We start from the raw sequence: 56,057 nt of genomic DNA, 5'->3' as shown, positions 1-56,057 counted from the left end.
CTATCTCTCCAACAAGATCACCTTCGTGCTCGACGCCATGCTCGGCGTCGTCAATCTCGAGCAGAACAACATCATCAAGCTGTTTTCGGTCATGGCCGTTGTCCTGATGCCGCCGACGCTGATCGCCTCGATCTACGGCATGAACTTCAAAGCGATGCCGGAACTCGAATGGGTGCACGGCTATCCGATGGCGCTGGTGATGATGCTCATCGCCGCCATCGTTCCGTACTGGATCTTCAAATGGAAGAAGTGGCTGTAATACTACCGAGACCTTACACCGTTCGCAGAGACACGGTGCTTGGTGTCGCAGAATAGAGCGGGATTGCGGCGTCGCGGTGATGTGTGCGCTCCGCCCCAATTCCTCCGGTAAAATTTGAGCGGTGGGCTGAACGTTTGCGCGAAACTTGTCTGCGATAAGTAGTGCGTAGCCGCGAGGAACAGCCATGGTTGAAAAACACATAACGTCGCCCCGCAACGTCATCGATCTGGCGAACTATCGTCAGGTCCTGGCGAGCGGCAAGGCGTCGTCGATGTCGGCACGCCTGTGCCGGCACTGTGGTGCTCCGCTGCTCGATGGCGAGAACGACGACGACTGCTCGACCGCATTCAATGCCGGAGCTCCAAGTGCTTCAGCTTCAAGGCTGCGCGATCGGTCACGTCGGATTCGAGTCGATTGAGCAACGGAAGGAAGGCGGGCGATCCAGGTCTTGCGGCGGCGTTGTCTGGATCGCCTTGCTTCCGTCCTTCGGCATATCAATCAGCGCTTCACGATCTGCGCCGTCGAGACAATGGTCTCGGCGATCGTGCCGTCGCGGCTGAACGGCACCAGATGTTTCCCGACATCCTTTAGCATCGCCTCGACATTGTCGCCCAATGCCTCCGGTGATGACGACGAATAGGTGAGGGTGCGCCGCGTCAGGTCCTCTACGCTGACCGAGTGACTGGTCTCGACCGTGACAAGCTCGGTGGGCCGGAACGCGCTGTCGCGGAAGAACGCGGGCAGGTCGCGATGTGTCCGCGTGCCCCGGCCGGCCTCCTCCCACAGCCTGGCCGGCGACCAGCGGCGGCGGATCTCGTTGTAGCCATCGAGCCATGGATTGCTGCCGTCGGTGGCCGAGAACGAGGCGCAGATCGCAATCGCGCCCTCGCGCGCAACCAATTTGTCGAGCCGTGCCAGCGTCGACTCGCGATCCATCCAGTGCAGCGCGCGGCCGATCGTCACGACATCGAATGTGCCGATGTCGGGCGCAAGGGTCTCGGCCTTGCCTTCGATCAGCGTGAGCGCGTGGCCTGCTCTCGCAGCCGCGCGGCGCGCCGCATCGAGCATTGCAGGCTCAGGGTCGACGCCGACGATACGGCCGACAGAGGGAGCGAAGCCGAGCGCCAGCAGCCCGGGTCCGGTGCCGAGGTCGATCAGGCTGCTCTGTTTCGAGAGGCCGAGCTTTCGCGTGACGCTGCGAAAGAATTCGCTCGGGTAGGGCGGCCGCAAATGCTCGTAGAGTGACGCGGTGCTCGCGAACCGGCCCATGCTTCCGCCGTTCTGGCCTACACGTGCTGGCCGCCGTTGATGTGGATCTCGGCGCCGTTGACGTACGAGCTGGTGTCCGTGCACAGCACGTAGATGATCTTGGCCACTTCGTCCGGTGTGCCGAGCCGGTGCATCGGGATCTGCTGATCGACGATCTTCTCGGTACCCGGCGACAGGATCGAGGTGTCGATCTCGCCCGGCGCAATCGCATTGACGCGCACGCCGACGCGGCCGAAGTCGGAGGCCATCTCGCGCGTCAGCGATGCGAGCGCGGCCTTGGATGTCGCATAGGCGGCACCCGCGAAGGGATGCACGCGCGAGCCCGCGATCGAGGTGACGTTCACGACTGAGCCCTTGGCCGCCTTCAACTCCTCGATCAGTCCGCGCGCGATCATGATCGGCGCGAAGAAGTTGACGTGGAAGACGTGCGTCCAGGTGTCGAGGTCGGTGTCGACCGAGCCGAGCCGGCCGCCGCCCGGGCCCTTCGGCGAGATCGCGGCGTTGTTGACGAGCGCATGCAGCATGCCGCCTTCGAGACGGTTGCGGATTTCGGAGATCGCGCGCGCGGTGTCCGTGGGATCGCCGAGATCGACCTGGATGTGGTCCTCAGGACCCGCGTCCCACGGGCAATCCTCGGGAAAAGCATGCCGCGAGCAGGTGATGACGCGCCAGCCCGCCGAGGAGAAGCGGATCACGGTGGCGTGGCCAATGCCGCGGCTCGCCCCGGTGAGGAGCAGCGTACGACGCGGCAGGTTGGACGAATGCGGCATGGACATCTTTCAGGTCGGCTCAGAGCTCGGGACAAGGCTCAAGGATACATCCGCGTCTTGGACCATGGCTGGCCGGCGGCGTCACGACGAAATTCGATGCGGTCGTGCAGACGGAACGGGCGGTCGTGCCAGAACTCGATGCGTGTCGGGTTGATGCGCCAGCCACTCCAGCCCGGCGGCCGCGGCACCTCGCCGATGACATATCTGGCCGCGACCTTGGCGATGGCCTGCTCGAAGGCGAAGCGGCTCTCCAGCGCTTCGGATTGCTTGCTCGCCCAGGCGCCGATCTGCGCCTGCTTCGGTCGCGTTGCGAAATAGGCGTCGGCCTCGGCGTCGGTCACCGGCGTCACGTTGCCGCGGATGCGGACCTGACGGCGCAGCGACTTCCAGTGAAAAAGTAACGCTGCCTTAGGATTTGCGGCGAGTTCGCGGCCCTTCTGGCTCGCGATGTGGCTGTAGAAGACAAAACCCTCGGTATCGAAGCCTTTCATCAGCACCATGCGCACATCGGGCAGCCCGTCGGGATCGACGGTTGCGAGTGCCATGGCGTTCGGATCGTTCGGTTCGCTCTTGATCGCCTCGTTCAGCCAGGCCTCGAACAGCGCAAATGGCTCGTCGGCGGCGGTGAAATCACCGGATGTTAAGGGTGTCTGGTGTTTCATCGAGGTCGTGTCGGTCATGTCTGGAGTCCGAGTTGCGTCCCGCGGCCCAAAACGCGTTGTTGTCCGCTACCGCCCTATATAGGGCATGGGGACGCGTTGGCCTATCGGCGATCCGGCCGTCCAGCCTTGTCATGACGATCATTCTGGTCGGGCTCGGCACCGGCGGCTGCAGCTTCTCCCGTGGTGACAAGAGCGCCTATGCCAAGGCTGACGACAGCGACCTCACCGGCTCGATCGTGCGGCCGGCGAAAGACACCGCGCCGACGGAGACCGATCTCGCCTTCGCCCGCAACGCCGCCACCGACGTGCTGAGCAAGGGCGACAAGGATTCCAGCCAGCACTGGGAGAACCCGGAGACAGGGGCGCGGGGCTCGGTGACCCCGATCGCGCAGTCCTATGCCGCCGAGGACGGCCGCAAGTGCCGCGATTTCCTGGCGAGCTACGTCAACGGGAACACGGAAAGCTGGCTCCAGGGCGCCGGCTGCCAAAGCAGTCGTGGCCGTTGGGAGATTCATACGCTAAAGCCGTGGCGGAGCTAGGATTCGGCCGGTAGCCCTAGTTGCAAAAATGCCACTCCTACCCCACATGGATCGCAGGTGGGGCGGGGAGCCCTTTAGACAATTCGATTCCTTGAAGGAGACGTGACGGATGCGCGACCCCTATGAGGTCTTGGGGGTGCCGCGGAGCGCCAACGCTGCCGCGATCAAGAGCGCCTATCGCAAGCTTGCCAAGAAGCACCATCCCGACAGCAACAAGGACGATCCGAAGGCGGCCGAGCGCTTCTCCGAGATCAACTCGGCGAACGAGATCATCGGCGACGAGGACAAGCGCAAGCAGTTCGACCGCGGCGAGATCGACGCCGAGGGCAAGCCGCGCTTCCAGGGCTTTCCGGGCGGCGGCCCGCGCGGTCGCGCGGGTCCCGGCGGCTTCGAGAGCTATACGTTCCGCTCCGGCGGCGGACCCGGCCAGGGCGGCGGCGCCTTCGAGGACATCCTCAACAGCATGTTCGGCGGCGGGATGCGCGGTGCGCGGCCCGGAGCCGGCGGCTCAGGGCAGTTCGAATTCGACACCGGCGGGGTCGGGCTTGATCTCGACGTCAACGTCGCGATGTCCGTCTCGCTGGAGGAATCGGTCAAGGGTGGCGAGAAGCGCGTCCGGCTGCCCACGGGCAAGGAGCTCAACGTCAAGATTCCGGCCGGCGTCACCGAGGGCCAGCAGATCCGGCTGCGGGGGCAGGGCGAGAGCGCCCAGGGCCATCCGCCCGGCGATCTCCTGATCACCATCAGCATCGCGCCGCACCCGTTCTTCAAGGTCGAGGGTTCAGATCTCAGGATCGACCTGCCGGTCACGCTGTACGAGGCGGTGCTCGGCGCCAAGGTCCGCGTGCCCACCCTCGGCAATGCCGTGGAGCTCTCGGTCCCCAAGAACACTTCCAGCGGCCGGACCTTCCGTCTCAAAGGCAAGGGCCTGCCGAAATCCGGCGGAACCGGGGATCTCTTCGTCACCATCAGGATTATGCTACCGGACGGGAACGACGCCGAGCTTGAAGCATTGATGGAGAAGTGGCGGGACCAACACCCCTACAATCCACGTAGCGGGCTTGGTTAGGGCGAGATCGAACTGAAGGGGTTCTCCTGGAAGCCGGAAGCATCGTCCACGAGATGATGCTCATCATACTCCTGAAGCGTAGTAGCGCTTCATGTCACGACGTGTCGGCTGTCCGGCGGGGCAGCCGATAAAAAGGTGCGGCCTCGAGAGGGGGACCAGCGCGGTACCAAAAACCCCAATCGAGGCCGCCCGCGTCGATCGGCGGATCGAACGCAGCTCATAATCGCGTGAACACCCGGTGCGATAATGAGACACGCCCGTGTCTTGATTCGAAATTTTCAATGACGGAATCGAGGCACCGCGGTTTGACGGTTGTTTAGGTGCCGTTTTTCTCTGCCTGGTCGTAGACGGCCTGCGCCACCTTGGTCAGCCGGTCGCGATCACCGCCGCCGCTGACGACGTAGCCGACGCCGCGCTCGGCCCAGAACAACGCACCATCCTTGTCCGTCCTGGCGTAGCGCATTTGCGTTGCACCATTCTCGGTCTTGGCGGAGTAGATCGTGTACCGCTCACCCGAGGCGCCCTCATACATCAGGAACGACGCCGGCCCGTTCGGTCCCGGCAGCAGCCGGCCGCCGACCAGCTTCAGTCCGCTCGCTTCCAAATTCGGCGCGAACACGGTCCAGCCGCAGCGCCTGGTCAGCCAGGCCTGCAAATGATCGCGCTCGTTGCCGCCGACTTCGACGGGGTGGCGGACCTCGACGACATAGAGACGGTGGGCGTCGAGCGCGTCCGCGGTGAAGCTCTGGAAGGTCGAAGGCGCATTGGCGGCGCCATGCGCGACCCAGCCGGCGGTGCCGCCGGCGACGAAGGCCACCAGCACGGCCGCGGCGGCGCCATAGAACCATTGCCGGGGACGGCGCTCCAGCCGCTCCAGCTCGAGCCGTACCGGCACCGGCTCCTGGGCGACGGAATCGTAGCGGGCGTGCAGCATCTCGGCCATGGTCTGCCAGGACTGCACCCGCTCGGCATCCTCGGGGTGGGCGGTAAGCCAGGCCTCGACGTCGGCGCGTCGCTCGGCCGGCAGCTCGCCGTCGACATAGGCGTGGAGCTCGTCCTCGGTGATGGGAATGCTGCGGTCGTTCATATCGGTCGTCTCTGGCTCTGCGGCCCAAAATATCCTTCGTTGCTCAACTTCACCCGCTTCACCGTCAGGCTGCGGGCGGTCATTATTCGATGCATCAACCCGGCCATCATTTCACCCGCCTGAGCGCCGGGCGCTCACCCTCCAGTGAGGCTTTCACGTGGGCTCTCGCCCTTGCCAGGCGCGACATCACGGTGCCGATCGGCACGCCCTGGATGTCGGCGACCTCGCGGTAGCTCATGCCCTCCAGCATCACCAGCAGCAGCACCGAGCGCTGCTCCTCGACCAGTGTTGCCAGCGCCTTCTCGATGTCGCGTCCCTCGGCTTCGGTCCCGCTGGCGTCGGGGTTGTTCTCCGTCAGCTGCATGAATTGCGGCCGCCTCGCCAATGAGCGCCGCCGGTTCTTGTTGAGGTTGGTCAGGATCGTATAGAGCCAGCTCCTGACGTCGCCGCCGAGAAACAGGCGCTCCGAACGGAGCGCACGCACCAAGGTATCCTGCACCAGATCGTCGGCCGCATCCGCATCGCGCGTGAGCGCGCGGGCGTAGCGGCGCAACGCCGGGATCATGGCTTCCACGCTCTGGCGAAACGCACTCATGCCGTCTTTGATGTCCTGCCGTTCGGCGCAAGCGCCACAATCATCATAACACCCGAATGGAACGGCTATTCCGGCGCTCGAAACAGCGTTAACGCCGCGTATTAGGGCTGTACCGAAAGGGAGGGCTGGTGTACCTCCAGACCTCAACGAGAGCTCGACGGGACGTTCAAAAATGGCGCAGGATTCAGGTCTGATGCAAGGCAAGCGCGGGGTGATCCTCGGCGTTGCCAACAACCGCTCGATCGCCTGGGGCATTGCCAAGGCATGCCACGCCGCCGGCGCCGAGCTCGCCTTCACCTATCAGGGCGATGCGCTGAAGAAGCGCGTCGAGCCGCTCGCCGCCGAGATCGGCGGTCTCGTGCTCGGCCATTGCGACGTCACGGACGCTGCGACCATCGACGCGGCCTTCGCGGTGCTGAAGGAAAAGTGGGGCAAGATCGACTTCCTGGTGCACGCGATCGCGTATGGCGAGCAGCTCGACGGCCGCTACGTCGACACCACGCAGGAGAACTTCACCAAGTCGATGCTGATCTCCTGCTACTCGTTCACGGCGGTGGCGCAGCGCGCCGAGAAGCTGATGACCGATGGCGGCTCGCTGATCACGCTCTCTTATTACGGCGCCGAGAAGTGGATGCCGCATTACAACGTGATGGGCGTCGCCAAGGCGGCGCTGGAAGCCAGCGTGCGCTATCTCGCCGCCGACCTCGGCGAGAAGAACATCCGCGTCAACGCGATCTCGGCGGGGCCGATCAAGACGCTGGCGGCGTCCGGCATCGGCGACTTCCGCTATATCCTGAAGTGGAACGAGACCAACGCGCCGATGCGGCGCAACGTCTCGACCGAAGACGTCGGCGGCAGCGCGCTGTATTTCCTCTCCGACCTCTCGCGCGGCGTCACCGGCGAGGTGCATCACGTCGATTCCGGCTACCACGTGCTCGGCATGAAGCGGCCGGACGCGCCGGACATTTCGCTCGGCGGTAAGGACTGATCCAAGGACTGATCTTCAGCTGGAATGCCCGTGCCTACGATCTATTACCTTCGCCACGGCGAGACCGAGTGGAATGCGCTCGGCAGGCTTCAGGGCACCAAGGACATTCCGCTGAACGCGCGCGGCCGCAGTCAGGCCGTGCAGGCAGGCCTCGTGCTGGCCGATCTGTTCAGGCGTGACGGGCGCGACAAGGCCGCCCTGCCTTACGTGTCGAGCCCGCTGGGCCGCGCGCGCCAGACCATGGAGCTCGCGCGCGGCAAGCTCGAACTGCCCCCTGCCGATTACGCGCTCGACGATCGTCTGCGCGAGATCGGCTACGGCACTTGGGAAGGGCTGACGCTCGCCGAAAGCGAGGCGAAGGATCCCGACATCTATGCGAGGCGCCTCGCCGACAAATGGACGGTGGGCCCCGCGGGCGGGGAGACCTATGCCGACGTCCAGGTCCGCGTGCGCGCCTGGTACCACCAGCTCCGGACCGACACCGTCGCGGTCGCCCATGGCGGCACCTGCCGGGCCCTGATGGTGTCCCTGGGGCTGGAGACCCCCGCCAGCGCCGCCGAGCTCTATATCGAGCAGGGCGCCGTTTACGTGTTCCGCGAGGGCCGGCTGGAGAAGTATAGTTAGGCCGGTCTGCCGCCGTCCGCCCGCCTTGCGGGTTTGACCCCCAGCCCCCCGCGCGTTACCACACGCCGGAACCGAACCAGCGAGCAGCGATGTCCTTCAACACCTTCGGCCACATGTTCCGCGTCACCACCTTCGGCGAGAGCCATGGGGTGGCGATCGGCTGCGTGGTCGACGGCTGCCCGCCGATGATCCCGCTGACCGAGGCCGACATCCAGCGTGACCTCGACCGTCGCCGTCCCGGCCAGTCGCGCTTCACCACCCAGCGCCAGGAGCCGGACCAGGTGAAAATCCTGTCCGGCGTGATGGCGCATCCGGAGACCGGCGTGCAGGTGACGACGGGCACGCCGATTGGCCTGCTGATCGAGAACACCGACCAGCGCTCGAAGGACTATTCCGAGATCAAGGACAAGTTTCGTCCCGGTCATGCCGACTTCACCTATGAGGCGAAGTACGGCCTGCGCGACTATCGCGGCGGCGGCCGTTCCTCGGCGCGCGAGACTGCGATGCGGGTCGCCGCCGGCGCCATCGCGCGAAAGGTGCTGCCCGACGTGAAGGTGCGCGGCGCGCTGGTGCAGATCGGCCCGCACAAGATCGACCGCGGCAAGTGGGACTGGGACGAGATTGCAAAAAATCCGTTCTTCTGCCCGGACAAGGACAAGGCCGCGTTCTTCGAGACCTATCTCGACGGTATCCGCAAGAGCGGCTCCTCGATCGGCGCGGTGCTCGAGATCGTCGCCGAAGGCGTGCCGGCCGGCCTCGGCGCGCCGATCTACGCCAAGCTCGATTCCGATCTGGCGGGCGCGATGATGACCATCAACGCGGTGAAGGGCGTCGAGATCGGCGCCGGCTTCGGCGCGGCCGAGCTCACCGGCGAAGAGAACGCCGACGAGATGCGCACCGGCAATGACGGCACGCGCTTCCTCTCCAACCATGCCGGCGGCATTCTGGGCGGCATCTCCACGGGACAGCCGATCGTGGTGCGTTTCGCGGTGAAGCCGACCTCGTCGATCCTGCAGCCGCGTCTCACCGTCGATCGCAAGGGCGCGGATACCGAGATCTTCACCAAGGGCCGCCACGATCCCTGCGTCGGCATCCGCGCCGTCCCCGTCGGCGAAGCCATGATGGCCTGCGTGCTGGCGGATCATTTCATTCGGGATCGCGGGCAGGTCGGCCGCTAGGGCCTTCGTGTCGCGGTACCAGCCCACCGCGCAGCTTGACGTCGCTGCAACTTCGTCCGCAAATGCGCGCATGGAAACCTCCGAGCTCCAGCGCCTCACCAATTGGCTGATCGACGGCGCGAGGTCGTCCGGGACCCCGGCCGAGATGATCGCCAACGTCTGCGAGCATCTGGTCGAGGCCGGCCTGCCGCTGTGGCGCTTCGGCATCTTCATCCGCACGCTGCATCCGGAAATCTTCGGCCGCAACTTCATCTGGCGGCAGGGCCAGGAGGTCGAGATCGGCTCCGTCGATTTCGAGATTCTCGATACGCCCGAATTCGCCAGGAGCCCGCTCCGCATCGTGTTCGAGCAGGGGCTGGAGGTCCGGGGACGGATGGACGATCCCGACAGCAAGCGGTTTCCGTTCCTCGACGACATGCGCGCCGAAGGCGTCACCGACTATGTCGCGATGCCGATGCCGTATCTCGACGGCTCGATCCACGCGACGAGCTGGGTCACCCGCCGTCCCGGCGGCTTCAGCGAGGAAGACATCGCGGCGATCAGGACCATCGTGACGCCGCTCGCCCGCGTCAGCGAGATCATCAGCCTGCGCCGCACCGCCGAGATGCTGCTCGACACCTATGTCGGCAACCGCGCCGGCGCGCGCATCCTCGGCGGCCAGATCCGCCGCGGCCACAACGACACCATGCAGGCGGCGATCTGGCTGTCGGATTTGCGCGGCTTCACCGCGCTGTCGGATCGCCTGCCGGCCGAGACCGTGGTCGACATCCTCAACCAGTATTTCGACTGCCAGGTCACAGCGATCCGCGGCCATGGCGGCGAGGTGCTGAAGTTCATGGGCGACGGCCTGCTCGCGGTGTTCCCGATCGACGAATATGTCGGCGATGCCGCCCATGTCTGTTCGCGCGTGCTGGAGGCCGCGCGCGAATCCCGCGCCAGCGTCGAGGCGCTGGCCTTTCCGGTCGGCGACATCGTCGAGCGCTTCCGCTTCGGCGTCGCGCTCCACGTCGGCAACATCCTCTACGGCAATATCGGCGGCGGCAACCGCCTCGACTTCACCTGCATCGGTCCTGCCGTCAATCTCGCCGCACGGCTGGAGAAGATCGCCGGCCGCCTGGGCCGCACCGTCGTGGTCTCGGAAGTCTTTGCCAATGCCTGCCGCCACGACTGGCGCGAGCTCGGCGAGTTTCCGATCGCGGGATTTTCCATGGCGCAGCGCGTCTACGGGCTCGGCGAGGAGACGCCGGTGGTGATGGCGTAATGCGCACTGAGCTGAAGTCGTTCATCGTCGCACGATGAAGCCTCATTCCTCCGGCTCGGTCGTGAACAGCAGCGGATAGCCCTTGGCGCGGCCGGCGTCGGTGGCGCGGGTGGCCTTGGTCTCGGCGACGTCCTTGGTGAAGACGGCAACCACGCAGGCGCCCAGCTTGTGCGCGGTGATCATGACCTTGTAGGCCTGATCCTCGGTCATGCGGAATTCGGCCTTCAGCACCATGGTGACGAATTCGCGCGGCGTGTAGTCGTCGTTGATCAGGATGACCTTGTGCAGCTTCGGCCGCTCGACCTTGGTCTTGGTCCTGGTTTTCGGCTTGGTGACGGTGTCGTTCATTCCGCCTCCTGGACACGGCGGGGTTTCCGGCCGGAAGCGATCAGCTCGCGGCCTTCTCACCATATTGCAGGACCTGCACCTTCTCCAAGGTGATCAACCCGCTCGACATCATGCCGTCCAGGATGGGCAGGAATGCATTGATGTTGTCCTCGCTGTCGACGATCTCGATCAGCAACGGCAGGTCTTCCGACAGGCGCAGGATCTTCGAGGTGTGCAATCGGCTCGATTTGCCGAAGCCCATGGGCCCGCGCAGCACGGTGGCGCCGGCGAGGTGCCGCTCGCGCGCCGTCATCACGATCGCTTCATAGAGCGGCTTGCCCTCGGAATGATCGCTCTCGCCGATGAAGATGCGGAGCGAAACAGCCTGATTGGGAATTTGCATGGTCAGCTCCTTTTCAATCGGTTGTAGCGGCTCGCCAGCATATGCCCGGCCCACACCGACACCAGCCAGCAGACGACCGAGGACGCGACATAGGCGAGCGCAGTGTATTTCATGCCCCCATGGAACAGGCGGAAGGTTTCCAGGCTGAAGGCGGAGAAGGTGGTGTAGCCGCCGCAGAACCCGGTCATGACGAATTGCCGGTGCTCGGGCCGCGCCAGGACGCGGCCGTCAGGGCCGGTCAGCGTCGCGTAGAAGCCGATGATCAGCGAGCCCGTGGCATTGATGAACAGCGTCGCGGTGGGGAAGGCGGGCCCGGTGTCGAGCAGAAGGGAAACGAAATAGCGCGCCAGTCCGCCCAGGATGCTGCCGAAGGAAACCCAGGCATAGAGCACCGCACTGCGCCAGCGGTCGGTGGAAGGGGAGCTCATCAGCCTCTAGCCTCCCAGACGATCCGCAAGCAGGAAGCCGCAAGTCACGGCCGTGAGGCACAGCCCGACCGAGGCGGCGACATTGCCGAGCGCGTGCAGCGGCTCGCCGTTGCGGGCGAGGGTCAGCGTTTGCAGGCTGAACGAGGACACCGTGGTGTAGCAGCCGAGGAAGCCGGTCACCGCGAACAGCCACGGGTTGGGCGCGGCGAAGATCGAGCCCGGATGGGTCGCCAGCGCGCCAAAAATGCCGATCAGGAAGGCGCCGGTGACATTGATGGTCATGGTGCCCCACGGAAACGTCTCGCCCAGCCGCCGCGCGATCGCGCCGGAGACGAAGTAGCGTGCGCAGCCGCCCAGCACGCTGCCGATCATGATCGCAAGCACTCCGCTCAGCACGACGAACCATCTCCCGTCATCGCTTGACCTCCGTTGCGAGCCCGTTGCCGATGGCGAGCAGCCCCGCGAGTGACACCAGTACGAAGCCGAGCCCGGCCAGGAACGTGCCGGCCGGGCCATAGGCATCCCACAGTGCGCCCGCGATCACGCTCGCCGCCAGCAGGGCAAGGCCCGTGAACAGGTTGAAATAGCCGAACGCGGTGCCGCGCAGGCTGGGCGGTGCGGCGTCGGCGACGAGCGCCGAGAGCAGGCCCTGCGTCAGTCCCATATGCAGGCCCCACAGCACGACACCGAGCGCGAGGCCGCCAAGGTTTGGCAGCAGCGCGAGTGCGAGATCGGCGCCGGCGAGGAAGACGAGGCCGAGCGCGAGCAGGCCGGTGCGGTTGATGCGGTCCGACAGCACGCCGGCCGGATAGGCCGAGAGCGCGTAAGCGATGTTCATCAGCACCAGCACCGCCGGCACCCACATCGCATTGAGTCCGATATTTTGCGCGCGCAGGATCAGGAAGGCCTCGCTGAAGCGGGCGAGCGTGAACACGACGCCGACCGCGACGATGCGCCAGTACACCGATCCGAGCTGCCGCATCGCAGCGAGATTGAGCGGATTCGTCGCAGGCTCCCGGCTCGGGTCCGGCTCCGGCTCGCTTACGCCAAAGGCGATCAGGCCGAAGGAGAGAAAGGCCGGCAGCACGGCGAACCAGAACACGAGGGCAAAGTTGTCCGCCGTCCACCACATCAGGCCGATCGCGACGAGCGGCCCGACGAAGGCGCCGATGGTGTCGAGCGACTGCCGCAAGCCAAAGCTCGCGCCACGCAGGCCGCGAGGTGCGATATCGGCGATCAGTGCATCCCGCGGTGCACCGCGGATGCCCTTGCCGACGCGGTCGATGAAGCGCGCCGCCACCAGCCATCCGACGCTGGGCGCGAGCGGGAATAGCGGTTTTGTCAGCGCGGCGAGGCCATAGCCCAGAGCAGCGAGCAGCTTGCGGCGGCCGAGCCAGTCCGACAGCGCGCCGGAGAAGATCTTCGTGATCGAGGCGGTGGCCTCCGCAATGCCCTCGATGAAGCCGACCGTGAGCGTGGACGCCCCGAGCACGGTGACGAGATAGACCGGCAGCAGCGCGTGGATCATCTCGGAGGAGATGTCCATCAGCATCGAGACGAAGCCGAGCACCCAGATTCCCCTGGGCAGCCCGCTGCGCGCAGCAATCGGTGTCGTCGTCACGCCTTCTCCTTCTTCCGCCTTCAGGCAACAAAAAACCCGCCATCGGCGGGTTTGTCCATGCTCCCGCCAAAGGCGGAGGCTCAATGATTGCCCCACCTCAAGCAGGAGTCATCAGCCCACTACGGTCGAGCCGCCGGGCGGTTGTCGGGGGACTCCATCCACATCTGTACGGTCAGCCTAGCATGGAAATCGCGCTCGACAAGTGGGCGGGGACGTGTCTCCACCGGCGCCGCCGTCATTCCGGCTTCGGCTCTTCGAGCCGCCCCGGAATGACGGAGCCTGTGGTCGCACGTGTTCCGATGACGCAAGCGCGGCAACACGGCGGCAGCTTTGCGTAACGCACACAAATTCCTAACTCGAATGTGAAGCGCAGGCGATCTTCGCACTTTGCGGCAAGGCGATTGCATGTCACCATCGCGTCATACGACGGGAGACTGCGATGCGCTTGCTGTTCTCGATCGGGGCTGTGCTGGTGGCCGGCGTGCTCGCCGGGGGGGACGTCGCGGGCATCGCGGCACCAGGGCCGAAGTTTGAACCTCCCAGGACTCAGTCGCAGCGGCTGGCGGCCGACCGGGACGCGCAGACGGTCGATGTCGAGCTGATCCTCGCGGTGGACGTGTCCTACTCCATGGACATGGACGAGCTGGCGATCCAGCGCGAGGGCTACGCGCAGGCGATCCAGTCGAAGGAGTTTCTCCAGGCGTTGAAGCTGGGCCCGAACGGGCGGATCGCGGTGACCTATTTCGAGTGGGCTGCCTCCACCGACCAGAAGATCATCATTCCCTGGCGCCTGGTCGACGGACCGGAGACCGCGGACGCGGTCGCCGCCGAGATCATGAAGACGCCGATCCGGCGCGCCTCGCGCACCTCGATCTCCGGCGCGATCACCTTCGCGATGCCGCTGTTCGACGAGGATCCCTATCGGGGCCTGCGCCGCGTCATCGACATCTCGGGCGATGGTCCCAACAACAACGGCGGCCCGGTCACGGTGGCGCGCGACGCCGCGCTCGAGAAGGGCATCGTCATCAACGGCCTGCCGATCATGGTCAAGGAGCCCTCCTATTCGACCATGGATATCGACAATCTCGACTATTACTACGAGGACTGCGTCGTCGGCGGTCCCGGCTCCTTCGTCATCGCGATCAAGGACCGCGACAAATTCAAGGAGGCGATCCGCACCAAGCTGCTGATGGAGGTCGCCGGCCGCACGCCGGAGCGTCCCGTGGTGCGCGTTGCCGACAAGGACAAGGAGCCGCGCGTCAACTGCCTGATCGGCGAGAAGATCTGGTCGGACCGCTGGGGACGCTAAAGCATGATCCGGACCCGAAGGGCCGCGTAGCGCAAAGTGCGAAGCGGTTTTCCGGAAAGGTTATGCGTCAACAACAACCTAAAGCGCGATGACGATTCATCCCAATCTCATCGCGCTTGAGCAGCACGCGCCTCGGACGGCGGGCGGTCCTCTACCATTTCGGCGCCCGCTTCTCCACGAACGCTCTCAGGCCCTCCTGCGCCTCGTCCGACGTCGCGACGTTGCAGAAATCGTCCACGGCACTTGCAATGCTGCGCCGATAATCGAGATCGATCTGGCGCATGAAGGCGGCGCGGCCCATCCGCAGCACCGCGGCCGATTTCGCCGCGAACTGCACCGCGAGCCTCCCGGTTTCCGCCTCGAGCTCGGCATCGGCGACGACGCGGTTCACCACGCCGAGCTCGCGCGCCTCCGCCGCGCTGAAGACGCGGCCGGTGAACAGCAGCTCGAAGGCGCGGTGGCGTCCGACGATGCGCGGCAGATGCGCATAGTGGATGGCGGGAATGACCCCGACGTCGATCTCGGGGTAGCCGAACGTCGCGCTCTCGGAGGCCAGCACCACGTCGCAGGACACCGCCATGGTCATGCCGCCGCCGCGCGCCGCGCCGCCGACCGCGGCGATCGACGGCTTTCCGAGCGCGTACTGGGCGTCATAGAGGTCGATGTAGAGCGCCTGGAGGAATTCGCGGATCTGGGCGCCGGACTTGCCGAGCAAAATGTCGAGGTCGAGGCCCGCCGAAAAGCGTTTTGCAATGGCGCTCGCCAGCACGACAACGCGCGCATCGGTATCGTCGGCAGCGCGGCGCAAGGCCGCGACCACCGCACGGATGACCTCGAGGCTCAACGCGTTGACAGGCGGCCGACGCAGCGTGATGCGGGCGACGTTGCCGATGCGCTCGTAAGTGACGGGATGGTCTGATGTCACCGGGATCTCCAAGTCTTCAAGTGCGTAGTACGGACGAGCCTACCAATCCGTCATCCTGAGGTGCGAGGCATGGGACGCAACGCGTCCCATGGGGAGCCTCGAAGGATGCACGGCCCCGATGTAGCCGGGCCGTCGCCCTTCGAGGGCCGCTGAAGAAGCGGCCACCTCAGGGTGACGGTGATAGAATTTCGCCAGCGCGGCTATTTCGCAGCCAGCGGCGGCAGCGGGGGCACGCTGTCGTTCGGCGCTTCAGCCTGCATCGTGATCAGCGTCATCGAGACCAGGTCGTAATAGCCGATCAGGCCGATGATATCCATGATGCCGCGCTCGCCGAACTTCTGCTGCGCGGCGCGGTAGACCTCGTCGGATACCTTCTTGTCGCGATAAAGCGCCATCACGAGCTCGTAGAGCGCGGCCTCGTCGTCCTTCATCGTCTGCGGCCGCACGCCGTTCGCGATATCCTTGGCAACCTGCGGATCGAGCCCGGCCTTCATCGCGAGCGGATAATGCGCGAACCATTCGTACTGCGCCGTCCACTGCCTTGCCGTGATCAGGATGGCAAACTCGCTGAGCCGCGCCGGCAGCGACGAATTCCAGCGCAGATAGTCCGACATTGCCGAGAGCTTTGGCGCGAGCTCTGGGTTGCGGATATAGGCGCGATAGGGCGGGTTGGTGAATTTGGCATTGCGTGGCGGCACCACGATCGCATCCGCCCATTCCTTCTGCGGCGGCGTCAGCTCGTCCGCCTTCAGCGGCGTGAAGCGGGTCGGCTCGGCAGCGCGGCCTGCGCCAGGGATTGCCGTAGTGACCAGTGCAGCCAGTGCCAGGCCAAGATATCGCATCGTCATCCTCCCATTCCGGCGGACTCGCGCCGCCTTGTTCGATCGCCAGCTTACGTTGCGGCGTGAGCCGTGCAAGACCTCGGCAACGCATGCTAGGTTGCGTGCCGGAGATTGCTTGTGACGGAGGGATTCATGACCGACGAACAGGCGATGATGGTCGGGTCCGCTACCGTCTTCGTCGTATCCGATATCACCGCCAGCCTCGCCTATTACCGCGACGTGCTGGGCTTCGAGGTCACCTTCGAATACGGGCAGCCGCCGTCCTATGCCTGCCTCTGCCGTGGCGAGGTTGGCCTGCATCTGCTCGCAGCGGCCGCAACGAAACGGCTGCCCGGACAGGGAGGCCTCTGCGTTTTTGTCAGGGATGTCGATGAGCTCTATGCCGAAGTGTCGGCGCGCGGCGCCAGGTTGCTCAATCGTCCGGAGGACCGCGATTACGGCATGCGCGATTTCGATGTCGTCGATGCCGACGGCAATCAGCTGACGTTCGGCATGGGGACGGACGCCGCGGCCTGACATCGTCGGCCGCGTGCGCCCGGCGGTGGATCAGATCCGCGCCTCCAGGATCAGGTTGAAGGGTGTTTCGGCGGCGCGGCGGAAGCGCGACAGGCCGCCTTCGCGCGCGACCTTGCGCAGCCGCGCTTCGCCCGCCTGTGCACCGAGCGCGAGGCCCACCTCCTGATCGAGCGAGGCCGGCGTGCAGATCATGGTCGAGGCCGCATAGTAGACGCGTCCGACCGGGTTGAGATTGTCTTCGAGGCGATCGCCTGCGAACGGCTCGACCAGCATGCAGGTGCCGTCCTTCGCCATGGTCTCGCGCACGTGGCTGATGGCGCCGACGGGATCGCCCATATCGTGCAGGCAATCGAAGAAGCAGACGAGATCGTAGCCCTCGGCCGGATAGGACTTGGCCGAGTGAACGGCGAAGGAAACCCGGTCGCCGAGTTTGGCCTCGTTGGCTCCCTTCCGCGCGGCCTCGATCGAGCCCTCGTGATAGTCGAAGCCGTAGAAGCGCGAGTTCGGGAAGGCTTCCGCCATCAGCCGCGTCGAGACGCCGTGGCCGCAGCCGACATCGGCAACCTTGGCACCGCGCTTCAGCTTGTCCACGACGCCGTCGAGCGCGGGCAGCCACTCCTGCACCAGATGATGCATATAGCCGGTGCGGAAGAAGCGTGCGGTGCCGCAGAACAGGCACTCGCTGCGCCGGTTCCAGCCGACACCCTTGCCGGTCTTGAACGCGTCCGTGATCTTCGGCTCGTCGAGAAACGCCGCTGCAATGACATTGCCGACGGCGCCGAGGAACACCGGGCTGTCCTGGTCGGCAAGCGCCATCGCCTGCTCCGGCAGCATCGAGAACTTTCCTGAAGCGGTATCATATTCGACGTAGCCGGACGCCGCCTGGCTCGAGAGCCATTCGCGGACATAACGCTCCGTCGTTCCGGTGGCGCTGGCGAGCTCGGCGGAGTTCATCGGTCCCTTGGCGGCGAGGGCGCGGTAGAGGCCGAGCTTGTCGCCCAGCAGGACCAGCGAGGCGTTCATTGCCGCCCCCACCTCGGTGATCATCTTGCCCATAAAGGCATTCAACCTGTCGGCATTGACCTCCATGACAACCTCCATGATATGGCGTTTTCAAAGGTCTTCGGACCAAGGCAGGCGCGCGGGTTCGCGCCTCCCCTAAAGTGGGTCCATCCGTCACGGAGCAGGTTCAACGCGTCAGGAAAAGGTGATCCTGGAACTGAGGGGCCGGCCACCGGCATCGCGTCGCTGGCAATCTGCCGGTCCTCCGGGTATGATTTGGGCATGTTCTGACGGTCACCCGAATGCCAGGCTTTGCTTCCTCTCGTGCGCTCGCAACCCTGTTCGCCGTGCTTTGCACCTGCGGAGCCCCGGCTCATGCGCAAGTCGCACCCCTGAGATATTGGATCCCGGGCGGGGCCTTTGGCTATGGCGGCAGCGATGGCCAGAGCTCCGACGCTTACGGCAATTTTCCGAGCTTCAATGCCGCCGACGCAAGCGGGCGTACCAACTTTGCCAACGGCTTCTTCGTCGGCAGCCAGCGTGGCAACCTGAATTGGAGCGGCCTCAGCCAGACTGGCCTGGCCGGCAATTTCAGCGCGCTCTCCTATGACAGCACGCAGTTCGGCTACAACACCAAGACCGCCGGCGGCATGCCCGTCACGTTCTTTGCCGGTTTCGACACGCTGAAATATGGCAATGGCATCGGCAGCTCGATAGCGCCGCTGACATCCAGCGCCGCACCGGGATACAGCGCATTTGCGGGTGTCGAGTTCAAGCCGACCTCCAACCTCAGCCTGTCGTTCGGGGCCGGGTTCATCCAGCAGGACTCGGGCCGCATGGACAGCGATATCAGGTCGAACATGCTGCCCGGTGAGTCACCGGCGCTGAGCGGGCTTCGCCGCTAGCAAAATCAGCGCGTGAACTTCGCCACCAGCTCGACATGCGGCGTATGCCGGAACTGGTCGACCGGCACCACGCTATCGATCTTGTAGCCGCCGTCGATCAAGAGGCGCGCATCGCGGGCGAAGGTCGCGACGTTGCAGGACACGGCAACAACCACCGGCACCTTGCTCGCGGCAAGCTTCAGCGCCTGCGCCTGCGCGCCCTGACGCGGGGGGTCGAACACCACGGCATCGAAGTCGCGCAGCTCCGGCGGCACCAGGGGGCGGCGGAATAGGTCGCGCGGTTCGGCCTTGATCGGCTTCAGGCCTGGTGTGCGCGCTGCCTTTGCGAGCGCTGCGATCGCGCCGGCATCGCTGTCATAGGCGATGACGCGTGCCTTTTCGGCCAGTCTCAACGCAAACGGCCCGACGCCGCAGAAGAGGTCGAGAACCTCCTTGGACTTGCCGATGCGCTCTACGACCAGCGCCGCGAGCGTCTCTTCACCCGCGACGGTGGCTTGCAGGAACGAACCCGGCGGCAGCACCACCTCGGCGCGGCCCATTCGCACGGTCGGTGCGAGGCGCTGCAGCACCAGCTCGCCATGGCGCGTCAGCCGCGCCAGGCGATGCTGCTCGGCGATGCGCGACAGTGCCGTGACGAGCGGCGTCGGCAGCGGGCCGGAGCCGCGCACGTCGACGTCGAGCCCGTTGATGGTGGCGGTGACCTGGATGTCGAGCGGCTTGGTCACCGGCATTTTGGACGTCAGCGGTTCTGCGATCGCCCAGGCGGCATCGAGTGCACCTTCGAGCGCGGGATCGAGGATCGGGCAGCGATGGATCGGGATGACGTCGTGCGAGCTTGTCGCCGAGAAGCCGACCTTGAGGACGTCATGCGTGCCGAAGCGGCCATGCAGCGTGACGCGCCGGCGCCCGGCGCCATGGGCGTCGACCAGCGGCGCCACCTCGCACGCGATGCCGGCCTGCGCCAGCGTCTCGACCACGATGCCGCGCTTCCAGGCGTGGTAAGGCTCCGCCGCCCAGTGCTGGATGGCGCAGCCGCCGCAGACGCCGAAATGCGGACAGAACGGTTCGATGCGATCGGGGCTCGCGACGTCCACCGCCAGCAGCTTGCGGCGGTCGGGATGATGGCCCGCGACGTGATCGACCTCCACGGTCTCGCCCCGAAGCGTATAGGGAATGTAGACTGCATCGCCCGTCGTGAGCGAGACGCCGTCGCCGCGGTGGCCGACGTGATCGATCGTCAATCGCTCAACCACGGCGCGCGCCCAGGAAGAATTCGATGTTGCCGTCGCCGCCGGTGATCGGGGAAGGGAACACCTCGATATCGGTGCAGCCTAGCGAGGCCGCAAACGCCGCGATGTCGTCGCAGATCTGCTGATGCACCGCGGCATCGCGGATGATGCCCTTCTTGTTGTGTTTCCTGTCGGCCTCGAATTGCGGCTTGATCAGCGCCAGCAGGCTCATCGGTGCCGCCGCCAGCGACAGCGCCACGGGCAGCACGCTCTTGAGCGAGATGAAGCTGACGTCGATGACGACGACATCGGGCCGCGCCGGCAGGCGCTTGCCGTCATAGGCACGGATATCGGTCTCCTCCATCGACACGATCTTGGGATGATCGCGCAGCGAGGGATGCAGCTGGCTGGTGCCGACATCGATCGCGAACACCAGGCTCGCGCCGTTCGCCAGCAGCACCTCGGTGAAACCGCCGGTGGAGGCGCCGACGTCGAGGCAGACATGATCTTCGATCTCGATCGGGTAGCGCTCCAGCGCGCCCGCAAGCTTGACGCCGCCGCGCGAGACGTAGGGGTGAGCGGGCTCGGCCTGGATCACCGCATCCTCAAGGATCGTCTCCGACGGTTTTGAAACCTGCTTGTCGTCGGCCGTGACGAGGCCGGCCTCGATGGCCGCACGCGCCCGCGCCCGGCTCTCGAACAGGCCGCGCTCGACCAGCAATACATCCGCGCGCTTGCGGGCAGGGGACATCGGTTCTCTCAAGTGGGGCTGGCGCTTATTTAGCGATCAATCGCGCGGCCGCCATCCGGACGCAAGTCTCGAACGCGGCCAGATCGTGCCAGACGTCGATCGGCATCGTGGCCGGCGTCACCAGCGGGCAGCCGTGCAGCTCCAGCGCATGGATCATCATGAGGTTGTCGACGAGGCCGAAATCCTCGACCGTCAGCCCCTGGGCATCGACCAGCCGCCCGTCCTCGGAGGTGAGCTCCATGAAGCGACCGACACGGTCGGCATAGGCGGCGCCATCGTTGGAATAGGCGAGACAAAACTTGCGGCGGCCGGCCATGTAGCCGAGCTCATAGACGGTGCCGGGATCGGCGCCGGCGCCGCGGAACGGGGTGAGATTGGCGATGATGGCATCGGCCGCATCCATCATCGCCTCGTTGCCGCAGAAGATCTGCCGCGAGGCGTCGGGCGCGGTGAGGTCGATCGCGTTGTCGAGCGGATAGAGGCCGGTGAGCCCGTGCGCCGCGCAGATCGCAGCCTTGCGCCGGCCGATCTCGACCGCATCCGGCAGGAACACGTCGGGACCTGCCAGATAGATTTTCATGTGAGTGTATCGCTTCGCCGAAGGCCGAAGCTCGCCCTTAGGCGAGCTTGACCGTCTCGGCCTTCACGTCCTTGCCGAGCGCTTCGAACACCTTGGCGACGATGCCCTTGGCGTCGAGACCGGCGCGGCCGTACATCGCGGCGGGCGTGTCGTGATCCTGGAACACGTCGGGCAGCACCATCGAGCGGAACTTGACCAGGCCGGTGTCGAGCACGCCCTGATCGGTCAGGAACTGCGCCACATGCGAGCCGAAGCCGCCAACCGAGCCTTCCTCGATCGTGATCAGGATCTCGTGGTCGCGGGCGAGCTTCAGCACCAGCTCGGTGTCGAGCGGCTTCATGAAGCGCGCATCCGCGATCGTGGTCGACAGGCCGTGCGCGGCGAGTTCGTCGGCCGCCTTCTCGCATTCGGCGAGGCGGGTGCCGAACGAGAGCAGGGCGATCTTGTTGCCCTGGCGGATTGTACGGCCCTTGCCGATCTCGAGCGGAATGCCGACTTCGGGCATCTCGATGCCGCGGCCTTCGCCGCGCGGATAGCGCAGCGAGCTCGGGCGGTCGTCGATCGCGACCTGGGTCGCCACCATGTGCACCAGCTCGGCCTCGTCTGCCGCCGCCATGATCACCATGTTGGGCAGGCAGCCGAGATAGGCGTTGTCGAACGAGCCGGCATGCGTCGCGCCGTCGGCGCCGACGAGGCCGGCGCGGTCGATGGCGAAGCGGACGGGCAGGTTCTGGATCGCGACGTCATGCACGATCTGGTCGTAGCCGCGCTGCAGGAAGGTCGAGTAGATCGCGCAGAACGGCTTGTAGCCTTCGCTGGCGAGGCCGGCGGCGAAGGTCACCGCGTGCTGCTCGGCGATGCCGACGTCGAAGGTACGGTCCGGGAACGCCTTGTTGAAGATGTCGACGCCGGTGCCGGACGGCATCGCCGCGGTGATGGCAACGATCTTGTCGTCCTTCTGCGCTTCCTTGACGAGGCTCGCGCCGAACACGTTCTGGTAGGCCGGCGCATTCGGCTTGGCCTTGGCCTGCGTGCCGGTGGCGACGTCGAACTTGACGACGGCATGGTACTTGTCGGCGGAAGCTTCCGCCGGGCCGTAGCCCTTGCCCTTCTGGGTCACGACGTGGACCAGGATCGGGCCTTCCTCCATGTCGCGCACGTTCTTCAGCACGGGCAGGAGATGGTCGAGATTGTGGCCGTCGATCGGACCGACGTAATAGAAGCCGAGCTCCTCGAACAGCGTGCCGCCGTCCATCATGAAGCCGCGCGAATATTCCTCGACGCGGTTGGCGCGGTTGGCGATGATCTTGGGCAGGCGCTTGTTGATCTGCTTGGCCGCATCGCGCAGCGTGCGATAGGTCTTGCCCGAGTAGAGGCGCGACAGATAGGCGCTCATGGCGCCGACCGGCGGCGCGATCGACATGTCGTTGTCGTTGAGGATGACGATCAGGCGTGAGTTCATCGCACCGGCATTGTTCATGGCCTCATAGGCCATGCCCGCCGACATCGCACCGTCACCGATCACGGCGATAACGTTGTTCTTGCCGCCGGAGAGGTCGCGCGCCACGGCCATGCCGAGGCCGGCGGAGATCGAGGTCGAGGAATGGGCCGCGCCGAACGGATCGTAGTCGCTCTCGCTGCGCTTGGTGAAACCGGACAGGCCGCCGCCGGTGCGCAGGGTGCGAATCCGGTCGCGCCGGCCGGTGAGGATCTTGTGCGGATAGGCCTGGTGGCCGACGTCCCAGATCAGGCGGTCGCGCGGCGTATCGAAGACGTAATGGATCGCGGTGGTGAGCTCGACCACGCCGAGGCCCGCGCCGAAGTGACCGCCGGTCACCGAGACGGCGTCGATGGTCTCCTGCCGCAGCTCGTCGGCGACCTGGCGAACTTGCTCGATCTTGAGCTTGCGCAGGTCTTCCGGTGTCCGGATGGTGTCGAGAAGCGGCGTCTTACTGTATGCGTTCACGGCGATTTCCAATTTGTCAGCGCCGGAAGATCGTTCCGGTGCGCGATGGGTTTGCACAATATCGGCGCAGCGCGAGTCCTTAAACCGTCGGAGCCACCTGCATGGGGCAAGGCCCCGTCTTCAAGCTTAGGTGAGCTTAGGTACGCTCCGGTTCAGTCTCTGTGATCCCTGTCACTTAGATCGGCTTCGTCCGTCCCAGCCAATTTCATTAGCAGTTTGAAGCGCTTGTCGTTGGTAATCGGTGCCCACGCAAGGCTTACAAAAAGCCACACTCCGCGCAGCTTTACACCAAAGCTTGGGCCAAAGCCAACCCGCTGGGCCGATTACGGGCATGCACGTGCAACCCCCGGGCCAGAGTGGTTAACCGTGGCGCCGGCGGCGGGTTCCAAACTTGCCCGGTTCCGCGGCAGTATTTTTGAGCGGAAGCGAGGGCTTTTGGGCGGATTTTGAGGGGCTGGGTGCCCCTCGGCAGGGAGTTCCCTGATCCTTGTCCCGGGTCGGCCCGCCGCGTGAGGGAATCAGCGGCGTGCGATCATGAAATAATGCAGGCGTCAGATGCCCAAAACTGGGCCTGACCGCGGCCTTACTGGACGTCGAGCGGTGCGGTTCCTGTGGGCTGGCCACTGGCATCGGTGGTGATCTTGTCGACGCGGGCCTCGGCCTGGCGCAACAGTTCCTCGCAGCGGCGCTTCAGCGCCTCGCCGCGCTCGTAGATCGTCACGGATTCCTCGAGCGGCACCTTGCCGTCCTCGAGCCGCTTCACGATCGTTTCGAGTTCCTCGATCGCGCGCTCGAAGGTGAGCCTGGAGACGTCGATTTGGGTATTTTCAGCCATATCCGTTTCCGATTGCCCGATTCGCTTTCCCTGGAGTGAAGGCGGGTTTTGCGGGCTTAATGTGGCGGGTGCTTTCAAGCGCCCATCAGGGCGCCGACATGCGCCGTAACAGATTCTTTCAGTCCTTGCAGGTCATAGCCGCCCTCGAGCACCGAGACAACGCGGCCCCCGGCGGACTTGTCGGCGAGGTCCATCAGCTTGCGCGTGACCCAGGTGTAGTCCTCCGCGCGCAGGTTCAGCGAGGCCAGCGGATCGCGGTAATGCGCATCGAAGCCCGCCGAGATGATGAGCAGCTCGGGGCTGAATTTTTCGAGCTGCGGCAAAATCAAATTCTCGAACGCGGAGCGGAATTCGGGGCCGCCGTCTTCCGACGCCAGCGGCGCGTTGACGATGGTGTCGTGGTCGCCGCGCTCGCTCTTCGCGCCGGTGCCCGGAAACAGCGGCATCTGGTGCGTCGAGCAGTACATCACGGTCGGGTCCGACCAGAAGATGTCCTGCGTGCCGTTGCCGTGATGCACGTCGAAATCGACGATGGCCGCGCGCTTGATGCCGTATTTGCGCTGCGCATGGCGCGCGGCGATCGCGACATTGTCGAAGAAGCAGAAGCCCATCGGCTTGCCGATCTCGGCGTGATGGCCGGGCGGGCGCACTGCGACGAAAGCATTGCGGTGCTCGCCATTCATAACTGCTTCGGTCGCCGCCACCGCGCCGCCGACGCCGCGCATCACCGCTTCCCACGTGCCAGGGGACATCGAGGTGTCGCCGTCGATATAGACCTGACCGCTGGTCGGCGCGATGTGGCGCAGCTCGGTGACGTAATGCTCGTTGTGGCAGAGCGTGACGAGGTCGAGATCGCCCTCCGGCGCCTGGTCGCGAACGAGAAACTGGAATCGCTCGTGCGACAGCGCTTCCTCCACCGCGCGCAGCCGGTCGGGCCGTTCTGGGTGTCCCGGCGGCGTGACGTGGTCGAGGCAGGCCTTGTGGGAAAGAAGAAGCGTGCTCATCAGGTCGGCCTCATGGGATGCGGGCTCTTGACGTCGCTTGACGCATCCGGCGCCAAAACGCAATGCCAAACCCAATCTATGCGCCTGGACGGGAATGGCAAAGGGTTGTCCCGTTCCGGCCCGTTTGATCCGGATCAATTCACGCGCAGGATCCGAGTCGGAGGCAGCGGGCCGATCGGCCCGTGCGCGCGGAAAAAGGCGAACAGCGCGTCCGCGTCGTAGCCGCCATATTGCGGCGCCGAGCCCTGCTTGGCGACCGTGAAGCCGTCGCCGCCGACGGCGAGGTAATCGTTGAGGGTGACGCGGTAGCCGCTGGCCTGCTCGATCGGCCTGCCGTTGAGCGTCATCTTCTCCGCCATCACGCGCTCGCCGAACGGCTTCGAGCCGTCCCAGGTGTAACTGAACCCGTTCGACACCTGCAGGATCCGCGGCCGCTTCGGGTCGAGCCATTGCTGTTCCAGCATGTCCTTGAGCTGGCTTCCGGTCAGCGTCATCGTGACGAGGCGGTTGCGAAAGGGCTGGCTGGCGAAGACATCGCCGAACGATATGGCGCCGTTCTCCTTCGGGACGATATCGGTGCGGATGCCGCCGGGGTTGGTGAGCGCGATGACAGCGCCGCCATCCTGGGCCGCCTTGGTCGCTGCGAGCTGCGCATCCGCGATGACGTCGCCGAGCGCGCTTTCGCCGGCCTCGTTCGGAACGCGCGACAGCGTCTGCGTCACCGATCCGGCTGGCCGGTTGGCGATCGGCGCCGAAAGCTTGTCATAGGCATCGATCAATGCGGTCTGTTCGGGGTCCTTCGCGAGCGAGGCGTTGGCGACGATGACGTTCTCGGCCCTGGCGCTGACGATGTCGCGCGTTGTCGGATCGAGCTTGAGGTCGATCGCCGTGACCAGCGTGCCGTATTTGTCGCCGCTGGTGACGAGCCGTCCGTCGATATCGCAGACATAGGCGCGGTGGGTGTGGCCGCTGACGACGAGGTCGACGGCGCGATCGAATTTCTTCACGATATCGACGATGGGGCCCGTAATCGCAGGGCATTCGTTGTAGTCGCCGGAGGGCTCGCCGCCCTGGTGGATCAGCACCACGATCGCCTCGACGCCGCGCGCCTTCAGCTGCGGCACCAGCGCATTCACCGTCTCGGCCTCGTCGCGGAATTCGAGTCCGGCAATGCCTGACGGCGAGACGATGCCCGCCGTCTCCTTCAGCGTCAGTCCGATGAAGGCGACGGGAATTCCGTCGAACTCCCTGATCTCGTAGGGCGGCAGCACGCTCTTGCCGGTCGCGGTCTCGATCGTGGAGGCCGCAAGATAGTGGAATTTGGCGCCGGTGAAGGGATGCGGTCCCTGGCAGCCGTCGAGCGGATGGCAGCCGCCGTTCTGCATCCTGAGGAGCTCGGTCTTGCCCTCGTCGAATTCGTGATTGCCGACCGAGGTGATCGCAAGCCCCATCATCGAGAGCGACTCGATCGAAGGCTCGTCGTGGAACATCGCCGACAGGAACGGGCTCGCTCCGATCAAATCACCGGCGGCGACAAAGATCGTGTTCTTGTGCCCTTCGCGCAATTGCTTGACCAGCGTCGCCATGTACTCGGCGCCGCCGGCCGCGACCATCACCTTCCTGGTCTTGTCCTCGGGGTCATTGATACGGATGCCGCCCGGCGGCGGCCGCAGATTGCCGTGAAAATCGTTGATCGCGAGAATGCGCAGCTCGACGGGTGCGGCGGTCTGGGCGGAGGCGGGAAGGGGGGCAAGCGCGAGGACAAGCGCAGCAAGGATGGATCCGTATCGCATGGAACCAAGATTAGTCGTTTCGCGCGAAGATTTCACGAAACCTTTTGTTGAGTTGCGGCGGACGCCGCATGCTCCCACCCGCCCCTTGAGGGGGCGGGTGACAACCGAGCGCTCGCCTCTACCGCTTCTTCCGGTTCGCAAACGCGTTGAACGCAGCCACCGCGTCGTCCGATTTCAGCCGCTCGCCGAACAGATGCGCCTCCTGGTCGATGCGGCGGGTCAATTCCTCCGGCGGGGTGCGCAGCAGTTTGCGCGAGGTCGCGACCGCCTCGGCCGGAAGCCGGCAGATCTCGCGTGCCACCTTGCGTGCCTCGACTTCGGTATGTCCCGGCGAGACCACGCTGTTGACGAAGCCGGCGGCTTCGGCTTGCGCCGCGGTGAAGGTCCGCCCCATCACCAGCATCGCGAAGGCACGCTGGTACCCCATCGTGTTCGGCATCAGGAGGCTGGCCGCGCCGACCGGTACCAGCCCGAGATGGATGTAGGGCGCCGAGAACGTCGCAGCTGTCGAGGCGAGCACGTAGTCGCAATGAAACAGCATCACCGTGCCCATGCCGATCGAGGCGCCATCCACTGCTGCGATGATCGGCTTGACGTTGAGGGCGAGCGAATAGAGAAACTTGGCGCCGTTCGACAGCGTCTCCGGGCGCGCGGTGTCGGCGTGGAGAAAATCGTCGATGTCGTCGCCGGCGGTGAACACGCCGGAGCCGCCGGTGATGATCATGCAGCGAATGTCGGGATTGTTCTGCGCGGTATCGATCGCGTGGCTCATCTCCCGGTACATGTCCTGGGTGATCGCGTTCTTCTTGCCCGGACGCCGCAAGGTGATCACGCGCGTCCCCCGCTCTTCGGTGACCACGATATTGCCATTCGGCATGAGAGCCCCCCTGCGCCGTCGCGACGTTTGCCGCCCGCGAGTCTCGCAAACCTCAGCCTACATCATCTTGCTGGCGTGCCAATGCGCTCGCTCAACCTTTTCCAGCTTGAACCCCGCAAGCCCGCGCCCACTGCCGGTTGCATTGCCCATCACATGCTTTTGCGCGTCGCAACAAATGGCTACAATGTTTCATTTGAAAAACCGGTGGTTGTGGGGCACGATCTTGCCCAGTTCCATCTGGTCGGCCCGATTGATGGTTGCCGCAACAGGCGTTGACGAATCTTCGCTGTATTATCGCGGCTGGCGCGTCGTGCTGGCCTGCTTCCTGATGGCCTTCTTCATGTTCGGCTTCGGCCTCTACGGCCAGGGCGTCTATCTCGCCGAACTCCAGCGCGCCCATGGCTGGCCCGGCACGCTGGTCTCTGCGGCCAGCACGTTCTCGTTTCTTCTGACCTCCGTCCTCGTCATCTTCACCGACGATCTGCTCGACCGCATCGGGCTGCGCTCGCTGATCCTGTGCGGGCTTTCCGCACTGGGCGCTTCGACCGTGCTGCTGGCGCTGATGCAGACGCCCTGGCAGCTCTACCTCGCCTATGCGCTGATGTCGGTCGGCTGGACCGGCATGGGTACCGTGGTGATCGCGACCGTGCTGAATTCCTGGTTCGAGCGGCGCCGCGGCCTCGCGCTCAGCCTCGCCTTCAACGGCGCGACCTGCGGCGGCATCATCCTCGTTCCGCTGCTGCTGTCGCTGACCGGCAGCATCGGCTTCCGTTCGGCGATGCTCGCGGCAACGATCGTGATGGTGGTGCTGGTGCTGCCGGTGGTCATCGGCTTCATCGGCTGGCCCGGGGGGACGTCATTGGCATCGGGCGGACGACCGTCCGGTGCCGGCACAGCCGCAGTGCATTCGCGCAAGGCGCTGCTCGCCAACGCGGCGTTCTGGACCATGGTGCTGCCGATCGCGATCGCGCTGCTGGCGCAGATGGGGTTCATCATCCACCAGGTGACGTTCCTCGAACCGCTGATCGGTCGCGCCAACGCGGGCCTTGCTGTGACGATCATGGCCGCGATGGCGGTGGTCGGGCGCCTCTCGCTCGGCCTGTTCGTCGACCGGCTCGATCCGCGGCTTGCCTGCGCGGCGTCGATGACCAGCCAGGCGGCCGCGCTCTTCGTGCTGCTCCAGAGCACGAATCCGACTGTGCTGCTGGCGTGCTGCGCCGTCTACGGCTTCTCGATCGGCAACATGATCACGTTCCCGCCCCTGATCATCCAGCGCGAGCTCGGCTCTGCCGCCTTTGCCGCCGCGATGGGATTGGGCACCTCGATCAGCGGCGTCGTCAGCGCCTTCGGCCCGGGCATCGTCGGCCTCGTGCGCAGTTTCACGGGCAGCTACACGACGGCGTTCGCGATGTGCGTGCTGCTGGATCTCGTGGCGGCGGGAATCGTGCTGTGGCGGCCGGGAGGAAGGGCGAAGATCGTTCGTAGGGTGGATTAGCCCTGCAGATGCGCAAAGCGCATCTGCTCGGCGTAATCCACCTCTTCTGTTCACGCGGCGGCACAAGCGGTGGGTTACGCGAGCGGGCTGCGCTGCGCGCAGCCGCAGGCTAACCCACCCTACGCATCGATGCTCGCGGTCAGCAGCTTACCCCAACAACACCGCATCCGCCGCCGCGACCGAGTCCGCGCTCTCGGTCACGGTGCGCTCGAGAGCGCCGGCCTGGACTGTGATGTTCTCGGCGAAGAAACGCGCGAGCGAGACGTAGCGCGCGGCGTCCGTATTGCCGTCGGCCTTCGCGGCGAGCGCCTCGGAGGCCAGCATGCAGCCGCCGAGCGTCGCGCCGAACTGCTGCAAGTAAGGCGTCGCGCCGGCCAGCGCATCGTTCGGCGCCGACGTCACGCGCTCCAGCAGCCATTTGCTGGTGCGCGCCAAGGCCTCCAGCGCCTCGCGAAGCTTGACGCCGGTGGTGCCAAAAGCAGGATCGTTGGAGGCTTCGACCTGTTTGACGGTTGCCGAGAGCTCGTCGAGCAGTGCCCATACGGCAGCGCCGCCGTTCGCCGCGAGCTTTCGCGTGACGAGGTCGATGGCCTGGATGCCGTTGGTGCCCTCATAGATCGCGGTGATGCGCGCGTCGCGATAGTGCTGGGCGGCGCCGGTCTCCTCGATGAAGCCCATGCCGCCATGCACCTGCACGCCGAGATAGGCGACCTCGTTGCCGATATCGGTGGAATAGCCCTTCGCCATCGGCGTCAGCAGCGCCGCGCGTGCGGCGGCCTCAGTGCGCACCTTCGGATCCCTGGCGCGGACGGAGACGTCGAGCGCGACGGCGGTGGCGTAGCAGATGGTGCGCGCGGCGGCGGTCTGCGCCCGCATCCGCATCAGCATGCGCTTGACGTCGGGATGCACGAAGATCGCGTCCGAGCCTTCGCCCTTCTTGCCGATGGCGCGGCCCTGCTTGCGCTCCTGCGCATAGGCGAGAGCCTGCTGATAGGCGCGGTCGGCGACGCCGACGCCCTCGAGGCCGACGCCGAGCCGCGCCTGGTTCATCATCGTGAACATGCAGCGCATGCCCTGGTTCTCTTCGCCGATCAGGAAACCGATCGCGCCGCCATGATCGCCCATGGTCATGGTGCAGGTCGGCGAGGCATGCATGCCGAGCTTGTGCTCGACGCCGCTGGCAAAGATGTCGTTGCGCGCGCCCAGCGAGCCGTCGGCATTGACCATGAATTTCGGCACGAGGAAGAGCGAGATCCCCTTGGTGCCGGCGGGCGCGTCGGGCAGGCGCGCCAGCACGAAATGCACGATGTTGTCGGTCATGTCGTGCTCGCCATAGGTGATGAAGATCTTCGTCCCCTTGATGCGATAGGTGCCGTCGGCCTGCTTTTCGGCGCGGGTGCGCAGCGCGCCGACATCGGAGCCGGCCTGCGGCTCGGTCAGCTGCATGGTGCCGGTCCATGCGCCGGTGACGAGCTTTTCGAGATAGATCGTCTTCAGCTCGTCGCTGCCATGCGCGTCCAGCGCCTCGATCGCCGAGGCCGTCAGCAGCGGACAGAGGCCGAAGGCGACATTGGCCGCGCTCCAGATCTCGGTGCAGGCGGCGTTGATCGCCATCGGCAGGCCCTGGCCGCCGAAATCCTCAGGCCCCGACACCGCGTTCCAGCCGCCCTCGGTCCAGCGCTTGTAGGCATCGGGCCAGCCCGGTGCAGTCGTGACCTTGCCGTCGTCCAGCTTGATGCCGTGCTCGTCGCCGACCTTGTTGAGCGGCGCCAGCACGTCGGTTGCGAACTTGCCGGCTTCCTCCAGCACGGCCGCCGCAATGTCGGCGTCGAAATCGCCGTAATGGCCGGCGTCCACCGCCGCCTTCAGCCCGGCGCCATGGTTGAGCGACAGCAGCATGTCAGAGATCGGCGCGCGGTAGGTCATGGTTCACTCCCCGGGGACTGGTCTTGGCGCGGTATTCCCATGAAATGCCGGCGGTCTCAACTGCCCGGACGCCGGACAGCTCTGGCCCGGAACAGGGCCTCCACCCCGACCTATAATAGAGTGTGGTGCCGCCGATCCCCGGGGCTGTGGTATTTTGCCCCTCCAGGCGGTTGAAATGCCGTGCCGCACCCTATAGACCGACTGCGACCCGAGGGAATCTGCGGTAGCCGGTTCTTCCGCCGTCCCAAGGTCGCCTGTTGGGGCGTAGCCAAGCGGTAAGGCAGCGGATTTTGATTCCGCCATTCGGAGGTTCGATCCCTCCCGCCCCAGCCAGAGCCTAAGCCGCTGAGTTCGCTATATAAACAGCTCTAACGAGAAGACCTTGCCGAGCCCGGGTCGAAGCGAATGTCATAACGATGCAGCTTCGCATAGACGGTGCTCTTGGCAAGACCGAGCGCGGAGGCGGTGGCTGTCACGTTGCCGTTGCACGACCGCAGCGTACGCGAGATCAAGTCACGTTCCGAAGACTCGGCAAGCGACAGACCCGGATCGCGCTCGCCTGGCGTTTCTGATCCCCGGATGGTCTCGGGCAGGTCAGAAGGTTCGATCAGCTCGCCGTTGCCGGTCAGCATGACACTCTCGACCAGGTTGCGCAGCTCGCGGACGTTGCCGGGCCAGTCATGACGCTGCAGCCTCGCAATCGTCTCCGGCGCAAAACGGCGATCGGAAAGACCATAGCGCGCGCTTGCCTGGGCGACGAAATGATCGATCAGCAGCGGAATGTCCTCGCAGCGCTCGCGGAGCGGCGGGATGTCGACGGGGACGACGGCGAGCCGATAAAACAGGTCCTTGCGGAAGCGCTGGGCCTCCACCTCCGCCTGCAGATTACGGTTGGTCGCGACGACGAGGCGGAAGTCGACCTTGCGCACCGCGGTCTCGCCGATCCTGGAGATCTCACCGTTCTCGAGCGCGCGCAGCAACATGGGCTGGAGGTCGAGCGGCAATTCGCCGATCTCGTCCAGGAACAGCGTGCCGCGCCCGGCGGCTTCGATCTTTCCGGCCATGCCTCCGCGCCTCGCGCCGGTGAACGCGCCGTCGACATAGCCGAACAGTTCGCTGGCGAGCAGCTCGCGCGAGGCGCAGCCGCAATTGACGGCGATGAACGGGCCGTTACGGCGCGGTGAAGCCGCATGGATTCCGTGCGCGAACACCTCCTTGCCGACGCCGGTCTCGCCAAGCAGCAGGACCGGAGCGGCGGACTTGCCGACGCGGCGGCACTTCTCGACCACACTGTGCATCTTCGGGCTGCTGTAGACGGTGTCGGCAAAGGCTTCGCCGCGCGCAGATGACACGAGCTTGCCAGATGTCGCCGGCTTCGGCGCCACCATCACGGTGCCGAGGTGCTCGCCCTGGTGCACCACCGCCTTCAGCCATTCCTCCTTGATCCACGCCGGACGCGAGGTGCCACAGAGCTGATCATCGCGGCTGCCGAGCAGGGGAAATCCGGACTGGCCTCCCGGCGCGCCGAGATCGCGCATGATCTGCGACATCTCTCCGCTGGCCTTGAACGGACGTCCGGCGCTGTCGAACAGCACGGCGTGATGCCGATCCGAAGGCGGCAGCATCCAGAAGCACTGGTCGAGCAGCCGGTAGCGGGCGTCCAGCTCCATCTGCAGCAACTGAGCCTCGATGCGCGCCGCCGCCGAAATCGCCAGCGCGAGTGCCGGCCGCCCATAGGACGAAGACAATCCCGAGATATCGATCACGCCGATCACGGCGCCGTCGATGGGATCGCGGATGACAGAGGCCGAGCAAGTCCAGCGATGGATGCCGGAGCAGAAATGCTCCGTGGCATGCACCTGGATCGGCTGCCCTGTTTCGAGCGCGGTGCCGATCGCGTTGGTGCCGCAGGTCGTCTCGCTCCAGTTGCTGCCGGGCAGCAGATGCGTTTTTTCGACGGCATCGCGCAGCGCGAGCTTGGTGTCACCCTCGAGACGCAACACGACGCCGTCGACATCGGTCAGCACCATCACGGTGCCGGTTTCCAGCATGTAGTCGCGCGCCAGCGCCATCGTCGAAGCGCCGGCCTGGACAAGACGGCTGCGCTTGTCGAGCAGGCGCTGCAACCTGTCATCCCTGATCGGCATCGGAGCCTGGCCACGCCGATAGTCGACCGCCGATTGCTGGCAGCGCTGCCAGGAATCGGTGATCGCCGATCGCACGACCTGCTGACGCGCGCTGCTGCTTCCGGAGAGGAAGCGTTCCCAGCTCGTCAGAACGTCGCGTTCGATACCTGGAGTGGCGAAAGCATCCTCTGGCGTCTGCCCCAACACGTTCCCTCCTTTGACGCGCTGAGTGGTCCAAATCTGCCGGACCCCGAGCTTTATCTCCCGATTGTGAAGCCATCCATGGAAACACGCAACCGGGTACCCCGACCTCGGTGCTATCAGGCTCGCTTCCGACCGCACTGCAAAAGGGTGAGATCGGAGGCGAGTTAAAGGCCTCAAGCCGCAAAGAAATTTACGCCGCCTTGCGTTGGCTCAGGCTGTCGTAGAACGCGGTTTCGAAACGCATGTAGCCGGTGAACGAGGCCACGTCGGCAAAGGGCAGGATCTGGGTTGCCCAATAGCCGCCAAAACCGTTCTGACGGTCGATCCAGTAGAACAGGTTTGCCAGCCCCGCCCAGCCGAGCGCGCCGGCCGGCCGTCCGGTCGGCGCCTTCTCGTCATTGACCATGAAGGTGAACGCCCAGGATTTCGACAGGCCGGGGAAGAACTCCGCATCGTTCGAGAGCGACTTGATGACGCCCGGCAGCGCCGTCACCTTGAGATCGCCGAGTTGGTTCTTCTCGGCCATCGCGACCGTCTCCGGCTTCAAGACCCGGCCGTGCGGGCCGTTTCCGTCGTTCAGCCACATCCGAATGAAGCGCATGTAGTCGCCGACCGTGCTGTAAAGGCCGTGGCCTCCCATATGAACCTCGGGATTGGCAGGCAGTTCGAAGTCCATCGGGGTCAGCGAGCCGTCGGCGTTGCGCGCGTGCACGCCGGCAAGCTTGCTGCGCACCGCGTCGTTGATCTCGAACGTCGTGTTGGCCATGCCGAGCGGCTTGAAGATGCGATCAGTGAAGACCTCGCCAAGCCGCTTGCCGGTGATGCCCTCGACAACCTGGCCGACCCAATCGATGTTCGTTCCATACTCCCACTTCGAGCCGGGATCGAACAGCAGCGGGGTCATGATGGCGGCCTTGGACGAGGTGATCACGCTCGGCTGTCGGTGATCGGTCGCCAGGCGCAGATAGTTCTCGTTGAAGAAGTCGTAGCCGAACCCGCCGGTGTGCAGCAGCAGCATGCGCGTGGTCACGTCGCGCTTCGGGGCGCGAAGCCGGGGCTGCCCCTTGGCATCGAAGCCGTCGATCACCTGCAGCTTGCCGATGTCGGGTGCGTATTTCCTTGCGGGGGCGTCGAGGTCGAGCTTGCCTTCCTCGATCAGTTGCAGTGCGGCCGTGCCGGTGATCGCCTTGGTCGTCGAGAAGATGGCAAAGCTGGAGTCGGTTGTCATCGGTGCCGACTGATCGGTGCGCCGCTTGCCGAGGGCGCCCTCGTAGATGTTGCCGGTGCGATCGGTCACCATCGCCACCACGCCCGGGACGCCCTGGCCGGTCGTGACGGTCTCATGGAGAATGGCGTCGGCTGATGCCTTGAAGTCCTTGGTCATGTGTTCCTCCGAATTGTTGTGTGATGCGGGATGCAGGGCCGCGCGTAGCCAAAATGGTTGCGCGGCCCCGTGTGTCGTTACTGCTTGGCAAAGCCGGGATAGGCCGAGGCGGCGACCTCATCGCACTTCTGGCGATAGGTTCCGACGCCGCCGATATAGGAGAGCAGGCGGCGCGGCTTGCCGTCGACGTTGGAGCCCATGTACCAGGAGTGCGTCTTGGTCACGAGAGTGCTGTTCGCGACCTCGTCGTGATGCGCGACCCAGGCATCCTGCGTATCCTTGGTCGGCTCGATGACCTTCAGATGGTTCTTCCTGAGATAAGCGATGCAATCGCTGATCCACTCGACCTGCTGCTGCAGGCACGTCGTCATGTTGCAGAGCGCCGTCGACGGCGCCAGCGGCGCGCCTGTCGTGAACAGGTTCGGGTAGCCGTGGACCTGCAGCCCCATCGTGGTCCTGATGTCGCGGCTCCACTCGTCTTTGAGCGAACGTCCGTCGCGGCCACGGATGTCGATGCGGGTCAGCGCACCGGAGCCGGCATCGAAGCCGGTGGCCAGGATGATCACATCGAGCCCGTACGACGTTCCGTCGGTGAGCTCGATGCCCTGCGGCGTGATCCGCTTGATCGGGTTGTTCTTGACGCTGACCAGCTCGACATTCGCCTGGTGGAACGCCTCCAGGTAATTGGTCTCGAGCGGAACCCGATGCGTGCCGAAGCCGTAGTCGGCCGGGATCAGCGCCTCGCACAGCTTGGGGTCCCTCAGGCGCGCGCGCATCTTCTTGCGCACGAACTCTGAGATCTCTTCGCTGACCTCTTCCTCGAAGAACATCTCGACGAATGAGGCGAGCCACAGCCGCAGCGAGCCTTCATCCCAGATCTTTTCCAGAACTGCGTGACGCTGCTCCGGGCTGAGATCCTTCCAGCTGCCGTTGGTGAAGTCGTATTCGAAGCCGGTGAACGAATGGGGCAGGACCTTGCGGAATTCCTCGAACCGCGCCTTGTAGGCCTCGACCTCCTTCGGCCCGTATTTCGGGTTCTTCATCGGGATGATGTATTGCGGCGTGCGCACGAACACCTTCAGGCTGCCGACCTCGCTGGCGATGGTCTGGATGACCTGGATGCCGGTGGCGCCATTGCCGACCACGGCGACGCGCTTGCCGGCGAGGTCGAGCTTCTCCTTCGGATAGCGGCCGGTATGGACGAGCGTGCCCTTGAACGTCTCCTGTCCGGGAAAGACCGACGTCAGCGGCGCCGACAGCATGCCGGTGCAGGTGATCAGGAATTGGGTGTCGATGGTGTCACCCGTGTCGGTCGTGATGGTCCAGCGCTGCGTCGCCTCGTTGAAGACTGCGCTGGCAACCGTCGTTGAGAAGCGGATGTCCTTGCGCAGGTCGAGCTTGTCGGCGACGTAGTTGAGCCACTTCTCGATCTCCGGCTGGCCGGGGAAGCGCTCGCTCCAGCTCCAGCCCTTGTAGAGCTCCTCCGAGAACAGGTACTGGTAGATATAGGCCTCGGAGTCGAAGCGGGCGCCCGGATAGCGATTCCAGTACCAGGTGCCGCCGACGCCGGTGGCCGTATCGACGGCCTTGACCTTGAGGCCCAGTTCGTCGCGCAGCTTGTAGAGCTGGTAAAGGCCGGCCACCCCTGTGCCAATCACGACCGCGTCCAGGCTTTCGTGGTTGCGCGCGCCATTTGTCTTCTCACTCATGCATTCCCTCCCATGTCAGAACCTGTTCTCCTCCCCACCGCGAGGCGCGAGAGATGGAAGCTGGGGAACGCAGATTGCGTGCCAGATCGGGTTTCTGGCTTAAGCGCTTGCAGTGATTGAGTTGGTAGTCGCGATATCTGTGCCGCATCCGTTCGAAATTCGAACGGGATGAGCTTGGCTGGACCGGATTTCGATCGGCTGTTCTTGCCCGCGCAGATTTTCGTTGAGGGCCGCCATGGTCACCAATACCATGGCAAAGCACTGATCAATCGCATTCAACCGTGGTCGGGATGACAGCTGGTTCAAAGAGAGCGCGTGGAGGCAGCGGTCGGGTCAAGCTCGAGGAGGTCGCCCGCAAGGCCAATGTCTCGACCGCGACCGTCTCGCGCGCGTTCAACGAGCCCGACAAGGTCTCCGAAGAAGTCAGGCAGCGGGTCAAGGAGGCCGCACGCGCGCTGAACTGGATTCCGAATGCTGCCGGACGGGCGCTCGCCTCGCGCAGGACGCATATCGCCGGGGCCATCATACCGACGCTCGACAACGAAATCTTTGCCCATCAGATCGGCGGCATGCAGAGCGTCTTCAGCGAACGCGGCTTCACGCTGTTCCTGGGCTGCTCGAACTATGATCCGGACGAAGGTTTGAAGCAGGCCGAAGCCATGCTTGCGCGCGGCGTGGAAGCGCTTGCCGTGGTCGGCGAGAATCATCCCCCCGAGCTGTTCGACGCGCTCAACTCGCGCGGCATTCCTTACGTCGTGACATACTCCTACAACAAGCCGTCGCCGCACCCGTGCATCGGATTCGACAATCGCGCCGCCTTCAGTCGCATGACCGAGCATCTGCTGTCGCTCGGCCACCGCCGCTTTGCGGCGATCTTTCAGCCTGACACCAACAACGACCGCGTGAAGGCGAGGCTTCGCGGCATCAGCGAAGCGCTCGCCGCCGCCGGGCTGGAAATGGCCGCGCAGGATCTGATGATGGGGCCCTCGACGCTGGAGTTCGGCGCGGCAAGTTTTGCGAAATTGATGACGCAGGCGGTGCGGTCCCGGCCGACGGCGATCGTTTGCGGCAATGACAATCTGGCACTCGGTGCGCTGATGGCCGCGCGGGAATGCGGCCTGGAAGCGCCCAGGGATTTCTCGATTACCGGCTTCGACGATCTTGCGATTTCATCGCGCTTTTCTCCCGGGCTCACGACGATGAAGGTCGACAATCAGCAGATCGGCGTGCTCGCGGCCAACGAGCTCCTCGCCGTCATCGCAGGCCGGCAGGGCCGGGCGCAATCCCGGGAAGTCATGCCTGTTCTGAAAATCCGCGAAAGCGCCGGCGAGGCCAGGGGCCGCTGATCCCGCAAAGATAACGGACGCCCGTTCAAGAGCGCGCAAGGTCCGCCCGCACGGGAGCCGCTTGACAGTAGTTATGTAAGCGCTTACATGGGCCCGTTTCAAGAGCCATGAAAGCAACCGGCGGGCTCATCGCCGGGATGGGACGGAGAGGAAACGACGATGCGGAATAGCCTTTTGCGGTGGGCCAGAAACTGTTCGATGGCGGTTTCTCTGCTCTTGCCGGTGATGGGAACGGCGAGCTCCGCGGCCGCCGAGGAGAAGCTCGTCGTCTGGTGGAACAAGGGCTACTACAAGGCCGAGGAAGACGCGCTGCTTGACGTCATCAAGAAGTTCGAGGCCAAGACCGGGGTCAAGGTCGAGCTGTCGCAATATGCGACGCAGGACATGATGCCGAAGCTGGTGGCTGCGCTCGATGCCGGCAGTCCGCCCGACGTCACCTATGCGGACACCTATCATTTCCAGGGCGCCGGCAAGTGGGCGTCCGAAGGCAAGCTGGTCGATCTCGGCTCGGTCCTCGCGCCGATCAAGGGCGAGTTCTCCCCGCAGTCGCTCGAAACGGTCATGCTGTACAACGACAAGACCAAGGCGAAGGCCTATTACGCCTTCCCGCTAAAGCAGGCGACGCTGCATCTGCACTATTGGAAGGACATGCTCGAGGAGGGAGGTCTCAAGGAGACCGACATCCCGAAGGACTGGAAGGGCTTCTGGTCGTTCTGGTGCGACAAGGCGCAGCCGGCGGTGCGCAAGGCATCCGGCAAGCGCATCTACGGCATCGGCCATCCCATGGGCGTCGACGCCACCGACAGCTTCATCTCGTTCCTGGTGTTCATGGACGCCTACAACGTCGTGCTCGTTGACGACAACGGCAAGCTCCTGGTCGACGATCCCAAGGTGAAGGCGGGTCTCGTCGCCGCCATGAAGGACTACGTCGAGATCGCCGCGAAAGGCTGCACGCCGCAGTCGGCGACGAGCTGGAAGGACCCCGACAACAACGTCGCCTTCCACAACAAGACGACGATCATGACGCACAATTCGACGGTCTCGCTCCCCGGCAAATGGCTGGACGATTCCAGCAACGAGACGCTCACCGTCGAACAGCGCGACGAGGCGAAGAAGAACTATTACGAGCGCATCCGCACCATGGTCTGGCCTAACAAGCCGGATGGCACGCCGGTCCACACTCGCGGGTCCGTGGTGGTCGGCCTGATCTTCGAGCAGGCCAAGAACAAGGATCGCGCCAAGGAGTTCGTCTCGTTCCTGCTGCGCGATGAAAATCTCCAGCCCTATATCGAAGGCGCGCTCGGCCGCTGGTTCCCAGTCAAGACCGCGGCACAGAAATCCGCCTTCTGGGACGGCGACGTTCATCGCCGCGCCGTGCGCGACCAGTTCTTCGCCGGCGTCGGCGGCTACGAGATGAGCAAGAACTACAAGTTCACCACTCTCAACAGCGAGAACGTCTGGATGAAGGCCGTGAACGCCATCGTCACCAACAAGGTGCCGGTCGAAAAGGCCGTCGACGACATGATCGTGCGCATCAAGGAAGTGGCCGGCAACTGATCGCCACTCGCGACTGTTACGCTCACGCGTCGCAAGGCGCGTGAGCGGTTCGAGATCACCGTGTTTGAGATCACCGTACCTGCAGGCGAAGCTACGTGGAGATCGTGCATGTCTCTGATCACCGTCTTCGGCTCCATCAACGTCGACCTCGTCGCGGGTGTCGACGCAATTGCCAGGCCCGGCGAGACAGTGCTCGCGACCGGCTACGTGACGCTCTGCGGCGGGAAGGGCGCCAACCAGGCGGTCGCCGCCGCGCGCGTGTCGCCGCAGGGGCGGGTGGCCATGGTCGGCCGGATCGGACGTGATGGGTTCGGCCGGCTCTGCGTGGACAACCTCGCGGCCAACGGGGTCATCGTCGACCGCGTCGCGACAGGCACCGAGCCGACCGGATGTGCCTTCATCACCGTCAGTGCCGACGGCGAGAATGCCATTACGGTCGCGAGCGGTGCCAATGGATATCTCACGGCGGACGCGATACCGGCGGCCGAACTTTCCTCGACGACGACCCTCGTCCTTCAGATGGAGGTCCCGCTTCAGGCCTCGCTCAGCGCTGCGCGCGCCGTCCGCAAGGCGGGAGGTCGCGTGATCTGGAATCTCGCGCCCGTGCCGGAGCGGCTCAGCACGGACGATCTGCGTTCGCTTCTTGCCGTGACCAGCGTTCTCGTCGTGAACGAGCACGAGGCCCGTGTTGCTGCGCTGCGGCTCGGCTGGAGCGGCGAAAGTTTTGAGGAGGCCGCCGCCCTGCTCGCGACCACCGGCGGCGTGACCTGCATCGTGACCGCGGGACCGTTGGGTGCGCGCGCGTTTCATCGGGATGGCACGCGCCTCGCCGTTTCGGCCGAGCGGATCATCCCGATCGACACGACCGGGGCGGGCGACACGTTCGTCGGCATCCTGGCGGCAGGACTCGACGAGGGGCGTGGCTGGAATGAAGTGCTTGCCCGCGCGTGCCGCGGCGCCTCGCTGGCCTGCCTTGCACATGGCGCACAGCGCGGCATGCCCACTGCTGAGGCCCTCTCGTGAGGACCTGCGCGCGTATCCCTTTGCGACGGGCTCTCGCCTGTCGCCGATCTCAACGTTGTTGGAGCTGACTTGTGACTGCAACCATCAAAGGCATCATTCCGGTGATGCTGACGCCGTTCACCGAAGCGAACGCGATCGACTATGCGGGCCTGGAAAACCTCATCGAATGGTACATTGCCAATGGCGCCGATGCGCTGTTCGCCGTGGCCCAGTCGAGCGAGATGCAGTTCCTGAGCCTCGATGAGCGCATCGCGCTGGCGCGTTTCGTCGCCCGAACGGCAGCCGGCAGGGTGCCCGTCATTGCCTCGGGCCACGTCAGTGAATCGCGCGAGGATCAGGTGACCGAGCTGACCTCCATCGCCAAAACCGGCGTGGACGGACTGGTCCTGGTGACGAACCGGTTCGATCCGAAGGGGCAGGGCGGCGCCGTCTTCATGGACAATCTGCGCCATCTGCTCGGCGCGCTCCCCGCCGGCCTTCCTCTCGGCCTCTACGAATGCCCCGCGCCGTTCCGCCGGCTCCTGTCCGACGACGAACTGGCGTTCTGTGCCGAGAGCGGACGGTTCGCGATCCTCAAGGATGTGTCCTGCGACCTCGACACCGTGAAGCGCCGCGTGACGCTGACGAAAAACTCCTCGCTCGCGATCGTCAACGCCAATGCGGCGATCGCCTTTGACGCCATGAGAAGCGGATCCGCCGGCTTCACCGGCGTGTTCACGAACTTCCACCCCGATCTCTACAAATGGCTGTTGACCGACAGCTCGCGGCATCCGGCGCTGGCCGACGATCTCTCCGTCTACCTCGCGCTCGCGGCCATGGCCGAGCCGATGGGCTATCCCAAGCTCGCAAAACTGTACCATCAGAGGCTCGGCACGTTCGCATGCGCCCACAGCCGGGCCGTCGACTTCGACATCCGCGAGCGGTACTGGGCGCTCGACGCGCTGCTCGACAAGATCATGCAGGGGCAGGCGAGCTTCCGCGCGAGGATCGCGGCCGCGGGCTGATCAGAAACGATGTGATCGGTGGCTCGACCGTTTTGCCGCTTCGGCCGCTATGCGAAATCGGCGAGCTCGCCACTCAGGCCGGCCTTGCGTAAGCCGTCGAGGAAATGGTCGCGGTCGGTGGGATCTCTGTACCTGGCGGCGCGTATCCGGGCGAGTTCGAGCGTGTTGACCGGCAGCGCCTCGCCACGCTCGCTCAATTCCAGACCTCGCTCTCGAATGAATGCACGCACCTCGATGTCCGCCTCACTCAGTCGATCGGTTTGCGCGTAGCACGCCGCAAGCAGCGCGTGGGACCAGCGATCACTCGATCGCGCTTCCCTGAGCACCTTGATCGCCTGTTCGTAGTCGCGCGCCGAATAGAGCGCCAGCGCGTGATACCAATGGTAGATGTTGGGTGGAAACGGGTTGAGCTGCTTGGCCGATCTGATCCATGTGAGCGCTTCCCGCCAATGTCCCCAGTAGACCAGGATATTGGCAAACGCGGCGGCGACGTCGGCATCGTTCGGGTTGAGTGCCAGAGCCCGCTTGAAGTGAGTTTCGGCCTCCTGGTCACGGTTCTGCAGGAAAAGAAGCTGGGCGAAGACGCCGTGCGACCAGGCATCATTCTCATCGAGGTCGAGCGCGATCTCGACCGCGCGACGCGCGTCATCCAGCGAAGGCGCGGCGGGTGATTCCAGAAACGCGGCGCAGACGATCGTCCAGGCGATATTGGCGTGAGCGCGTGCATACGCTGGATCGAGCTCCACGGCTCTTGTGAAGCAACCCTTCGCCTCATCCATACTTGTTACGGTCAACTGACGCCATCGCTCGTTCCCCAACAAGACGAGATCGTAGGCCGTGATGTTCGAGGTCTGCTTGCCTCTTGCGATCTCGCGGCCCGCGTTCTCGACACGGCCGGGTAGCGCCGAGACGATCCTGCCGACGATCTCGTCCTGGATGGCGAATATGTCTTCGATCTCGCGGTCGTAGCGCTCCGTCCAAAGGGTGAAGCCGCTCACGGCATCCAGAAGCTGGACGGTCACCCGCACCCGTTTTTCGATCCGGCGTGCGCTCCCTTCCACCAGATATCGTACGCCGAGCTGGCGGCCGATCTCTCTGATGTCGGACGTCCTGGCGCGGTAGACGAAGCTGGAATGGCGGGCCACGACGAAGAGCGACCGGAAACGCGACAATTCCGTAATCACGTCTTCCGTGACTCCGTCGGAAAAGTAGTCCTGAGCCGGATCGCCGCTCAAGTTCGAAAACGGCAGCACGGCGATCGATGGCTTGTCGGAGGGAGTAGACGGGAGCAACGTTTGCCGGCTGCCATCGAACAGGGCTGCGGCTGGCGGGCCGACGTAACGGTAACCGCGGCGCGGCAGGGTCTCGATCCAACTGCTGCCGCCTTCGACGTCTGCAAACGTCCGGCGCAGTGCCGCTATCTGTACGGTCAGATTACTTTCCTCGACGGCGAGTCCCGGCCAGGCCGCTTCCATCAGCGCGTCCTTGGCGACCGGCTTTCCAGCCTGCTCCAGCAGCAGCCGAAGCAGTGCGATCGCGCGTCCGCCGAGAGCAACCGGCTCGGCGTCGCGAAACAGCGTGCCGGCGTCTGTCTCGAGACGAAAGGGACCAAACTCGTAGATCGTCGCCATGGCCTAGAGACACCATTTTTGGCGAAATTTGCAACTTTTTCCGATCGGATTCAGGAAACGATCCGGCGCTCCGTGAGACCATGGCATGGGCAGTGACGGCGAGGAGCAAATCGGATGGAGCAGCGGCAGCCAGACGACGACTTGATGGGCAAATCGGACTCCGAACCCTGGTCCGCCCCACAGGCGCGGCTCAAGGGCAAGGTGGTCCTCAAGGGGGATGCCGGCTACGACGAGGCGCGCAAGGTCTGGAATGGTGCCATCGACAAGAAGCCGGCCGTGATCGCCTACTGCGCGGATGCGCAGGATGTGGTCGAGGCCGTGTCGTTCGCGAGATCCCGCACGTTCCCGGTGGCCGTTCGCAGTGGTGGCCACAATGTCGCTGGCCTCTCGGTCTGTGACGACGGCATGGTCATCGACCTGTCGCGGATGAAGCGCATCGAGGTCGATCCGGTCCGTCGCACCGCGCGCGCAGAGGCAGGCCTCGATCTCGGCGAGTTCGATCGTGCCACGCAGGCGCACGGTCTGGCGACCACCTTGGGAGTCAACAGCGATACCGGCATCGCCGGGCTCACGCTCGGCGGCGGCTTCGGCAAGCTCGGGCGAAAATACGGACTGACCTGCGACAACCTGATTGCCGCCGAAGTGGTGACGGCCGATGGAAAGATCCTGAGGGCCAGCGCGACCGAACACCCCGACCTGTTCTGGGGCCTTCGAGGCGGCGGCGGTAACTTTGGCATCGTGACTGCGTTCGAATACCGACTCCATTCCATCGGTACCTCATTGCTCGTTGCGTCGGCGCTTCATCCTTTCGATCAGGCGCGCGAGGCCATGCGGTTCTACGATGAATTCGCCCGCAACGCTGCCGACGAGGTCAACGTCGATGCTGCCCTCGTGACGCTTCCGTCGGGAGATCGATACTTCAGCATCTCCGGCTGCTATGTCGGCTCGCATCATGACGGCGAGCAAGCGCTTTCACCGATCATCAAGTTCGGCTCGCCCGTCGAGACCCGCCTCGCAAGCGTTCCCTATCTCGAGATTCAGTCGGGCGGCGATGCCCTGTTTCCGCGGGGACGCCGCTACTACTGGAAGGCGCAGTTCCTGCGCGAGATCCGTGCGGGTGCGATCTACGCGCTGCTCGACGCCTATGCGAGGGCGCCGAACACGTCGTCGCTATTGGTCTTCCAGCACGTCGGCGGCGCAATTGCGCGCGTTCCGGCATCCGACTCGCCCTACGCAAACCGCGATGCAGCGTTCGACTGCTTCCCGGTCGCGATCTGGGATGATCCGGCCGACGACGACGCGAACATGCATTGGGCGCGCGAACTGTGGAGCGCGGTCAGGCCCTATTCGACCGGCGGCGTCTACGCGAACAATCTCGGCGAGGAGGGCGAGGATCGTGTTCGCGACGCCTATGGCGAGAACTATCCGCGCTTGGCCGCGCTCAAGACCAAGTATGATCCGACCAATTTCTTCCGCCTGAACCAGAATATCAAGCCGACGGCGTAGTTCATGGCATCGGGGAGAAGCCAAATGCGAAGCCCGCTGGCCATCCTTGCTGCTCTGTCCGTCGCGCGTGCTCACGGCGGCAGATGCGCCCGATCGGGGTGCATTGCCGCAGCAAGTTGAGAGGGGTTGCGGGGAGCAGACCGGGACCTGCCGGCAGCGGGTATGCGCCGCCGACCGCCTGCGCCTCAGGAGCCCGTGGGGCTCCGGATCGCCGTGCCGGAATCGATCGCCCGCGACTGCAAACGACGGTCGGCGGGACGCGCGACGAGAAGATAAAGGCCCAAAGCGAGGAGCGACGACGCAGCCATGACCGCCGTCATCGACAGCGCGGTCCGTCCGTCGAAACGCGCCGCCACCAGTCCGCTCGATACGGCACCTGCGATCAGTTGAACGCTCCCGGCAGCCGCGCTGACGGCGCCGGCGATGTCGGGGAGGTGCTGCATCGTCGCGCTCATCACGTTCGGCACGCTCAGTCCGAAGCCGAGCGCCACCGCCATCAGCAGCACGACGACGAGCGCCGTGGGCATCCAGCCGGCCGATGTCATCGCGAGCAGGGCGACGCTGGCCGCCGACGACAGCGTCAGCCCGGTCGCGAGCATGTGGCTGGAGGATATCCCGCGCCGGCCGAGCTGGCCGTCGACGAAGGCGCCGGCCATCACGGACGCCGAGCAGGCACTGAAGATCAGTCCGTATTGCGCGGGCGAGAGCCCGACGGCGCCGACGAAGAACAGCGATGCGCCCGTGACGTAGGCAAACACCGTCGCGCCGCCCGCGGCGCCGACCAGGATGAAAGGCAACGAAACCGGATGCGTCAGCACTCGGCGGTAGCTGTCGGTCACGGCGGACGGGATCAGGCGTGCGGAAGGTGCGATCGTCGCGGTCTCGGCGAAGCGAAACATCACCACCACCAGCAGCATCGCGCCGATCGCGGTCTGGGCCGCATAGATCGATCGCCAGCCGGCCGCCGCCAGCAGGGCGGCGCCGGCCGTCGGCGCGATGACGGTCGCGACGTTGACCGCGACCATGACGTTGGCGATCTTGCCGCGTGCGGCGTCGCCGTCGAACAGATCGCGGATGATGGCGAAAGTCGTGGCCGTCGCCGCAGCGCCGATTCCCTGGAAGAAGCGGCACACGAGCAGAAGCGGCAGCGAGGTGGCAAGCGCACAACTGATGCTGGCGGCGATGAACAGCGCGAGGCCGAATGCCAGGACCGGCTTGCGGCCGAGGCGGTCGGAGACCGGTCCGTAGATCAGCGGCGCCGTGGCGAGGCTGAGCATGAAGGCGCTCATCGTCAAGCCGACGTCCGAGGCGCTCGCGCCCAGCGTGGCCCCGGTGGCTGCCAGTGCCGGCAGGTTGATATCGATGCCGGAATACGGCACGGCCGCGAGAGCGCCGAGCAGCACCGTGAATGCGAAGGAGTGCGGTTCGATCCGCATGGACGACTATCCGAAGGCGTGTGGCGAAGTTTCACGAGGCGCTGGAGCGCGGTCGCGCCGCGCTCCATCATTCCATCAGGCGGCGGCGATCAGGCGCGCCGGCCGGCACGCCGCCCCTGGCTCGCCGCAACTGCGCGCAGGCGTGAGACCTCGGTCTCGTCGGTCACGAGTTCGCCGATGATCCGGACAATCTCCGCCCGCGTATCGATCTCGGCGAATTCGTCCGCGATCTGCGTCGCGCGCAGCTGATAGCGCGGCTGATCGAGCACCGCTCGCACCGCATTGCGTATGGCTTCCGGCGTCGGCTCGTTGGTTTCGAGGTCGATGCCGACGCCGGACCATGCGACCCTCGCGTTGACGTCGGCCTTGTCCTCGGTCAATCCCGCGGTGACCAGCGGAATGCCGAAGCTCATGGCCTGGTTGACGCTGCCATAGCCGCCATTGGTGACGAGCACGTCGACGTTCGGCAGCAGCCATTCGAACGGCAGATAGCTGGCGATGCGTGCGTTCGAGGGGACCTTGCCGGGAATGGCGTCCACCGGGCGGCCGCCTGCGGTCGCGATCACCAGGATGTCGGGCTCGTCGGCAAGCGCTGCCAGCGTCGGGGCGACCAGCAGGTTGAAATTGTGGTTGGCCACCGTTCCCTGCGTCACCAGAACGATCTTGCGTGTACCGTCGAGCTCCTCGGCCCATGCCGGCGGCGGCACCTGGTTGGCAATGATCGGAGGCGTGCCGACGAAATGCACCGAAGACGGCATCTCGCGGGGAAATTCGAAGCTCGGCACGGACAATTGCAGATAGGCATCCGCGAGCGCGACCACCGAATGGAACAGCGGCATCGATATCGGCCCGACGCCTAGGGACTTGAGGGCCCGGTTCAGGCGCAGCGACACCGGCTGATCGACCGCCGCATCGAACTCCCGGGCCTTGGCGGCATATTGATCGCGCTGCTCGATGGTCTTTGCCGGCGGCAGGCCGAGGAAATTCGGCGCGCCGTCCTCGCGCGCCCAATGCAGGAACGAGGTCCCGCAGAGCGCGATCGGCGGCCGCTGCGAGCGCGGTCCGAGCAGCATCGGCAGCACGCCGAACAGCATGTCGTCGCCGACGATGATGTCGGCCGGAAACTGCCGCAGCGCCTGCAGCAGTCCCCGGTGTTGCGCCGGAATGGCGTCGACGAAGATGCGCTCCAACGCCACGCGGAACCACTCGAGCCCCGGTGGGATGGATTTCAGTTCCGGGACCAGCGAGAAGACGTCGTTCGGATCGAGGTCCGCGCCCTCCGGCAGGGGAAAGAATTTGACGCCGCTGGCCTCGACGCGGGCACGAAAGGCGGTGCCCGTCATGAAGGCAACTTCGTGGCCCTCGGCGACCAGGATCTGCGTGATCGCCAGCATCGGATTGAGATGACCCGTCGCAGGCGTCGAAGCGATAAGAATCTTCATGGGAGATGACCTCTTGATGATCGATGCTCGGTCGCCAACAGGGCGGCCGCTCGATTGAGCAGAGGCAGTTGAGGGGATCGTCGTTACACCAAGGCTTCCGATGACCGCCAAATGGTTACGCCGGAAACGCAACGTGGCGCTGCCGGGGCCGGCCGTACGGGCGGCGATGATGTCCGCGCCCGAGAATTACATTTGTAACGCGAGCGCCGGGCGATGAAACGGGACGGTAACGGCACGCTCGTAAGCCGCCGGTGCGCCGGTGGGCGGGCCGCAGATATTGAGCGGCTGTTTCAGCCGCAGGCGATGATTGACGACAGGCATATTTGCGCAGGCTTCGACCCCGCGCAGAATTCGTTGAGGAAGGCCATGCAGAATATCGTCGCCCTGGCTGCGATCGTTACTCTGATCGCGCTTCTGGTCTGGTCCGGCGCGTGCGCCCTGCGGGCCAGGCATCCTCTCGTGAAATGGTGCGGCCTGCTTCTGGCGGCAATGCCGGCCATTGCGCTGTCCGGCGTGAGCGCGCTGATGGCCGCCGGCATCGTCAAGCAGCATTCGCGCTCCGCGCCGGTCCCCGATCTCGAGGTCGAGGCCACGCCGGAGCGGATTGCGCGTGGCAGGGCGGTCGCCGACAGCTTCTGCGCCGGATGTCACTCGAGCAGCGGCGTGCTCTCGGGTGGCGGCGACGTCGGCAGGGATCTCCCGCTTCCCATCGGCTCCTTCGTGCCCGCGAATTTGACTCCCGCCGGAGCCTTGAAGCACTGGTCCGACGGCGAGATCTTTCGCGCCATTCGCAATGGCGTCGACGCGCGCGGACGATGGCTCGCGATCATGTCCTTCACGAATGCCGGTCGTCTCAGTGACGAGGACACCAAGGCCGTGATCGCCTATATCCGCAGCTTGCCCGCCACCGGCGAGCAGACGCCGGAGCCTCCGGATCGCTTCAGCCTGCTGGGCCTTGCGATGCTGGGCGCGGGACTGTTGCCGGACGCCAAGCCGGTGTTCACCGGTGTGATCATCGCGCCGCCGAAGGGGCCGACAGCCCGTTACGGCAGGTACTTGCTGTCCTATCAGGACTGCCGCGAATGTCACGGCAAGGATCTCGCAGGCGGCGTGCCCGGACAGTTGCCGCCGCTCGGGCCCGACCTCGGTGTCGTCAAGGAGTGGAGCCAGGCGCAGTTCATCGCCACCATGCGTACGGGCTTCGATCCGAGCGGACATCGGCTCGGCGAGCAAATGCCGTGGCGGCCGATCGGGCGGATGGACGACGACGAGCTCGCTGCGATCTACCAGTATCTTCTGGGTCTGCCTCGTTCCTGATGCATCCCCGCGAATGATCCGTGCGGCCGCCCCCGCCCGGCCGCACGTTCGCGACTTAGGTGCACGCTGAACACACGAGCGCATGGCGCGCCGCTGCGCCTCGGGAAAATGCAAGCGGTCACATCGCCGCCAGCGACGCGGCCCGTCGTCATCGCCGAACAGTCCCTTCGTCGCCGGCGAACAATCAAGCAGGCGGGGACACTGGAATCGCTTAAAAGTAGCATTAGCTAGGATCACAATGCTTCACGTCTGCGATATCCAACGCACTTGGCCGCAGAAATACCGGGTTACAGCGTCATCAACGCGTTACGGACGCCGTCGCGCACAGCGAGGTTTTGGCAGTCCCCTGTACTATTCGAGTGATTGCAAATCTTAGGACGCTACCTGTTGGTGACGGCAGATTTTGAGAGAGAAGTATGCTTGCAGATGTTGGCCACATCGTCGTCGTCGACGACGATCCCACCTTGCGACAGATGGTGATCAGATATCTGGAGGAGCACAATGTCCCGACCAGGGCGGCGTCCAGCAGGTCTGAACTGAACCACTATCTCGAAGCCAGTCAGCCCAGCCTGATCATTCTCGACCTTCGCCTTGGTCAGGAGGACGGTCTCGACCTGCTGCGGGAAATCCGTTCGCATTCCGACGTGCCCGTCATCATCACGACCGGTCATCGCCCGGATGAGATCGATCGCATCGTCGGCCTCGAGCTCGGCGCCGACGACTACATCATCAAGCCGTTCTCCTTGCGGGAATTGCTGGCGCGTGTCCGGGCGGTGTTGCGGCGACAGGAGATGGGCCGAGCCGCGCGCGCCCGCGATCCCGAGCGCGGAGGCTATCGCTTCGGCGGATGGAAGCTGGAACGCCGCGGCCGCAAGCTCATCGATCCCAGCGAAACGCCGGTCCCGCTCAGCAAGGGGGAGTATGCCCTGTTGCTGGCCTTCCTCGAGGCGCCGCAACGCCCGCTGACCCGCGAGCATCTGCTTCAGGCGACCCGTATCCATGAGGACATCTTCGATCGCAGCATCGACGTTCAGGTGCTGCGGCTGCGGCGCAAGCTGGAGGCCGATCCGAGTGCGCCGCGCGTCATCCAGACCGAGCGCGGCGTCGGCTATGTCTTCGCGGTTCCCGTAGAACCGTTCTAGAGCATGATCCACACCCGGAGGATCGCACTGGCGCAAAGCGTGCAGCGGCTTCCCGAAAAGGTCATGCTCAAACAGAAACGCGGCCGCGGGATTGCAACTGTAACCCCTTTGTCGATGACGGTGATTTCGCTGTAACGCCCGGCCTGCACATTGCCTCCCACCAACAGTGTGTGGGAGATTTACGATGAAGACGCATTCTCGCAATGTGATCCGTTCCGTTCGACCGGATGACGCAGAGCCCGATGGGGCGCGGGTCGCCTGGTCCGATGGCCGCGGCGTTGTCGGTCTCGCCCGCACCGCGAGGCTGGATCAAGCGGAGACTGGTTCGGACCTCTCGCTGCAAGCTGCGGCGCCGGACCGGGAGGTCAGCTTGATCCGGTCGGTGGTCTTTGCCTTCATGGAAGGGTTTGCTCTCTATGGCGCCGCATTGCATCCGTCCGCGGCCATGCCGGTTCATGCGATCCTGGCGGCGCGGCGGGATTGGGAGCCGTACCCGGACGCGGGCGAGCCGGCGAAGCCGATGCAGAACGGCGATGGCCGCGGAACCCTGAGCACCGAAAACATCGTCAAACTCGATCGCCTCCTGCCGCGCGACATGCAGCCGGAGCGGCGCTGGAGCTGGCTGCGCTCAGCCGGTGAAACGCTGACGCTTCTGCTGTCGCATGTGCGCCGGGAGCGCGAGATCAGGAGGGCCGTTGCGGCCTTGGCGGAACTCGACGACCGGACACTGCGCGATCTCGGAATCCGCAGCCGTTCGGAGATCGAGTGGACGGTGAGGTACTGTCATGATTGCTGACGTGATCTACCTTGCCATCGCCGGGCTGGACGTGTGCCACGCTGCGTGCCGTTCGATGATCTCGGGCGACCTCAGGGGCGACATGTTCGGCCTCTGTGCTCTCGTCTGGTGGTGGCCGCGTTCACGACATCATCGCGCTTCGATCAAAAGCCCTTGAGCGGCCGCCGTCGCTTCCACTTCCACCCCATATCACTGACAGTGCAACTATTGACTGGATTTCGCGGAGCCGGGCCAGGCGCCGGCTATCGGGGCGGAGTAATCGCCATCTGCGCGGTGTTGCTGTGCTGCGTGGAGGTGACGCCCGCGCCGTCGCAGTCGCCGCCGGCACCGGTGCCGGCACTGGACCGCGGGGAGCCGATCACGCCGATTCCGCCGGCTCCCACCGTCGATCCGCTGAAGGCGGCACTTGGCGAGAGCCTGTTTGGCGATCGCCGGCTCTCGCATGACAATTCCCGCACCTGCCAATATTGCCACGATGTCGCGACCAGCGGTGCGAGCCAGAGGCGGCACGATGTCGATCTCGACGGGGTGGAGCTCGCGCTCAACACGCCCACCGTCTTCAATTCGACGCTCAGCTTTCGCTTCAGCTGGGAAGGAAAATTCCGCACCGTCGAGGCTGACATCAAGGCATCGCTGGAAAGCCCGCACACGATGGGCAGCAGCGCGGCGGAGATCTCCGCAAAGCTCGATGCCGATCCCGACATGCGCGATCGTTTCGTCGCGGTCTATGGCCGGCGCCCGGACGGCGGCGACGTCGTCGATGCGCTCGCAAGCTATCAGCGCACGCTGCTCACGCCCGGCAGCAGGTTCGATCGCTGGCTGGAGGGCGACGACGCAGCCCTGTCGGCCGAGGAGCTGGACGGCTACCGCCTGTTCAAATCGCTGGGCTGCTCGGCCTGCCACCAGGGCGTCAACGTCGGCGGCAATCTGTTCGAGCGGCACGGCATATTCCACCCGCTGGCGTCGCCCGAGCCGAAGATCCTGCGCGTGCCCAGCCTGCGCAACGTCGCGACGACGGCCCCCTATTTTCATGACGGCAGCGCGCCGACGCTGGAGGACGCGGTTCGCAAGATGGCGTTGGCGCAGTTGAATGCGACGCTGACGGACCGGCAGGCCTGGGCGCTCGTCGCCTTCCTCAACAGCTTGACCGGGACCTATCGCGGCACGCCCGTCGGGGGCTCGCCATGAAATCAGCTCCCGCCGTGGTCAGTGTCGCGTTCGTGCTCGCGCTTCTCACCTGGCTCTTGTTGAACGGGCTGAACGTCAATTCGGCGCGTTACGACAGCCAGCTTGAGGCGCTCGGGGATTTCACCAGGTTCGAGCGCGGGATGACCAGGGAAGTCCTCACCGCGCGCGCCGGCTTGTCGCGCAATTATGACGCGCTGGTGCAGATGGTGAATGCCTATGACGATGCCCTGACGCGGCTGCGCGACACGGCGGGCCTCGACGTCGAGCAGGCGAGGGCCATCGACGTCCTGTCGGCGCGGGCCGACCGGCAGGAGAGCCTGATCGAGCGGTTCAAGAGCAGGAATGCGTTGCTGCAGAACTCCTTTGCCTATTTCGGCCTGTTCAGCGACAAGCTGGCCGAGTCGGACTCCCGGCCGCTGGTGACGGCCGCCTCCGCGCTGGCGGCCGGCATGCTGCGCCTGACGCTCGACACCTCGGATGCCGCTGCGCGCCAGGTCGAGGACCGCCTGGAGGAGCTGGCGCAACTGCAGGCGCCGGCGGCGGAGAAGGATTCGGTCCGAGCCCTGCTGACCCACGGACAGATGCTGCATGACCTGCTGCCCGATATCGACACCATCCTGAAGGCGCTGGTCGCCGATTCCAACAACCGCGAGCAGGATGCCATGCTGGCGGTCATCCTGAAACGACAGCACGCGGCGCGCGCCTCGGCGCGCAAGACGCGTTTGCTGCAATACATCACCTCCCTGCTGCTGCTCTCCGGCATCATCTATTTCGGAATGCTGCTTCGTAAACGGGCCATGGCGCTGCGCCGCCGCGCCGCGTTCGAGCACGTGATCGCCAACATCTCGATGCTGTTCATCAATTCGAACAGCGAGCGGATCGCCGCGGATGTCGAGATGGCGCTTCACGAGCTTGCTGGATGCATCGGCGCGGACCGCGCCTATTTCGCCTGCGTTGCCGGCACGACGGTACATACCTATCGCTGGTCGCGCGAAGGCGTCGAATTCGAGCAGGGTTGGCCGGAGCGGGCGCTGGACTTCGCGCAGCGATTTGACGGCCGCGAGGACGGCATCGTCTATATTCCCCAGGTGAGTTGTCCGCACCCAAACGACACCATGAGCCTGCTCGCCGAAGCCGGCGTCAGCGGCTGGCTCTGCATCATGGCGGCCTCCGGAAGCCGCGACGGGATTCTCGGCTTCGATGCCGTGCATGGAGACGCGCTCACCTACTGGTCCGAGGTTTCGCTGTTTCGCATGGCCTTCGATGCGATTGGCAATGCGATCAGGCGGGCCCGGCTCGAGGGCGAGAAGGAGCGTCTCCAGGCGAGCCTGCAGCAGGCGCGCCGCATGGAGACCATCGGAACCTTTGCCAGCGGCATCGCCCACAACTTCAACAACATCGTCGGTGCAATTCTCGGCTACGCCGAAATGGCCGACGCGCGGATCCCGTCGGGAAGCCGGCCCGCCGCGAGCCTCGCCGAGATCCGCCGGGCCGGTGAGCGGGCGCGCGAGCTGGTCGAGCAGATTCTCAGCTTCGGCCGCCGCGGCGAGGGCCGGCGGGAGCGCGTGTGCGTCAAGACCCTGATCGACGAAACCAGGTCGCTGCTCGCCGCGTCACTGCCTTCGCATGTCAGGCTCGAGGTGAGCGAAACGGCCGAAGCTTCCGTCGTGACCGGGGAGCCGGCCCAGTTGCAGCAGGTCATCCTGAATCTGTGCAACAACGCCGCGCAGGCGATGAAGGAGCCCGGCCGCATCGAGCTCCGTATCAAGACGTGCGATCTCGCAAGGACGCTGCCGGTCGGGCGCAGCGAGGTCGGCCCTGGCCGTTTCATCGTCATTTCGGTCACCGATCCCGGTCCCGGCATGGACGAGGCGACGCTGGAGCGGATCTTCGAGCCGTTCTTCACCACCCGGTCGGAGGGCAACGGCCTTGGGCTCGCGACGGTGCGCGAGATCGTCGAGCAACATGGTGGCGCCGTCGCGGTGCGGAGTCGGCCGGACGCCGGCACGCGCTTCGACGTCTGGCTGCCATCGGGCGAGCCCGACGAGCCGCAGCTGCCTTCACACGGCTCCGATCCGGCGCTCCTTGGCGCCGGCGAAACCGTGCTCGTGATCGACACCGATCGCCGCCGCCTGTTGCGCTATGAGGAGATCCTCGCGGCGCTCGGCTACGAACCCGTCGGCTTCACCAGGCTGGCGGAAGCCATCGCCGCCTGCCGGGCCGCGCACGCCCGCTTCGACGCGGCGCTGGTGTGTCATCTGCCCGGAGGCTCCTCGCTCGATGTCGCGGCGGCGTTGCATGATGCCACACCGGATCTGCCGATCATCCTGGCGGCGCCCTCGACGCGCGACCTGGCGATGCCCTCGCTCGAGACGTCGGGCATCACCGAGCTCGTTCATCATCCGCTGGTGTCGGCGGAGCTCGCCGGCGTGCTGGCGCGGAGCCTCGCCTCGTCCGCGACGGGCGGCAGATCGAGGCGAATAGCCGGAGTTTCCTGAAGCAGGGTCCGCAGGCTGTTTCAGCCGTAACGCGATGGCATCGCGGACGACATGGCCGGGTAGCCGGCATCTCCTATCCAGGCAAGGCGCGGCTTCGCAATGTCACCGCGATAGGAGAAGAATGATGTCGATCAGACTTGGTGTGACCATCGTCGCAGCTACGGTGTTGCTCTGGCCGGTTTCGAGCCTCCGGGCGGGAGAAGGCGCGCGCGCCGGCGCCCGTTCGATGATCGTCCCGCCCGGCAGTCTCGCCCCGACAAGGTTCGCGGACCTGTTCCGGCAAGCTCCCGTCGGACACCGACAGCCGCGGCCCAGCGACATGTTCGCGCCTGTGCAGACCTCGCCCGTCGACGCCGAGCTGCGACGTCTCGACGAGGAGATCAACCGCAAGCTGATCATCTGTCGCGGCTGCTGATCATGCCGGAGGGCGGCGGGCACCCGGCCCGCCGTCTTCGCGTGCTAGGACGTGTATAGGTCGCGATGGGCCAAGAAGCGAGCTTCACTGCTTCGTCATCGGCCAAAAGCGGCATCGAGAAACTTGAACGTGGGAAGCATCTGCGTGGCCATGAAGGCTGGATCCTCATGACCGGCGCCCGGCAAAATCGTGAGGGTGGATTTCGCCCCTTTCTTCAGCAGTTCGTCGTTGAGCTGGATCGCTTCGACTACCCGAACGCTGGTGTCGGCATCGCCATTGGCGATCAAGATTGGCGGGATGATTTTTGCTGCTAAAATGTAGCGGGCGATACTCAGGTCGCGGACCTCAATCGCTCCGTACCAGATGACGGCGGCCTGGACCGCGCCGGCGTTGTCTGAGCTACCAACGGCAGGATCGTCGAAGACCGTTGGCTCGTGCCCCGTGACAGCTAGCATCGCGGCAATGAAGCCTCCGGCAGAATTACCCCAGACGGCGAATTTTTCGGGATCAAGTCCATACTTGTCTGCGTTGGCACGGAGAAAGCGCACGGCAGCCTTACCGTCTTGAACCGCAGGAAGGGCGAAGTCGACGAACGAATCGCCGGGGCGACGAACGAGGCGATAATTGAGACTCACGACCGCATAGCCTTTGCGGGTCAGCGCGGTGACATCTGGGACCTGGATTTGATAAGGTCCGTCTGGCCCTACCGGTTTGGGTGCAGGGCCGAAATTGCGCCGGGGCATGGAGTGCTTGTCACCGACACGGAATCCACCGCCGTGAATCCAAATCACTAATGGTGCCGGCCCGTTTTTCACTACAGGTAGATAGAGATCGAGCTTCTGTGATGGCGACTGGGTCGCATAGGGAAGATCGGAAAAGGTTGGTTCTATGGGCTGGGAATACTGATATCCGGTCAAGCCGGGCGAGGTCTCCTCGCCAAAGGCCAGACTCTCGGAAAAAGCCAGGACCAATATCGTCGCTACAAACGTGCCCAATCGGACATCCATGAATTGTCCTCCAATCCGGCGATGAAAGCCATTTTTTGCGATCTTGTACGATGCGCTGATTGAGTTCAATAGCACTCTCGGTTCAACGCTGTGGCGTTGAAGTTGCGCATCAGCAATGGGGGCATTTTCGATAGTGTCAGCGGAGATTGTTGGATTGGCTGATGTCCGCTTCTGTCCGCCGGCTATGGTTGGCCGCGCGTTATGAGTCCACGCCCTAGCACTACTTTGGCAGATTGTTAGATTTGGCGTTCAAATCAGGATTCCCGAATCGATTTTTCAATGATTCATGGG

At 64.9% G+C, this 56,057-nt stretch carries 53 protein-coding genes, 1 tRNA gene and 1 riboswitch (1 of these 55 running past the window's edge); of the genes, 25 read left to right on the top strand and 29 right to left on the bottom strand.

Going from position 1 to position 56,057, the window contains the following annotated elements; genetic code table 11:
- Nucleotides 1-259, top strand: partial view of a magnesium transporter CorA family protein gene (locus XH79_RS13360; protein ID WP_212343344.1) — the final stretch only. Its footprint begins 719 nt before the window's first position; only the last 259 of its 978 coding nucleotides appear in the window; its start codon lies off the left edge, out of view; its stop codon occupies nt 257-259.
- Between the two features lie 184 nt (nt 260-443).
- Entirely contained in the window at nt 444-677 is a 234-nt protein-coding gene (locus tag XH79_RS13355) for a hypothetical protein (RefSeq protein WP_212343345.1), read from the top strand.
- An 80-nt stretch (nt 678-757) separates the two neighbouring features.
- Here the strand turns inward: XH79_RS13355 and XH79_RS13350 are convergent, their stop codons facing one another.
- The 3 genes from XH79_RS13350 to pdxH are packed head-to-tail and all read right to left on the bottom strand — an operon-like array spanning nt 758 to nt 2,978.
- The gene (locus tag XH79_RS13350) at nt 758-1,528 is read right to left on the bottom strand and encodes a class I SAM-dependent methyltransferase (RefSeq protein WP_271581978.1); all 771 of its coding nucleotides are present in this window, start codon (nt 1,526-1,528) and stop codon (nt 758-760) included.
- A 17-nt stretch (nt 1,529-1,545) separates the two neighbouring features.
- Nucleotides 1,546-2,298, bottom strand: coding sequence for an SDR family NAD(P)-dependent oxidoreductase (locus XH79_RS13345; RefSeq protein ID WP_271581977.1), 753 nt, complete (start codon nt 2,296-2,298; stop codon nt 1,546-1,548).
- A gap of 38 nt (nt 2,299-2,336) precedes the next feature.
- Nucleotides 2,337-2,978: a pyridoxamine 5'-phosphate oxidase gene (gene pdxH, locus XH79_RS13340; RefSeq protein WP_271581976.1), complete on the bottom strand. Its 642-nt coding sequence runs from the start codon at nt 2,976-2,978 to the stop codon at nt 2,337-2,339.
- 113 nt (nt 2,979-3,091) lie between these two features.
- On the opposite strand from pdxH, the gene XH79_RS13335 reads away from it, so the two are divergent.
- Nucleotides 3,092-3,499, top strand: coding sequence for an RT0821/Lpp0805 family surface protein (locus tag XH79_RS13335; protein WP_212343348.1), 408 nt, complete (start codon nt 3,092-3,094; stop codon nt 3,497-3,499).
- Between the two features lie 109 nt (nt 3,500-3,608).
- Nucleotides 3,609-4,568: a J domain-containing protein gene (locus XH79_RS13330; RefSeq protein ID WP_271581975.1), complete on the top strand. Its 960-nt coding sequence runs from the start codon at nt 3,609-3,611 to the stop codon at nt 4,566-4,568.
- A gap of 316 nt (nt 4,569-4,884) precedes the next feature.
- Here the strand turns inward: XH79_RS13330 and XH79_RS13325 are convergent, their stop codons facing one another.
- Nucleotides 4,885-5,655 (bottom strand): anti-sigma factor family protein, encoded by a 771-nt coding sequence (locus tag XH79_RS13325; RefSeq protein WP_271581974.1) that lies wholly within the window; start codon nt 5,653-5,655, stop codon nt 4,885-4,887.
- Between the two features lie 106 nt (nt 5,656-5,761).
- Nucleotides 5,762-6,250, bottom strand: a complete 489-nt coding sequence (locus XH79_RS13320) for a sigma-70 family RNA polymerase sigma factor (RefSeq protein WP_011085414.1) — start codon at nt 6,248-6,250, stop codon at nt 5,762-5,764.
- A 172-nt stretch (nt 6,251-6,422) separates the two neighbouring features.
- Here XH79_RS13320 and fabI point away from each other — a divergent pair, with 172 nt between their 5' ends.
- The 4 genes from fabI to XH79_RS13300 all read left to right on the top strand — a co-directional run bounded on the left by fabI (nt 6,423) and on the right by XH79_RS13300 (nt 10,301).
- Nucleotides 6,423-7,238, top strand: coding sequence for an enoyl-ACP reductase FabI (fabI, locus tag XH79_RS13315; RefSeq protein WP_271581973.1), 816 nt, complete (start codon nt 6,423-6,425; stop codon nt 7,236-7,238).
- Between the two features lie 24 nt (nt 7,239-7,262).
- Entirely contained in the window at nt 7,263-7,862 is a 600-nt protein-coding gene (locus XH79_RS13310) for a histidine phosphatase family protein (protein WP_271581972.1), read from the top strand.
- Nucleotides 7,863-7,951: 89 nt separating this feature from the next.
- Nucleotides 7,952-9,040 (top strand): chorismate synthase, encoded by a 1,089-nt coding sequence (gene aroC, locus XH79_RS13305; RefSeq protein ID WP_271581971.1) that lies wholly within the window; start codon nt 7,952-7,954, stop codon nt 9,038-9,040.
- Between the two features lie 70 nt (nt 9,041-9,110).
- Complete coding sequence (locus XH79_RS13300) at nt 9,111-10,301, top strand: adenylate/guanylate cyclase domain-containing protein (protein ID WP_271581970.1); 1,191 nt, start codon at nt 9,111-9,113, stop codon at nt 10,299-10,301.
- Between the two features lie 42 nt (nt 10,302-10,343).
- On the opposite strand, the gene clpS is transcribed toward XH79_RS13300, so the two are convergent.
- The 5 genes from clpS to XH79_RS13275 are packed head-to-tail and all read right to left on the bottom strand — an operon-like array spanning nt 10,344 to nt 13,080.
- A complete protein-coding gene (gene clpS, locus XH79_RS13295; RefSeq protein WP_025034645.1) occupies nt 10,344-10,649 on the bottom strand; it encodes an ATP-dependent Clp protease adapter ClpS in 306 nt (101 codons plus the stop codon).
- 40 nt (nt 10,650-10,689) lie between these two features.
- Nucleotides 10,690-11,031: a DUF190 domain-containing protein gene (locus XH79_RS13290; protein ID WP_271581969.1), complete on the bottom strand. Its 342-nt coding sequence runs from the start codon at nt 11,029-11,031 to the stop codon at nt 10,690-10,692.
- Nucleotides 11,032-11,033: 2 nt separating this feature from the next.
- Entirely contained in the window at nt 11,034-11,459 is a 426-nt protein-coding gene (gene crcB / locus XH79_RS13285) for a fluoride efflux transporter CrcB (protein ID WP_212343356.1), read from the bottom strand.
- Nucleotides 11,460-11,465: 6 nt separating this feature from the next.
- Nucleotides 11,466-11,855, bottom strand: a complete 390-nt coding sequence (gene crcB / locus XH79_RS13280; RefSeq protein WP_271581968.1) for a fluoride efflux transporter CrcB — start codon at nt 11,853-11,855, stop codon at nt 11,466-11,468.
- A 16-nt stretch (nt 11,856-11,871) separates the two neighbouring features.
- Nucleotides 11,872-13,080 carry an MFS transporter gene (locus XH79_RS13275; RefSeq protein ID WP_271581967.1) on the bottom strand — a complete coding sequence of 403 codons (1,209 nt, stop codon included), beginning with the start codon at nt 13,078-13,080 and terminating at the stop codon, nt 11,872-11,874.
- Between the two features lie 95 nt (nt 13,081-13,175).
- Nucleotides 13,176-13,251, bottom strand: a riboswitch (Fluoride riboswitch).
- Between the two features lie 268 nt (nt 13,252-13,519).
- Between XH79_RS13275 and XH79_RS13270 the strand changes: the two genes are divergently transcribed.
- Complete coding sequence (locus XH79_RS13270) at nt 13,520-14,389, top strand: DUF1194 domain-containing protein (protein WP_212343358.1); 870 nt, start codon at nt 13,520-13,522, stop codon at nt 14,387-14,389.
- A gap of 151 nt (nt 14,390-14,540) precedes the next feature.
- On the opposite strand, the gene XH79_RS13265 is transcribed toward XH79_RS13270, so the two are convergent.
- Together XH79_RS13265 and XH79_RS13260 are read right to left on the bottom strand one after the other, a co-directional pair.
- On the bottom strand, nt 14,541-15,314 hold the full coding sequence (locus XH79_RS13265) for an enoyl-CoA hydratase/isomerase family protein (protein ID WP_271581966.1): 774 nt from the start codon (nt 15,312-15,314) through the stop codon (nt 14,541-14,543).
- A gap of 200 nt (nt 15,315-15,514) precedes the next feature.
- Entirely contained in the window at nt 15,515-16,156 is a 642-nt protein-coding gene (locus XH79_RS13260) for a carboxymuconolactone decarboxylase family protein (protein WP_271581965.1), read from the bottom strand.
- A 132-nt stretch (nt 16,157-16,288) separates the two neighbouring features.
- Here XH79_RS13260 and XH79_RS13255 point away from each other — a divergent pair, with 132 nt between their 5' ends.
- Nucleotides 16,289-16,672, top strand: coding sequence for a bleomycin resistance protein (locus XH79_RS13255; RefSeq protein WP_271581964.1), 384 nt, complete (start codon nt 16,289-16,291; stop codon nt 16,670-16,672).
- A gap of 30 nt (nt 16,673-16,702) precedes the next feature.
- On the opposite strand, the gene XH79_RS13250 is transcribed toward XH79_RS13255, so the two are convergent.
- Nucleotides 16,703-17,761: a class I SAM-dependent methyltransferase gene (locus XH79_RS13250; protein WP_271581963.1), complete on the bottom strand. Its 1,059-nt coding sequence runs from the start codon at nt 17,759-17,761 to the stop codon at nt 16,703-16,705.
- A gap of 215 nt (nt 17,762-17,976) precedes the next feature.
- Here XH79_RS13250 and XH79_RS13245 point away from each other — a divergent pair, with 215 nt between their 5' ends.
- Nucleotides 17,977-18,579 carry a hypothetical protein gene (locus XH79_RS13245; RefSeq protein ID WP_271581962.1) on the top strand — a complete coding sequence of 201 codons (603 nt, stop codon included), beginning with the start codon at nt 17,977-17,979 and terminating at the stop codon, nt 18,577-18,579.
- Between the two features lie 5 nt (nt 18,580-18,584).
- Here the strand turns inward: XH79_RS13245 and XH79_RS13240 are convergent, their stop codons facing one another.
- The 8 genes from XH79_RS13240 to XH79_RS13205 form a co-directional block, all read right to left on the bottom strand.
- A complete protein-coding gene (locus XH79_RS13240; RefSeq protein ID WP_271581961.1) occupies nt 18,585-19,832 on the bottom strand; it encodes a class I SAM-dependent RNA methyltransferase in 1,248 nt (415 codons plus the stop codon).
- Nucleotides 19,825-20,559, bottom strand: coding sequence for a TlyA family RNA methyltransferase (locus XH79_RS13235; RefSeq protein WP_271581960.1), 735 nt, complete (start codon nt 20,557-20,559; stop codon nt 19,825-19,827). Before XH79_RS13235 ends, XH79_RS13240 begins: the two co-directional genes overlap by 8 nt.
- A gap of 25 nt (nt 20,560-20,584) precedes the next feature.
- A complete protein-coding gene (locus XH79_RS13230) occupies nt 20,585-21,139 on the bottom strand; it encodes a nucleoside 2-deoxyribosyltransferase (protein ID WP_212343366.1) in 555 nt (184 codons plus the stop codon).
- A 37-nt stretch (nt 21,140-21,176) separates the two neighbouring features.
- Entirely contained in the window at nt 21,177-23,105 is a 1,929-nt protein-coding gene (dxs, locus tag XH79_RS13225) for a 1-deoxy-D-xylulose-5-phosphate synthase (protein WP_212343367.1), read from the bottom strand.
- A 583-nt stretch (nt 23,106-23,688) separates the two neighbouring features.
- Complete coding sequence (locus tag XH79_RS13220) at nt 23,689-23,940, bottom strand: exodeoxyribonuclease VII small subunit (RefSeq protein ID WP_018648646.1); 252 nt, start codon at nt 23,938-23,940, stop codon at nt 23,689-23,691.
- 74 nt (nt 23,941-24,014) lie between these two features.
- The gene (locus XH79_RS13215; RefSeq protein WP_212343368.1) at nt 24,015-24,944 is read right to left on the bottom strand and encodes a histone deacetylase family protein; all 930 of its coding nucleotides are present in this window, start codon (nt 24,942-24,944) and stop codon (nt 24,015-24,017) included.
- 134 nt (nt 24,945-25,078) lie between these two features.
- Nucleotides 25,079-26,737, bottom strand: coding sequence for a bifunctional metallophosphatase/5'-nucleotidase (locus tag XH79_RS13210; RefSeq protein ID WP_271581959.1), 1,659 nt, complete (start codon nt 26,735-26,737; stop codon nt 25,079-25,081).
- Nucleotides 26,738-26,855: 118 nt separating this feature from the next.
- Nucleotides 26,856-27,614, bottom strand: a complete 759-nt coding sequence (locus tag XH79_RS13205; protein WP_212343370.1) for an enoyl-CoA hydratase-related protein — start codon at nt 27,612-27,614, stop codon at nt 26,856-26,858.
- A gap of 81 nt (nt 27,615-27,695) precedes the next feature.
- On the opposite strand from XH79_RS13205, the gene XH79_RS13200 reads away from it, so the two are divergent.
- The gene (locus tag XH79_RS13200; RefSeq protein ID WP_271581958.1) at nt 27,696-27,890 is read left to right on the top strand and encodes a hypothetical protein; all 195 of its coding nucleotides are present in this window, start codon (nt 27,696-27,698) and stop codon (nt 27,888-27,890) included.
- Nucleotides 27,868-29,109 (top strand): MFS transporter, encoded by a 1,242-nt coding sequence (locus XH79_RS13195; protein ID WP_212343372.1) that lies wholly within the window; start codon nt 27,868-27,870, stop codon nt 29,107-29,109. The genes XH79_RS13200 and XH79_RS13195 overlap by 23 nt, the downstream gene beginning before the upstream one ends.
- A 147-nt stretch (nt 29,110-29,256) precedes the next feature.
- Here XH79_RS13195 and XH79_RS13190 read toward each other — a convergent pair whose 3' ends face one another.
- Nucleotides 29,257-31,035 carry an acyl-CoA dehydrogenase gene (locus tag XH79_RS13190; protein WP_271581957.1) on the bottom strand — a complete coding sequence of 593 codons (1,779 nt, stop codon included), beginning with the start codon at nt 31,033-31,035 and terminating at the stop codon, nt 29,257-29,259.
- A gap of 258 nt (nt 31,036-31,293) precedes the next feature.
- Here XH79_RS13190 and XH79_RS13185 point away from each other — a divergent pair.
- A tRNA-Gln gene (locus XH79_RS13185) sits at nt 31,294-31,368 on the top strand.
- A gap of 35 nt (nt 31,369-31,403) precedes the next feature.
- Here XH79_RS13185 and XH79_RS13180 read toward each other — a convergent pair.
- The 3 genes from XH79_RS13180 to XH79_RS13170 form a co-directional block, all read right to left on the bottom strand.
- Nucleotides 31,404-33,368, bottom strand: coding sequence for a sigma-54-dependent Fis family transcriptional regulator (locus XH79_RS13180; RefSeq protein WP_271581956.1), 1,965 nt, complete (start codon nt 33,366-33,368; stop codon nt 31,404-31,406).
- A gap of 187 nt (nt 33,369-33,555) precedes the next feature.
- Entirely contained in the window at nt 33,556-34,749 is a 1,194-nt protein-coding gene (locus XH79_RS13175) for a serine hydrolase domain-containing protein (RefSeq protein WP_271581955.1), read from the bottom strand.
- Nucleotides 34,750-34,826: 77 nt separating this feature from the next.
- Nucleotides 34,827-36,458 carry a flavin-containing monooxygenase gene (locus XH79_RS13170; RefSeq protein ID WP_271581954.1) on the bottom strand — a complete coding sequence of 544 codons (1,632 nt, stop codon included), beginning with the start codon at nt 36,456-36,458 and terminating at the stop codon, nt 34,827-34,829.
- Between the two features lie 290 nt (nt 36,459-36,748).
- Between XH79_RS13170 and XH79_RS13165 the strand changes: the two genes are divergently transcribed.
- The 4 genes from XH79_RS13165 (at nt 36,749) to XH79_RS13150 (ending at nt 41,388) form a co-directional block, all read left to right on the top strand.
- Nucleotides 36,749-37,804: a LacI family DNA-binding transcriptional regulator gene (locus XH79_RS13165; RefSeq protein ID WP_271581953.1), complete on the top strand. Its 1,056-nt coding sequence runs from the start codon at nt 36,749-36,751 to the stop codon at nt 37,802-37,804.
- 198 nt (nt 37,805-38,002) lie between these two features.
- Nucleotides 38,003-39,361, top strand: coding sequence for an ABC transporter substrate-binding protein (locus XH79_RS13160; RefSeq protein WP_271581952.1), 1,359 nt, complete (start codon nt 38,003-38,005; stop codon nt 39,359-39,361).
- A 108-nt stretch (nt 39,362-39,469) separates the two neighbouring features.
- Nucleotides 39,470-40,384, top strand: a complete 915-nt coding sequence (locus XH79_RS13155; RefSeq protein WP_333938871.1) for a ribokinase — start codon at nt 39,470-39,472, stop codon at nt 40,382-40,384.
- Between the two features lie 71 nt (nt 40,385-40,455).
- Nucleotides 40,456-41,388 (top strand): dihydrodipicolinate synthase family protein, encoded by a 933-nt coding sequence (locus tag XH79_RS13150; RefSeq protein ID WP_271581951.1) that lies wholly within the window; start codon nt 40,456-40,458, stop codon nt 41,386-41,388.
- Between the two features lie 47 nt (nt 41,389-41,435).
- On the opposite strand, the gene XH79_RS13145 is transcribed toward XH79_RS13150, so the two are convergent.
- On the bottom strand, nt 41,436-43,019 hold the full coding sequence (locus tag XH79_RS13145; RefSeq protein ID WP_271581950.1) for a winged helix-turn-helix domain-containing tetratricopeptide repeat protein: 1,584 nt from the start codon (nt 43,017-43,019) through the stop codon (nt 41,436-41,438).
- Nucleotides 43,020-43,133: 114 nt separating this feature from the next.
- Here XH79_RS13145 and XH79_RS13140 point away from each other — a divergent pair, with 114 nt between their 5' ends.
- Complete coding sequence (locus XH79_RS13140) at nt 43,134-44,525, top strand: FAD-binding oxidoreductase (protein ID WP_271581949.1); 1,392 nt, start codon at nt 43,134-43,136, stop codon at nt 44,523-44,525.
- A 185-nt stretch (nt 44,526-44,710) separates the two neighbouring features.
- On the opposite strand, the gene XH79_RS13135 is transcribed toward XH79_RS13140, so the two are convergent.
- The gene (locus XH79_RS13135) at nt 44,711-45,961 is read right to left on the bottom strand and encodes an MFS transporter (protein WP_271581948.1); all 1,251 of its coding nucleotides are present in this window, start codon (nt 45,959-45,961) and stop codon (nt 44,711-44,713) included.
- A gap of 89 nt (nt 45,962-46,050) precedes the next feature.
- Nucleotides 46,051-47,403, bottom strand: a complete 1,353-nt coding sequence (locus tag XH79_RS13130) for a glycosyltransferase (protein WP_271581947.1) — start codon at nt 47,401-47,403, stop codon at nt 46,051-46,053.
- Nucleotides 47,404-47,769: 366 nt separating this feature from the next.
- Here XH79_RS13130 and XH79_RS13125 point away from each other — a divergent pair, with 366 nt between their 5' ends.
- The 6 genes from XH79_RS13125 to XH79_RS13100 all read left to right on the top strand — a co-directional run bounded on the left by XH79_RS13125 (nt 47,770) and on the right by XH79_RS13100 (nt 54,759).
- Nucleotides 47,770-48,720 carry a c-type cytochrome gene (locus XH79_RS13125; protein WP_245003845.1) on the top strand — a complete coding sequence of 317 codons (951 nt, stop codon included), beginning with the start codon at nt 47,770-47,772 and terminating at the stop codon, nt 48,718-48,720.
- Nucleotides 48,721-49,136: 416 nt separating this feature from the next.
- Nucleotides 49,137-49,862, top strand: coding sequence for a response regulator (locus tag XH79_RS13120; RefSeq protein WP_212343385.1), 726 nt, complete (start codon nt 49,137-49,139; stop codon nt 49,860-49,862).
- 184 nt (nt 49,863-50,046) lie between these two features.
- Nucleotides 50,047-50,658 carry a DUF1127 domain-containing protein gene (locus tag XH79_RS13115; RefSeq protein WP_271581946.1) on the top strand — a complete coding sequence of 204 codons (612 nt, stop codon included), beginning with the start codon at nt 50,047-50,049 and terminating at the stop codon, nt 50,656-50,658.
- Nucleotides 50,659-50,946: 288 nt separating this feature from the next.
- A complete protein-coding gene (locus tag XH79_RS13110) occupies nt 50,947-51,846 on the top strand; it encodes a cytochrome-c peroxidase (protein WP_271581945.1) in 900 nt (299 codons plus the stop codon).
- Entirely contained in the window at nt 51,843-54,344 is a 2,502-nt protein-coding gene (locus tag XH79_RS13105) for a two-component system VirA-like sensor kinase (protein ID WP_271581944.1), read from the top strand. Before XH79_RS13110 ends, XH79_RS13105 begins: the two co-directional genes overlap by 4 nt.
- Nucleotides 54,345-54,468: 124 nt before the next feature.
- Nucleotides 54,469-54,759, top strand: coding sequence for a hypothetical protein (locus XH79_RS13100; protein WP_212343388.1), 291 nt, complete (start codon nt 54,469-54,471; stop codon nt 54,757-54,759).
- A 95-nt stretch (nt 54,760-54,854) separates the two neighbouring features.
- Here the strand turns inward: XH79_RS13100 and XH79_RS13095 are convergent, their stop codons facing one another.
- Nucleotides 54,855-55,766, bottom strand: coding sequence for an alpha/beta hydrolase (locus XH79_RS13095; RefSeq protein WP_271581943.1), 912 nt, complete (start codon nt 55,764-55,766; stop codon nt 54,855-54,857).
- Nucleotides 55,767-56,057 lie beyond the last annotated feature (291 nt).

The sequence above is a fragment of the Bradyrhizobium sp. CCBAU 45389 genome, from assembly GCF_028128625.1.
GTDB classification, from domain to species: Bacteria; Pseudomonadota; Alphaproteobacteria; order Rhizobiales; family Xanthobacteraceae; genus Bradyrhizobium; species Bradyrhizobium liaoningense_B.
Note: the sequence above shows the minus strand (reverse complement) of the source record. Positions and strands in the feature narration are given on the sequence as shown.

Bases quoted from the DNA above. Each gene is read 5' to 3' on its own strand.
- pdxH (WP_271581976.1), bottom strand. From the start codon at position 2,978: ATGACCGACACGACCTCGATGAAACACCAGACACCCTTAACATCCGGT.
- XH79_RS13120 (WP_212343385.1), top strand. From the start codon at position 49,137: ATGCTTGCAGATGTTGGCCACATCGTCGTCGTCGACGACGATCCCACC.
- XH79_RS13270 (WP_212343358.1), top strand. From the start codon at position 13,520: ATGCGCTTGCTGTTCTCGATCGGGGCTGTGCTGGTGGCCGGCGTGCTC.
- XH79_RS13330 (WP_271581975.1), top strand. From the start codon at position 3,609: ATGCGCGACCCCTATGAGGTCTTGGGGGTGCCGCGGAGCGCCAACGCT.
- clpS (WP_025034645.1), bottom strand. From the start codon at position 10,649: ATGAACGACACCGTCACCAAGCCGAAAACCAGGACCAAGACCAAGGTC.
- XH79_RS13335 (WP_212343348.1), top strand. From the start codon at position 3,092: ATGACGATCATTCTGGTCGGGCTCGGCACCGGCGGCTGCAGCTTCTCC.
- XH79_RS13205 (WP_212343370.1), bottom strand. From the start codon at position 27,614: ATGCCGAATGGCAATATCGTGGTCACCGAAGAGCGGGGGACGCGCGTG.
- XH79_RS13250 (WP_271581963.1), bottom strand. From the start codon at position 17,761: ATGGAGGTCAATGCCGACAGGTTGAATGCCTTTATGGGCAAGATGATC.
- XH79_RS13135 (WP_271581948.1), bottom strand. From the start codon at position 45,961: ATGCGGATCGAACCGCACTCCTTCGCATTCACGGTGCTGCTCGGCGCT.
- XH79_RS13210 (WP_271581959.1), bottom strand. From the start codon at position 26,737: ATGCGATACGGATCCATCCTTGCTGCGCTTGTCCTCGCGCTTGCCCCC.
- XH79_RS13140 (WP_271581949.1), top strand. From the start codon at position 43,134: ATGGAGCAGCGGCAGCCAGACGACGACTTGATGGGCAAATCGGACTCC.
- XH79_RS13115 (WP_271581946.1), top strand. From the start codon at position 50,047: ATGAAGACGCATTCTCGCAATGTGATCCGTTCCGTTCGACCGGATGAC.
- XH79_RS13350 (WP_271581978.1), bottom strand. From the start codon at position 1,528: ATGGGCCGGTTCGCGAGCACCGCGTCACTCTACGAGCATTTGCGGCCG.
- XH79_RS13320 (WP_011085414.1), bottom strand. From the start codon at position 6,250: ATGAGTGCGTTTCGCCAGAGCGTGGAAGCCATGATCCCGGCGTTGCGC.
- XH79_RS13325 (WP_271581974.1), bottom strand. From the start codon at position 5,655: ATGAACGACCGCAGCATTCCCATCACCGAGGACGAGCTCCACGCCTAT.
- XH79_RS13220 (WP_018648646.1), bottom strand. From the start codon at position 23,940: ATGGCTGAAAATACCCAAATCGACGTCTCCAGGCTCACCTTCGAGCGC.
- XH79_RS13355 (WP_212343345.1), top strand. From the start codon at position 444: ATGGTTGAAAAACACATAACGTCGCCCCGCAACGTCATCGATCTGGCG.
- XH79_RS13165 (WP_271581953.1), top strand. From the start codon at position 36,749: ATGACAGCTGGTTCAAAGAGAGCGCGTGGAGGCAGCGGTCGGGTCAAG.
- XH79_RS13235 (WP_271581960.1), bottom strand. From the start codon at position 20,559: ATGTCCCCTGCCCGCAAGCGCGCGGATGTATTGCTGGTCGAGCGCGGC.
- XH79_RS13095 (WP_271581943.1), bottom strand. From the start codon at position 55,766: ATGGATGTCCGATTGGGCACGTTTGTAGCGACGATATTGGTCCTGGCT.
- XH79_RS13195 (WP_212343372.1), top strand. From the start codon at position 27,868: ATGGTTGCCGCAACAGGCGTTGACGAATCTTCGCTGTATTATCGCGGC.
- XH79_RS13260 (WP_271581965.1), bottom strand. From the start codon at position 16,156: ATGCGATATCTTGGCCTGGCACTGGCTGCACTGGTCACTACGGCAATC.
- XH79_RS13170 (WP_271581954.1), bottom strand. From the start codon at position 36,458: ATGAGTGAGAAGACAAATGGCGCGCGCAACCACGAAAGCCTGGACGCG.
- XH79_RS13160 (WP_271581952.1), top strand. From the start codon at position 38,003: ATGGCGGTTTCTCTGCTCTTGCCGGTGATGGGAACGGCGAGCTCCGCG.
- XH79_RS13100 (WP_212343388.1), top strand. From the start codon at position 54,469: ATGTCGATCAGACTTGGTGTGACCATCGTCGCAGCTACGGTGTTGCTC.
- XH79_RS13230 (WP_212343366.1), bottom strand. From the start codon at position 21,139: ATGAAAATCTATCTGGCAGGTCCCGACGTGTTCCTGCCGGATGCGGTC.
- XH79_RS13130 (WP_271581947.1), bottom strand. From the start codon at position 47,403: ATGAAGATTCTTATCGCTTCGACGCCTGCGACGGGTCATCTCAATCCG.
- XH79_RS13245 (WP_271581962.1), top strand. From the start codon at position 17,977: ATGCCAGGCTTTGCTTCCTCTCGTGCGCTCGCAACCCTGTTCGCCGTG.
- XH79_RS13255 (WP_271581964.1), top strand. From the start codon at position 16,289: ATGACCGACGAACAGGCGATGATGGTCGGGTCCGCTACCGTCTTCGTC.
- XH79_RS13105 (WP_271581944.1), top strand. From the start codon at position 51,843: ATGAAATCAGCTCCCGCCGTGGTCAGTGTCGCGTTCGTGCTCGCGCTT.
- XH79_RS13215 (WP_212343368.1), bottom strand. From the start codon at position 24,944: ATGAGCACGCTTCTTCTTTCCCACAAGGCCTGCCTCGACCACGTCACG.
- XH79_RS13345 (WP_271581977.1), bottom strand. From the start codon at position 2,298: ATGCCGCATTCGTCCAACCTGCCGCGTCGTACGCTGCTCCTCACCGGG.
- crcB (WP_212343356.1), bottom strand. From the start codon at position 11,459: ATGAGCTCCCCTTCCACCGACCGCTGGCGCAGTGCGGTGCTCTATGCC.
- XH79_RS13125 (WP_245003845.1), top strand. From the start codon at position 47,770: ATGCAGAATATCGTCGCCCTGGCTGCGATCGTTACTCTGATCGCGCTT.
- XH79_RS13190 (WP_271581957.1), bottom strand. From the start codon at position 31,035: ATGACCTACCGCGCGCCGATCTCTGACATGCTGCTGTCGCTCAACCAT.
- XH79_RS13200 (WP_271581958.1), top strand. From the start codon at position 27,696: ATGCGCTCGCTCAACCTTTTCCAGCTTGAACCCCGCAAGCCCGCGCCC.
- XH79_RS13290 (WP_271581969.1), bottom strand. From the start codon at position 11,031: ATGCAAATTCCCAATCAGGCTGTTTCGCTCCGCATCTTCATCGGCGAG.
- XH79_RS13310 (WP_271581972.1), top strand. From the start codon at position 7,263: ATGCCCGTGCCTACGATCTATTACCTTCGCCACGGCGAGACCGAGTGG.
- XH79_RS13155 (WP_333938871.1), top strand. From the start codon at position 39,470: ATGTCTCTGATCACCGTCTTCGGCTCCATCAACGTCGACCTCGTCGCG.
- XH79_RS13175 (WP_271581955.1), bottom strand. From the start codon at position 34,749: ATGACCAAGGACTTCAAGGCATCAGCCGACGCCATTCTCCATGAGACC.
- fabI (WP_271581973.1), top strand. From the start codon at position 6,423: ATGGCGCAGGATTCAGGTCTGATGCAAGGCAAGCGCGGGGTGATCCTC.
- aroC (WP_271581971.1), top strand. From the start codon at position 7,952: ATGTCCTTCAACACCTTCGGCCACATGTTCCGCGTCACCACCTTCGGC.
- XH79_RS13300 (WP_271581970.1), top strand. From the start codon at position 9,111: ATGGAAACCTCCGAGCTCCAGCGCCTCACCAATTGGCTGATCGACGGC.
- XH79_RS13145 (WP_271581950.1), bottom strand. From the start codon at position 43,019: ATGGCGACGATCTACGAGTTTGGTCCCTTTCGTCTCGAGACAGACGCC.